Origin of the sequence: Aquimarina sp. 2-A2, from assembly GCF_045505135.1 — a bacterium.
Taxonomy (GTDB): Bacteria; Bacteroidota; Bacteroidia; order Flavobacteriales; family Flavobacteriaceae; genus Aquimarina; species Aquimarina intermedia.
Window position 1 is genome coordinate 141,018 of sequence record NZ_JBJKFI010000004.1, and the last position, 57,671, is coordinate 198,688.

Sequence of the window (57,671 nt, forward strand, 5' to 3'; positions counted from 1 at the left end):
CTCGCTGCATCTAAACTACCATCAGCATCACTGTCATTTACTAAAATCATAACATTCACTCTCGTACCCGCAACATTGGCCAGACTCTCATCGTTTACCGCTACTGGAGGATCATTAGGAATAATAGTAACCGCTACAGAACTTTGATCATCTTCAGTAGCAACACTATTTCCAGGAGTAGAGTCCGGATCGAACTGATTACTAGCTGTAATTTCTGCTGAATTATCGTAAGATCCTGCTGCATTCACTGTAGCATCAAATGTGAGATTTAATGTATTGCCGTTCGCTACACTTAAATTATTCCAGGTAATAGTAAAATTTCCTGCATTATAATTTCCTCCATTACTAACCGACCCTGCAACCAAAGTATAGCCTGCCGGTATAGCATCCACTACAGATACTCCCGCGGCATTTGAGTTGCCTCCTGAAGTATTATTATTAAAAACCGCCAAAGTAAATGTTACCACCTCTCCTACTTTGGCAGATGCAGGGAAAACAGACTTGGTGAGCTCTAAATCAGAATTACCAACCACTTCAATCTGAACGGTATCAGAAACTGAAGGACAACCTCCATTAGATACTGTCCATCTAAATACATAAGATCCAATTGTTGTTCCTGCAACTTGGGAATTAGGATCATTAGGATTAATAATTGTTGCTGTATTAGGTCCTGATACTTGGTCCCACAACCCCTGACCGACAGATGGCGGTGTAGCTCCGAGAGTAATTGAAGAAAATTCTGGGACTACCTGATTAGGACCAGCATTAGCTGTTATGGGTTGAGATAATATGGTGATTTGCACGAAATCTTCGAAAGAACACCCTCCGTTACTCGTGGTCCATCTAAATTCATATACCCCTTCGATCATTCCAAATACCAAACTATTAGGATTGTTGGGAGAAGCAATCGTGGCTATATTTGGTCCTGAAATTTGGTCCCAAACACCGGTTCCTGCAGAAACCGGAATGGCTTCGAATGTGGTTTGATCTGCATTACAAAGTTCTTGATCAGGTCCTGCATTAGCTTGGCTAGGAGGAACATCTGTAAACGTAATTGCAACTGTATCTGTTGACGGCTCACATAGGGAAGGATTTGTAAAAGGTCCGTTAGACACTGTCCAGGTTAACACATATGTCCCTAAAGTTGTAATGTTTGAAAGTGTCGAATTAGGATTATTGGGACTATCGATTATGGCAGCTCCCCCTGATGGATCATCAGCTGGATTTGCAAATGACCAGGTTCCTATTCCCACCGATGGTGTTGTAGCATTTAACTGAGCATCTAATTGACAAGCATTGGGTTGATCTGCTCCTGCATTTGCCGTGCTGGGTGCTTCATACATCTGAATTCTTACGATATCGGCTTTATCTGTACAAAAATCACTTTCAAAATTCCATTGTAAAATGTATAATCCAGGTACGGTAAGACCAGTTACGGTAGAGTTTTCGCTATTAGGTGAGCTAATTACAGCTACACTTCCGCTTGGTTCAGATACAAATGTCCAAGTCGCAGGATTAACATCTACCGGGGCTGTATTTCCGGCCAAAGTGGCTGTTCCTCCTGTATCTGCAATACAAATATCCTGATCGGGGCCAGCATCCGGATCAATACTAGGACCAGAACTCACCACTATAGTCACCTGATCAGAATTGTTACATGCCGCACCGGATCCAGTATAATCCGTAGTATACTCAAAAATATACGTATTACCAGGAGTTACACTAGCATTAGCAGTATTACTGTCAACAGGCGATTGCGTAATAGTTGACACCGGAGCTCCATTTGCTACCTGAGACCAAGTACCTGTCGTCCCCGAAGTTGCCTCTAAAAATACACTGGTTGCTTCGCATAAATCTTGATTCGGTCCTGCATCTGCAGGAGCATACACTTCTACTATAATTTCATCTGAAGTACTTGGACATAAAGGAGAGTTTCCACTTACTGTCCATCGAAAAGTATAACTTCCGGTTGTAAGTCCCGTTACAGTTGTATTATTATTACTAGGGTTTGTTATAGTTGGCGTATTTGGTGCTCCAGATAAAAGAGTCCAAACTCCAGATTCGGTATTAGGATCACTGATAGCATCTGCAGCTATAGTGGTTGAAGTTGCACTACAAATGACTTGGTTTCCTCCAGGAATATTTGCTGTCGATGGTGGAATACCTACTGTTATTGAAACCTCATCTGTAGCAAAAGAGCAATTTCCGTAATCAATCCTCCATTGAAAAACATACGTGCCATCTAAAAGATTCGAGAACGTAGCTGTTGGACTATTGATATCATCTACCGTAAAACCTCCATTTCCGCTCACTAAATTCCAGGTTCCTACACCGGGCGGATTCGCCGGATCTGCTGCCATCGTGAAAGAATTTGCACAGAGCTTTTGATCAGGTCCAGCGTTTGCCAAAGCTGTACTAGCTATAGTCACTTCAATATCATCTGATGTAGGAGCACAACCATTAGAGGTAGTATAATCAATAGTCCAAGTGAATATATAAGTACCATCAGATGGTACTGTGGCTGTTGTGTTTGCCTGAGTAGCATCTGCAAAAACTACTCCTGCTGAAGGGTTCACTGTCCACAATCCTTGTTCATCAATATCAGGATTATTGGCGGTCAAATTAATAGTGGTAGTCCCTCCCGCCAAACATTGGTCAGCCCCTGCATTTGATTCAGTTGGTGATTCTTGAGCAGAAGTTGTAATATTTACTGTACTCACTGAAGCAGCTCCACAATTAACGGTTGTATTCTCTACCGACCATTGTAACGTATAAACAGTCGACGGAGAAGAAAATCCGGTTGCAATAGTGTTAGGGTCATTAACATCTTCAAAAACGATACCAGGAGGCCCTGACCAGGTGCCTATCTGATCGTCTGTGGGTGAATTGGCAGCTAGTTGAGCCGGTGCATTGAAACATATATTTTGATTTGTACCTGCATTAGAAGGACCATTGACCGCCGAGGACACAAAAATTTGTGTATCTGCAGTTTCTACGGGACAAGCCCCTCCTCCACTAATTGAGTATCTAAAGGTATACAATCCGGGAATTAAATTAGAAACTCCGGTAGTTGATGCATAAATATCGGCAATAGTTGCATTATTTGGCCCACTAATTTGTGACCAAGTTGACGTTCCTACAGTTACTACATTACCAGCTAATGAACCCGTAGTAGCTCCACAAGTAAGATTTTGCGATGTTCCTGCATTAGCACCTGTAGGAGGCAATGATATAGTAACACGTACATCATCTGTAGCTTCATTACAGGTAGTTAATACCTGTCCAGTAGATCTTCTTCTAAAAGAAATTGTGTATGTACCGGGTGCATCAAAACTGTTTATAGTTACTGAATTACCTCCTGCATTTTGGAAAGAGGTAGGAAAACCTAATGCCGAATCTGTCGGTCCATTAATTATACTATATTGAGTTTGGTTTCCCCCGGTAAAGGTAAAGGGTATATTTAGATTAGTTTCTCCGCAGGCAGCAGTAATGTCATTCCCTGAGTTTACCGTGATGCTTACAGGATCAGTATTATACCTAACCCTTCCTGTATCAGAAGATGTACAGCCTGTTATATTATTAATAATCGTATATCTAAACTGATAAGAATTAGGAGCTGTTAATCCGGTTACCTGTGTCGTAGGGTTTGTGGGGTCCACAATAGTAACAGGAGGATTCCCGTCGATTTGTTCCCAAAGAACTGTTTCATTGGTAAAGTCAGGATCAGAACCAACAAGCGTTGTCTGTGTTACTGAAGTATCACAAAAACGTTGGTTACGATCCTGAATTGAAGCGTTCGACACATCCTGAGTTGCTGCAGGCACTATAATGTTAACTGTATCACTTCCATTAGCACAGGGCCCCGATACGTCCCATCTAAATGTATATGTTCCTTCAACCAATCCCGATACTGAAGTGCCCGCACTATTCACGTTAGCAATCGTCGGAGTATTAGGTCCGCTAACAAATGACCATGTACCTTGCTGACCATTTATATTATTACCGCCAAAAGTTCCACTTAAAGAGGTCGATTGTGTTGCCGTATAACAGTTGGATAATGTTTGATCTACGCCAGCATCAACAGGTTCTACTCCTCCGTAATTTGTTACAGTTATTTCATCAAACGATTCGCAGAATGTGCTTGGAGCATAATCCGGTCCCGTAATAGTCCATCTTAAAATAGAAGTACCAGCACTTGAGGCTGATAGATTAATGGGAGTAGTGGCAGAGGTCGGAAAGTTTATGCTGACTCCGGCTCCATTGCCTCCCACCACTGACCAAACACCAGTCTCGCCGGGATTAGCGGGATTATTTGCACTTATGATAATGGAACCAGAGCTATCAGGGCAAGAAGCAATGTCATTTCCTGCATTTGCAATTGTTATGGGTTCTACTGTTATACTTACGTCCTGAAACACATCACCTCCAATTGTACATGTTGCCGAATACCTAAATATATAAGTATTACCTCCACTAAAACCTGTTACTGTGGTGTTGGGATTGTTAGTATCTGTAATAACCACCGAGGGACCTCCAACCTGACTCCAAAAAGGTCCATTTTGAACGCTACCTGAACTGCTTCCATTTAATACCAATGCTTCGTTTTGACAAATAGTCCGATTCAAACCAGCATTCACTGTACAGTTTTGCGCATGGGTATAGCCAAACACCAAAAAGAATATGGTGAAAATTAAGTGATTCAGTTTACAGCCAAATTTTACTTGGGAGAAAAATTGTTTGTCAAAAAAGTAGAGGTGTTTCATAGTTATAACGGGACTAGTTTTACCTTATTCCAGGTAGGTCTTAAAAAACATTTAATAAAAGCACATTTATTCACAGGGTACCATAGTACCATTTCAAAAAAGAATAAACTTAAAAGCATACATCATATCTCATCAAATATCGATGAAATACAATAAAAATCGCTCAATGATATAATTTTTATTAAATGCAATGAATTATGTTAATTTATGTGGTCGAAATTAACATTTTTTTTATAATTTTAACAAAGGAAAAACCATAATATAATTACGGTATCCAATCGTAGTATAACAAAGCATTTTAATAGTGCTTATAAACGATATTTATAACCCTACCTTTTTATTGACTTGAAGTAGTTAAGAGTGTTCGAAATAAGTCTATTGCCTCATCAAAGAGAAATATGTGAATTGTAGCGAATAGGTGTTATTTTTTAAGAACAAAAGTTGTTGTCTGGGTTTAGCGAACCTTTTTATGATCTAAAATCAACTATCGCATCGGATTTATAGTGTTGACTAGAAACTCAAGGCTTCACATTAAGTATTTATATGGATTTAAAATGAAAAGCATCGTGTTTATTTGAATCTATTACCCATCAGTTATGATTCTTAATGAACACAATTATTGGAAAAATAAATATTAATAGCACTACTCTATTACAAACTCTCAACATCTACTATATTCTAAATCATGAAGTTTGAATTTTGAATATATAAGAGCACTGCCAACAGTGTTTTAAATTATGTCAAGATATAAACTATTCAATAAAAGGTACATAAATTCACAAAATTTATATAAAAAACTGATTATCAATTATATAAAGATAAATAGATAGTTCCTCATTCTCCGCAAATGCAAACCTACAATTTTTATTGTGGGTTGTGGTTTCTATGCTTGTCAAGGATTACCATCTGGGGATGACGAGCAAAGCGAGTACTCCCTTTTTTCTTGATATAAAACATATATCCCTAACCCTTACTTCAAAGGAAGGAAACTAACAAGAACAACACTTAATCTAATTGCATTTGCTTTTGCAAGTAACAAAGCAAACACACGCAGTGGATTGTGGTTTCAACGCTTGCCAAGGATTCCCTCAATGGAATTACGAGCATAGCGAGCACTTTACTTTATATTTTTACTGGACAGTATCGAAAGGTTATTTTTATAAATGATCATAATAAAAAGCGCTATTTCCTTTTTTTAGTATACAACCAATAACTGATTCCTACAGACCAGTAAAAAAGTGTTATCCAGATCCTCTTTAAAAGTTTGTTGTCCTGTAGTTATAATAGCTCTGCTTTGTGGAAACGGGAATTCTGGAGTAAATGAGAAAATAACTGACTTTTAAAAATAATGGAGGGGAATACTTAATTCGTAGCTCAAAATATTGAATTCATCAACCTCCTTGATATCAGCCACATAGGAGTTCAAATCTCCAGACCCCATACCTCCACTTCCTTGCCCTCCACAATTACCGTTACCCTGACGATTATTTATGTAATACTCTTCATAAAAATACTGAGACCCACCATACAAGCTTCTCTAAAGCATAATCGATAACTTATTATTCAGCATATAAAACATTTTTTTGAGATGCAAACCAACAAAAATATCAGCGCCGCTATTATTATTAAAATAACTACTTCCTGTTGTTAAGAGCTTTAAAATAGTAAAGTCGTAACCCAAACTTCCGGTAAAATCAGCTACAACCTGTGATCGTACATTGTAGCTGTCTTGATCACAAAAATAGGCAGTTCCAGAGATTTCGGAAGTAAATCTTCTATCAGTATATCCATATCCAGATATAATTAAGGAAAGGTCTACTCTACCCTCATCGGATGGTGTTAAGTAAGAGAGTGAAGCATTGGCATAAAAACCTGATTTGTCGTAATACCCCATAGAAGAATAAAGATATGAAGTGGCAATAGAATCAAGCCCTCCCATAAAAACAGCATCTCTCATATAGCTTACGTCTACCAATAAATATGATTTATTGTTATTTTCATCATTTTGAGAAATAGCGATAATTGGCGACACTAAAAATGCCACCGTATATAAAAGTATTAGATTTCTCATTTCTCAATTTTAGTGTTTTTGAAACGGATGTAAGAATTTTGTGTAGATCACCAGCACGCTTCCTTACCTCTTAATTAAAGAGTGGTTTTTTACTTTTTTTTTGGATACAGTAGGTTTTTTTATCCCCTTCTTCTTCATTTTGTGTTTTTTAAGTAGCATTTTTCGGTGCTGCTGCATATTCAGGAACTTCTTTCGATGCATATTTAAGTATTCTCCATCCCGAAGACATAATTGTTTCCTGTCACGGTTTTGGTAACTTCTATCAGGATTTACCATTACACCTTTGGCAAAACTAAGTTGTTTTTGCAGACGGTTTTGAGATTGATTTTAATGCTATGAAAAGTATGAAATCACCTAAATCATTTATAGTGATCATTATTATAGTAATGCCCATTTTATCGATTCAAAGCCAGCACGACCTTACTGCTTAGGTGTGGTGAAGAAAGCTGATGATAATATGCGTGGCAATACCTCTCAGGTAGATATTGCTGTAAAAATCATAAAACCTTCCTGAGGTAGAGAAATGAATTTGAATGCCTGGATTAAAGAAGATGACTACACCATGATCTATATTAATTCACCTACCAAAGAAAAGGGTGTTGTTTTTTGCAAGAGTACAGTAGAGTTTTTAATTTAATCTGACTCTCAGAAATTATAATTGGTTATAAAATTAATTTGATGATAATTACTTCTATTAAAAATTAGAGTTGGTTCATTATTGTTTACATTCTTTTTATAGACATATAAAATATCAAAATTGAGTCCGTCAAAAAATCCTTTAAGACCGTAATGAAAACGAGAATTCACCTGATAATACGCATCGAGATTGTACTTATTGTTTTCAAATTCATTCACTGTTGCCCCAAAAAGTCGCGTAAATTCTAATTCCATAGTACATCTATCAGATTTAAAATCATAACTTCCTCCAAAGGTTAAAACAGTTACATTTCCAAAACCATCTATACGTGATCTTGAAATTGAGGTAAATAATTGGTCTCTTCCCAGCTCTCGCGGAGAAAGAAACCTACCCGTATCAAACGCATGAGTAAACGCTGCACTAAGTTTCATCTTAGTAAATTTATATTGTAATTGTGTGCTCAAAACTTGACCGTTTTCTGTATCCTGAATATATCTTTCATTATATGCCAATTTATTTTGATAATCCAAAGGGAATTGAAGTGCATATTGAATACCCATATTCCAGTTTCTAAATAAATAATCAATTTGTAACCAAGATGTATTGATTATCCTATCTAAATGCACATTGTAAAAATGAAAAGTCCAATCTTTCACATTTCCGGAATAATTAAAAATTCCAATCCCTCTAGAATTTGTATTTTCATGATACTGTGCGACCTCCCCATTAGGTTGGAAGCCATTGTTGGTAAGCCCTATAGCCTCATTGAAATCATACCATTCTACCGTACTTCGCGGTGAAACACGATCCAGCCAACTGAGATTAAAATGATGTCCGTCCATCAATTCATAATTTAGCCACAAGCCTTTAAAAACAAAAGGTTTCATCCTGCCGTCACTTTCGTTTAGTAAAGGCGTATCTTCAATCTCCAGTTTTCCGTAGGTGAGATAACCGTGCCCAAAATTATACTTTAAATATAATTCTTCTAATCGATCCAGGTCATTAAAATTATCAAAGTCATTGATATTATACAGTTCGTGTTCCCATTTTGAAATTCTTCCGGTTGTAGCATCTGGCTTATTCAAGTCTGATGAAAAAGTCTGATAGGTAAATATACCTTTGACCCCTAACTCAAATCCTTTAAATTCTTTGGTCTTAAGTGCAATGGAACCACCTGTAGCGTTCGTATAATAGTCTTTTAAGTTATTTTGATTACTAGTACTCATAAAGAAATTGCGAATATGACCTTCTAAATGAGCTTCTGTAAAGATTTCTTTTAAAGATGTGATCTTGTCGTTATCATTAAAATTATGGCTTTGTGAATACATATTAGAACAACTTAGAAAACTTAAGAGTAGAAAAATGAAGTTTTTAATGTTTAGCATACCATGTTTTGTTTTCTCATTTCTTTACAAAAGAACAAGGAAATACGATTATTTTCAGTAACAATTGTTACTTTACAATGCGCAATTTAAATCGTTATTTATCCCAAATTCATTAAGATGTTCTTCAGAAAAGACCGATCGATAAAATAAGACTGAAGTTTATTGAAACCAACAAAATTTTAAGACATAATTAATTGATTTTCAGATAAAATAAATCTTCACTAACTTAATATTGCTATTAAAATTTGAATGATTTCTTAAGTTTTTAAAAGAAAGGACTGGCACTGATCATAAGTTAAGACATATACCAGGGGCATCTTATTAACCCCCTATCGCGATCATACTCCGGTTATTATGAAATGCAGGGTCTTTAAATTTTTGAAGTGTATCCATCCCGTTACGTGTGTTTTTCTTTGCGAGCACTGCTTTTTTAATGACAGCTGCTATTGGATTTCCATTACGAAGTGGTGTCAATACATCAGACTCTGTAGTTGAAAATAAACAATTTTTGAGGTGTCCATTGGCTGTTAGTCGTATTCTATTACAACTATCGCAAAAAGGATTTGTTACAGAACTGATGATTGCAAACGTACCTTTATAGCCTTTAATTTGATAGTTTTTGGCGGTGTCATTTGGTTTATCGTTTAGCCTAATAAAATCAGAAATGTCATAACGATTATATACTTGTTTCAATATATCTTCAAGAGAAACGAGCTTTTCCATATTCCATTTATTGCCATCAAATGGCATAAATTCAATAAATCTTATTTGCAATGGTTGTTCCTTAGTTAATTCTATAAAATCAACGATTTCGTTATCATTAAAGCCTTTCATCAAGACACAATTCAGCTTCACTTCAAATCCTTCTTTTAATAATAACTGAATGTTATTATACACTTTTGTAAAATAATCGCGTCGTGTAATTGACTTATTCTTACTAGCACTCAATGAGTCTAAGCTTATATTAACGGTTTTAATCCCACATTTTTTGAATGTTTCTATAAATCTATCTACAAGGACACCATTGGTAGTAATTGCTAATTCTATAGGAAGTGTTGCCAGCTTTTCCATAATCAATGCAGCATCTTTCCTCACTAATGGTTCGCCACCAGTAAGTCTTATTTTGGTAACACCATTAGCTACAAATTCTTTGGCGATGGTATAGATTTCCTCATAAGTCATAATATGAGACTTAGGGGAAAGCGTTATACCATCTGCTGGCATACAATATGTACATCGCAAATTGCAACGTTCGGTAAGTGAGATACGAAGGTAGTTATGTTCGCGGCCAAAAGTATCTGTAAGCACGCTTTTTTTTTCGTTTTTCATATTAATCGTGTCTTGCACCTTTGAGAATTCCGAAAACGTGTAAAAGGGAAGGAAAGATAGCATCCATCGACTCTCTTGCTCCATTGGTAGATCCTGGCAATGCGAGAACGAGTGAATTTTTTATTGTTCCTGCTACACTTCTGGACAACATAGCATAAGGCATACGATCTTGACCATATTTTCTTATTGTTTCTTCTATTCCAGGTATGGTTCTATCGAGTAATGGTTTCAGTGCTTCTGGTGTCACATCCCTTTGAGATAAACCAGTTCCGCCAGTATAAATAATCAAATCTGCCCCTTGAGATTGATAGTATTTTGCTTTTTCCTGAATGACTGCAACTTCATCTGGAATGCTAATATAATCTAGTATAGCTACATCGCTGTTTTCTAATTTTGCTATAATCGCTTTTCCTGCTTTATCTTGTTTTTCACCTGCAGAAATAGAATCTGAACAGACAATAACAGCAGCTTTTAAATCACGTCTAAATTTGTCTTTAAAACCAGACTTACCACCTGTTTTCTCGATGAGTTTTATATGATGAATTTCGATGCCTTTATCAATAGGCTTCAACATATCATACATATTAAGAGCAACCACACTTGCACCATGCATTGCTTCTACCTCCACACCGGTTTTATAAATGGTTTTTACGGTTACCAATACTTTAATTTCTAATCCATCAATTACAAAATCAATTCCTGTAAATTCAATAGGCAACGGATGGCAATCCGGAAGCAACTCTGGTGTTTTTTTTACACCGAGTAATCCAGCTGCCTTACTCATAGCAAATACATCACCCTTTGGCACCGTTTTGTTCTCAAGAGCCGTAATCGTATTTTGACTACTTACCTTTACAATAGCTTGCGCTGTTGCTGTACGCAACGTGGTATTCTTATGTGTGATGTCTACCATTTGAATTTTAAATTTGGTGATTTGTTTAACCGTTTATTTGTGAGTTTCGTAATGAGTTCAATACATCTGATATTTTTCATTCTTTTCTAAATATTAGATATTCAATTTCATTAAACAAACCCAGCTCACTAACAATGATAAGTTACTTTAAAACTTCCCTTTACGCACTAAAAGTTTTCTCGTAAAATGTGCTTTATCTTTATTTGTTCATCTGGATGTACCTTCTACTAAATTTAATAGTAAGAGATAATTGAAGCTCTTTTATGTTGGTTTGTCCAACCGAATTTTTCTTAACTTGAAAATTCTTTGGTAACTAATTAAATTAGTTTAACTAATACTTCAGAATCACCCAAAAAATTTAATTTTTCAAACAAAAAATTATGTGGCATAATTATAAATTTACAATTTTAACGATTCAACAAATAAACATTTGTTTAACTATTAATTTTCCATTGATGCGACTGATCTTCAAATATTTCTTTTCCGAAAATAGGAACGTCTGCTTTTATAGCTTCAACGATAAAATTTAACGCCTCAAAAACCACTTTTCGTCTGGGAGATGACACAAAAACAAACAAGCATATTTCACCGGTTGTCACCTCTCCAAGACTGTGATATATATGCATGCACGTGAGATCAAATTTCTCAAATGCAATCTCCCTTATTTCATAAAATTTCTTGTTTGCCATCTCTTCATGAGCAGTATATTCAATTGCAATTACAGTTTTATCCTCTATCACATCAGCTCGTACCTGACCCAAGAAAATATTATGTGCTCCAATAGCAGTTTTTGATTGATGTTTTTGAATTGCGTTCCCAATAAATCCTGAAGTAATCGCTCCGGTTTTGAATACATTTTTATAGGTTGTTTTCATTCAGTACGTTTTATTAACTTTAAGTTGGTTAATGCGGATACACCACCCTTTAAACTCCAACAATTTGTTATATTATTTTTTCTTAAGAGGGAAATTGCCTGATTACTGCGTTGACCAGTTTTACAAAAGACAATAACTTTTTTATCTTTTGAAATCATTTGTAAATTATCGGTTAACTCATGTAATGAAATTTTAACAAGGTTTTTATGAAAAAATCGAGGTAGCTCAGCTAACCCCCGTACATCGATATATTGAATATCATCATCATCCTGAATATCTTCAACACATATTTGGTTTAGAGTTATATTACAATTAGATACCTCATCAAAAATTTCAAAATCTTCACCGCGCTGCTTCACCAGTCGTATTGTCTCTTTAATTCTTGCTACTTTAATTGTTGTTGATTGATTAGTGAGCGCATTGTAACAAAATAATTTTCCTGATAAGGGCTCTCCTATTCCCAAAACAATCTTAAGTACCTCATTAGCTTGTAATGTACCGATTATTCCTGGTAATATTCCTAAAACACCTATTTCTTCACAATTAGATACTAGTCCTTTTTGAGCTGGATAAGGAAAAAGGCAGCGGTAGCTTGGACCATTTTTATAGTTAAAAACAGTCACCTGACCTTCGAACTTATAAATAGCTCCATAAATCACTGGTTTATTTAAAATTACGGCGGCATCATTTATTAAATAACGAGTTGAAAAGTTATCCGTTGCATCCACAATGATATCATAGGTAGTAAAAATATCCCTTACATTTTCTGAAATCAACTTTGTAGGATACGTATTAATTTTTATTGTAGGATTGAGATTCAAAAGCATTTCACGGGCGGCCATGGCTTTATTTTTGCCAAGATAACTCATTCCAAACAGTACTTGTCGTTGTAAATTTGATTCTTCAACAATATCATGATCGACAATTCCTATAGTTCCTATTCCTGCTGCAACCAAATATTGTAGAATGGGGCATCCAAGTCCTCCGGCACCAACAATTAATACTTTTGCTGCATGTATTTTCTTTTGGCCAGAAACTCCAATTTCTTCTAAAATAATATGTCTGCTGTATCTACTCAATATATAATTTTTAAAGATTTATCCTCCTGAAAAAGGTGGAAAAATTGCAACTTCTTCTCCGGTAATTTTATTATTCTCATTCACTATTTCTTGATCTTGAGCAATTGTAAAGTTCACATTATTGAGACCCGGATATCGATTAATTAAGTTTTTTTTTAATTCGGAAATCTTAGTATTTGAACACTCAAACTTTTCATTACTACATCCAGTTATTTCGGCGAGCATCCCAAAATATTTTATATCAATAATCATTTTCAAATTTCATTAAGGTTAACTAATCTAGTCATACAATTTTTTAATTATTTATCACTCTATAAAAATTAACTTGAGCGAGGCGGTAATCAATACTATTGAGAGCATATATCGCACCATTTTATTACTCATTCTTTTACTCCCATAATAACTTCCCAAAAAACCTCCTACAACTGCCACTCCAACCATTAAAAACGATTGGCTACTCAAAACGACTCCATTTGTTAGTTGTCCAGCAAGTCCCGCTATAGAATTTACCCAAATAAATAATGCAGATACTGCTGCGGCCTCCTTCATTTTACCCCAATGGAACAATAGAATTATAGGTGTCAAAATGATGCCTCCTCCTATCCCAATTAAACCGGAAAAGAAACCTATTACTGCACCAACCACCAAACCTTGCCAAAGTTTTATTTTATGTAGTATCTCACTTTCTTTCCCAAAAACATTCAGCATTTTAAGCACCGCGAAAATTAGTAAAACTCCCAGAATTCTTTTGTAAATCGTGGCATCGAGTTCTATTAAACCTCCCAAATAAGCCATGGGAATTGAAGTAATCGCAAAGTAAAAAAAGAGGTTTTTATTAAAAAAGCCACCCTTATAATAATAAAAAAAAGATGTTCCGGCTACAAATAAATTTAAGAGTAATGCCGTGGGTTTCATCATTTCTGGCGTCACAGAAAATATTGACATAAGTGCCAGATATCCGCTGGCTCCACCATGTCCCACACCTGCATATAGGAATGCGATTATCGGCAGAATACCAATAAAAACCCATAAATCATTGACTTCACTAATCATATGCATTTTTTATAATTAATACATTTAAAATATGTAGTTCAATCGTTAAAGTTCATTTTATTTGTTCTACTGTTTTAATAAATTATCCTTTTTCTATCCCGTTATCTAAAGTAATAGGAATCTCTATAATTCACATATCCTTTACTTAAAAAAATGATTGAGCCACATCTTACAATCCTTCAAGCTTAAAGTTTAAAGCTACCAAGGTAATAGAATCGTTTTTACCTTATCACCTTTGGTAATATTGAAAGTATTTTCGGGTAAAAAAACCAAAGCATTTGCCTCACCAAATGCCGAAAGCATAGCCGAACTTTGCCCGCCCAGAATTTGAACACCACCCTCCTGTATAACAGCTTTTAAAAATTGAGCGCGACTCTCTTTTGAATTATAGTTTGATAATGAACTAAGGTTAAGACTATTTAATTCTTTTTTTAAAGCTCCTTCCAACGTTTTGAGTAATGGGTAAACATATATATAAAAACAAGTCAAAGCTGCAGCCGGATTTCCCGGTAAGGCGAAAATTGACGTATTTCCTTTTTTTCCATAAAACAATGGTTTTCCGGGTTTTTGATTTACTTTATAGAAAATTTCTTGGACATTCAAATTTTTTAAAGCTCTACCAACAAAATCATACTTTCCTACCGAAATCCCTCCTGTGATTATGACAACATCATTATCACTTATAGTAGTTCCTAAGGTGTTTATTGTACTTTCATAATTGTCTTCAACTCTTATGACGTCGGGAACATTGTATTGTTCTGACGCTAACATACTCCTTAACATCGGTCCATTAGATTCGTATACTTTACCATATGGTAGCACCAAACCATTGGTGACAAGTTCATTTCCTGTGACAACTATGGCAATGGATGGTTTGCTGTATACTTTGACCTTATTCACACCGACGCTTGAGATAAATCCTATATGTGCCGAATTTATTCTAACACCTGCTTTTAGAGCCAACTCACCTTTTCTAATTTGTTCTCCCATGGGTCGTATATTCATACCACTATAGGGAGTTTCTTCGGTAAAAATCTGATCATCCTCAACCTCAATTTTTTCCTGAATAAGTACAGCATTTGAGGTATCAGGTACAGGTGCTCCCGTATAGATTCTAACAGCCTCCCCAGAAGTAAGATGAAAATCATGACTATCTCCAGCCTTTATTTCTCCGACTACCTTATAATTTGAACTGTCTCCTATATTTATAGCATAGCCATCCATTGATGATTGTCTAAACGGCGGCATATCAATAAGAGAAATAATATCTTCAGCCAAACTATAACCCAATGCATCCTCTAAACTTACCTCCATTACATGCCTAACCATATCATCACAAGTCAATATTAATTTCCTTGCTTCCTCCACTGTAATCATATTTTTAATATATATCAGGTTGTTCTTACTGTAATTTTAAATACTTGATCTTTAAATTTAAGGTTTAAAAAATTGATTAATGTTTATAAGTGAAAGCAAAAAACACAAGAAGTAATACATACACGAGGTAATCTTGTTCCTTCCACATAATTAAATCTATAATAAATGTTTGTTAGAAGTCGTATTGTTGAGAAGTATAAACCCATCCTATTCTTAGATAAAAAACTAAACATCCATAAATTAGTCAAATAATCTTACTTTATAATTTAATTCAAGTATACTTAAGATAAATTATTTATCTCTTTTTCGAAAACCATAGGTAATTTGTCTTATAAAATCCTTTGGAACTTTTTCATCTCCGGGAAAACCAAGCTCAATAGTACCGCTATCTTCAGGAACATAATTCGTTTTAAATATATAATCCCATAAACTAAGGCTAATTCCGAAATTCACACCATATTTTCCTTTAGGTAATACATAAGAGTGATGATACAGATGCATCACAGGATTGTTGACGATGTACTTCAACGGGCCCCAGGTAATTTTTATATTTGAGTGATTGATATGCCCAATGGTAATTGCAATAAAATGAACGATATATGCTTGTTCAGGTTCAAAACCACCCAAAACCATTACACCAATAGTTTTAAGAGGCTTGTAAAATATATTTTCCATCCAGTGATAACGCAAATGTGCTGCAAACCCCATTTCTTTTACAGAATGATGTATTTTATGATATCGCCATAAGAATGGATACTTGTGGAGTAATACATGTGTGAACCACTGTACAAAATCTAATATTATAAAAAATATGACCAGCTGTGCCCACATCGGCAAGCCAGAAATGTTAATCACTGTTAAACTCTCTGCAGAAACTCCAATATCTTTGAACAACACCTCCAACAATCTATAAAAGCCACTTATAATAATTGCAAAGACAAAGAAATTGAAAAACATATAGAAGCCATCCAACCAAAAATCTCTTCTGAAAATCGACTGTTCTTTTCGCCAGGGAAATGCAATTTCTAATCCCCATACCAATAATGAAATCGCCATAAGACCCCAAAAATAATTGGTGTACCAAGGGACTTCAAACACTATAGATTGCCATGTCCAGTTGACACTGTTCATAAATGAATCTATAAAAGCAGTAATATACTTTTCCATAACTTTTTAATTTAATTTTGTTATACTGTCTTGTTCAAAAGGTAAATTCTTGAAATAACTCCATTCGACCCAAGACCCATCATAATTTTTTACATTGTTATAACCCAACAATTCGGTTAGCACGAAGGTAGTATATGCAGAGCGTACACCACTATGACAATATGAAATAATAAGATCGTTCTTTGATGCTCCTAGCCTATTATAAATTTTTTCTAATTCATCGTACGTTTTAAATTTCTGGGTCCCTTCATAATCAATGGCTTCAGCCCAATCGATTAGAACGCTATTTGGGATTCTCCCTGCTCTGGCAGCACCATTCTTCTGCCTTTTTCCAGTAAACTCATCCTGACTTCTAGTATCTAAAATGATTTTTTTTCTGTTTGAATTGATTATTTCTATCATTTCATCTTTTTCAATTAATAAATCCAAAGAACTAATTACCGGAAGTATAAATTCCGAAGAAATAATCGGCACAAGTTTGTCATTCATAGCTCCTTCGATTGTTTCCCAAGCCTTCAATCCTCCATTTAAAATCCTTACAGATTCAAAATTATAATTCTTAAGTACCCACCACAAACGAGAGGCATCAGCAGAACCTTTATCATCGTATATAATCAACTGATCATCATTTTTAATTCCTAATTTTCTAAACAGGGCTTCTAACTTTTCTTTATTTGCCATCATACCTTTGTAGGGATACGAAGTATCTTCAATATCTGTACGCCAAATATTTAACGCGCCATCAATATGCTTTTCAGCATACGCTGTTGCCTTTCTAAAGTCTATAATTTTCAAATGCTTTTGTTGGTATACTTTTAGTAACTCCTCTGCTTCTATCAGATGGTCTGAACTAGCGTAAGAACTTACCTCTAATTCGGACTTTGGAAAAGTTTTGTCTCTTTGCTTGTTACAGGAGAACACAAACACACTCAAAATTATAACACTACTAATTCTGTAAGTCATACCACTCAACATTTCTTAAATTTTCACGCCTTCCTTTTTTTATTGGAGGATAATTTGTTACTAAATAATTTACTATGATTTCTTCGTTACCACCTAAATCCCATAAGTTTTGAGTTTCCTGCATCCAGCGAATGGTTGCTATCCATCGTTCTGCAGTCATCCTATTCTGAATAACTAACTTTGAAGAATGGCAATTGGTACAATTATTTACCACTTCCATCAAGCCTTCAGCTTCGACTAATCCACTGCGAACATGAATTCCGTTTTCTATTCTATCTTCCTCATCCTCCTGAACAACAATATATGCGGAATCAGGTGCTGATTTCTTAAAAACCGAGAAGCTTGGATCTGCAATGAGGTAAATTCCAGCAATTGCAACAATAATGATCATAGAAACGACCACTTTCAGCAGTTGATAGATTACCCTAACCTGTTTTCTAAATTGTTCCTGCCTATCCATTACTATTCAACTTTTACTGCAATACGATGGCAAGCATTATTTAAATAACCTTTAGGATTCCATCCCGGCACCAGCATTGGTTGACTATAGCCTTGTGAATCAGTAGCTCTTGACCAGACTTCATAATATCCTTTTTTCGGAAAATCTATGGTAGCATCAAAATGTTGCCATGCCAAACGATTGACCGGTTTTTCTACTGAGACAGCGATCCAGGTGGCACCAAAATCAATAGAATATTCCATCTTTGTAACTTCCAGCTCTCCTGCCCAGGCATGTCCTCTAATATTTAATTTCTTTCCTTTTTTAATTATTGCTCCTGATTTAGGATATGTAATAAGCGACTTTACAGGCATCGACTCTATGATGCACATATCCTCATCCTTTACTTTTTCTCCCGGTGCGACAGGTTCACAAGGAACACGATATGCTGTTCCGGTCATTTTGGTACCATCATGTACTTTATCGCGAACACTTATCCTGTTCACCCATTTACCCGAAACAGAAGCTGGCCATCCCCCTGCAACTAATCGTAAAGGATATCCATGAACTAATGGTATATCTTGTCCATTCATTTTGAAAGCTACTAATGTTTCATCTTGTAATGCTTTTGCCATAGGAGCGCCTCGAGAGATGGGCTCTTTTTTAGGATCTCGACTCAGGTGAGCATCAACAGCATGATATCCAATGTACACAGCGCTATCTTTTATACCGACATCTTCCAGAATATCCCGCAACCGAACGCCTGTCCATTTTGCACATGAGACCGCACCAACTGTCCATTGATTTCCTTTTGCTGGAGGATCAAATTCACTACGTCCATTACCGCCGCACTCTAAAGTAAGCTGATAGGTATATTGTGGAAATTTTGTTTGTAATTCGGCAAGCGTATAACTTTTTATTTGCTTTGCTGATTCTCCGTCAATCGTCAATGTCCATTCGTTACTATCAATAGCATCAGGGACTAAACCATTATTGCGAATGAACATATATTTATTAGATGTTATTTTCTCATCTAACAAATGTGCTTTAGCCTCAATATTCCAGGGCTTGTCATTAAGAACTTCCATTTGCTTATCCTTATTGAACATTTTAAAAGGATCTGGATCCTGAAGTGCCAGAGGTTGATAACCTTCCAACATTGTGGATCCAAAAACAATATCTGCTCCAATAACAGTAGCCATTGAGCCTAAAACTACTTTCTTAACAAAATTTCTTCGTTCCATATAACAGAAATACCTTATATTTTGTTAAAATTAAGATTATAAATTCTTAATTTCTGTAACAAATGTTACAATAACCATGTAAAGTTAAATTTTATAGTATCCGTTTTAAGCTAACTATAGAAAACTAAACTTCCTTTCCTTTGAGCATTTTATTCCAATATAAAAAAGGGAGCATGTATTTTTTGAGTATCCAGAGTCTCCAATGTTCCTTTGAAGAATCTTTAATAAACATTTGTTTTAATTTGGGATCCGGGGTAAACCGGTTTTCATAATCAAACTCTGCTAAGACCATTTTGCCGTAGTCGGTGACTAAAGGACAAGAAGAATACCCGTTATAAGATTTGTCTCCGATTCTATTATATTTCATAAGCCGTATAATATTATCGACTACTACGGGTGCTTGTTTTCTGATAGCAGCGCCTGTTTTTGCAGTCGGTAGTGCTGCTATATCCCCTAATCCAAAAATATTAGGATATTTATTATGTTGCATTGTATATTGATCCACATCTAACCATTTAGCTTCATTGACCAAAATGGATTCTTGTACAAATTTAGGAGCAACAGATGGTGGCGCCAGATGAAGCATGTCATAATGGATACCTACTAAGTCACCCTCTTTTGATACTTCAATATCTTTATGGTTATATTCAGATTCATTATCCCCTAAAGCGTACCAAGCAATTTGTTTTTCTACATCAATTTTTTTAAGTTGATGACCAAAACGGACATTAATATCCTTTTTATCTATAATTTTCGTCAAGGTTTCAGCAATTTTTTTAATGCCAAAAATTACACCTCCATTAGTAGCAAAAACCACATTGGTCTTATCTTTTACACCACTTTTACGGAAATAGCTTTCTGCCAGATACATTATTTTCTGTGGAGCCCCACCACATTTTATAGTTGTTGTAGGTTGCGTAAACAAAGCAGTTCCTCCTTTAAAATTTTTAAGAACCGTCCAGGTGTGTTTTGGATCTGTATAATTACTACATACTACCCCCTTATCGATGGATTCTTTTAATCCCGGAACCAACGAATAGTCATAGGTAAGTCCTGGTGCAACCACCAAATAATCATAGCCTATATTACCGCTTGATTTTGTAGAAATACTATTATTCTCCGGATCAAATCCCGAAGCAGCGTCCTTTATCCATGTAACACCTTTTGGCATAACAGAACTCATTGGTCTTGCCGTTTTATTATAATTATAAGTTCCGGCACCTACCAAAGTCCAAGCAGGTTGGTAATAATGAATATCAGCAGGCTCAATAAGTGCCACGTCTAAGCTTTTATCCTTTTTAAGTAATTGGGCAGCGGTCATGATGCCGGCGGTGCCTCCTCCTATAACTAAAATTTGATAATGTGTTTTCATTTTTATCTATTTATGGACTAATTAAAAGTAATTATTAAACTTAACCTTTACAGTAACTTAGGTTACACAAAGGGTGAAATTCAACTATTTTGACATAATTCAAAATCGAGTATATGATTTGACTATTTCAAATTTTATAATTCGTAATCAGTGATTTGGACCCAACAGAATAAACAATGGGTGAACTTGTCAAAAAAGAAACACGAGTTAGTGATAGCATATCAAAGATTATATCGTGCTTGGATTTTTTGATTCTATTCTGTTTCCAAATTATTCCAAAATAGAGAGATTATTCCATAAGATTTATGACAATTGTCACGAAGCAACTATAGTGCTATTTTAAGTGCTCAAAATGAATAGAAAATACATCTCCATAGTCAATGTAGCCACCCAGCTAAATAATTGTTAGCGAATGCTAGTTGCGCTATTTTCTTTACGTTTTATATAGAATAAAAAACAAATTCTAAATACCAGCATCGCTATCAATTAACATTGATACTAAGCAAATGCCGAAATAGATAACGGATCGTTACGCTTCCTTTTCCATAATAAAGTCTGATGCCATTTTAGCGTGTAGCTGAGTAGTAGCTATCAATGGTATATTTGAATGTGTTGCGTCAATCAACATAGGCAACTCGGTACAACCCAAAATAATCCCTTCGGCACCTTTATCTTTTAGTAGTTGAATCTGTTGTAGGAAAAATTCTCTTGCCTTATCAGTAAACTTTCCTTGTGTTAATTCCTGAGAGACATACGTATGGGATTTGGTTATGTGTTCCACATCTGGGATGATAGTCTTGATTCCAAAATTGGACTCCAAAAATGAAGGAATAAAACTCCCTGTCATTGTTGGCTGGTTTCCCAATAATCCTAGTTTACTAAGCTTCAACCTAGAAGCTTCTTTACCTATAGCATCAGCAATATGTAATATTGGTATATTAATTTGGGGCTGTACAAAGGAGTACACCATGTGTGGTGTATTTGCGCAAATTATAATAGCTTTGGCTCCCGCTTTTTCCAGCTTATCAGCTACCTCAAGGTATTTTGCATTTATCTTTTCCTTATTCTGTTCACGCATCAATTCTATATTAATACTATACAACAACAACTCCGGATTAGCCTGCGTACCTATTTTATTACCCACTAACTCATTGATTAGTTTATAATAAACAATTGTAGAGTGCCAGGAAGTACCACCAATCATACCTAATGTCTTCATGTTATGTTTATTTTTTGGTTAAGTCTAGAGGTCTTTAACCATTATTCTTCTTTATTTTTCTACCAGAACAATTGACTATTTATTTTTTTTTTACATAGAACAACTCCTTTATTCAATATTTGAAAAAGGAAACTATAACAGCTTTTACTTTACAAATTCCACTTAATTTTTTTATTTCAGCTTATTCTCAATAATCGTTAAACGATCTTCAATATTCATTAACTTTTGGATGATAATGATATGCGTTTTTTTAGCGTCGATCCCCACAGGACTCTCCTCACTGTGAATCTCCTGAGCTATTTTTTCGTATAGTTCCTTATCTAACATCTTTTTACACTATTAAAATTACTTATAAAACATATAGCCTCCTTTTAAGTCATAAACCGTATTGAAACCCATACCTAAAAGTTTTCTGGCTGCTTTTTGACTTCGGTTACCCGAGCGACAATATACATACACAGGCTTTTCTTTGTCGAGTGCATCGAATGATTGTTTAAACTTATCAAGCTTAAAATAATCTATGTTTATAGCATTATCGATATGTCCAGCCTCATATTCCCGTGGAGTGCGTACGTCAACAAGCTGAACGTTCTTTCCTAAAACAGCTTCTTTAAAAGAGGCCACGTCCAGTATTTTTATTGCATCGAATTGTTGTGCTTTCGCACCAAAAATTGAACTCAAAAAAGTCATAATTACAAATATTTTTTTCATATTATATTTTAAATTGAAAAGGAAGCAGTCGTAGCATACTGACTACTTCCTTTCAAAAACCAATCAATACTAGCCAACCATTTTTTATTTTGAATTTATATTTACTTCTAATATTTAATAATTTCTTGCAGGTTCGGTGTATTCACAAAGTTATATAACGCTCTTTTCAGAAACAGTAACATAGGTTACACACAAGATTATTATTGTTATAAACGGTGAAAGACTTCCTCGAAAGTACCTACCTATGAGCAAAATTCTAATTCATACTGATAAGAGCCAAATGTCGGATGTGTTCTTGCAGAAATCACTTAAATAAAAGCAATCCTCACCTTACCGCATATTGCCTTTACCGTCGATTCAAAAGCTTTCACGCAAAATACTGGCCAAAGAGATGTTGCTCATATCTCCCATCTGATCCTATACATATATCAGGTAATTTAAAGTAAGGTGGTAGGACAAATGTATTCTGATTTAGGGACGCTGGTTTCTTTAATTTCTTCAAATCCGCCAATTACATCAGCAACATCATCCCATCCTCTTTGCTTTAAAATTGAGGCAGCAATCATACTTCTATACCCGCCGGCACAGTGAAGTATCAACGGTTTATCCTTAGGAAACTGTGCTAAGTGATTGTTTATTTCGTTTAGTGGTACATTAATGGCTCCTAGTACATGTTCAGAATCGTACTCACTTTTTTTACGAACGTCAAAAAGTAATGGTTTTTGAGTTTTATAACTTTTCTCAAGATCTGAAGGAGTCACTCTAGCAACGGATTCAAAATCTTTTCTGATTTCTTTCCAGGAACTAAATCCACCTTTTAGATATCCAACTGTATTATCATAGCCTACTCTAGACAATCTTGTTATGGCTTCTTCTTCTTTTCCAGGATAGGTAATCAATAAAATTTCCTGCTTAACATCTGGAATCATTTCACCGACCCATTGGGCAAAACTACCCTCGAGTCCGATATTTATACTATTTGGTATAAACCCTTTTGCAAAATCTTCTGCATCCCGGGTATCCAGCATTAATGCGCCAGTTTCATTAGCTACCACTTCAAATTCTTCAGGAGATAATGATTTTGTCGCTCTATCCAGTATACTATCCAGACTTTCATAACCTCTGATGTTCATCAAAACATTTTGAGGAAAATATCCAGGAGGTGCGGTAAGTCCGGTTAATAATTCCTTAATAAATTCCTCCTTAGTCATATCTGCGCGTAATGCATAGTTTGTTTTTTTCTGGTTACCAAGTGTGTCTGTAGTCTCCTTACTCATCATTTTTCCGCAAGCAGATCCAGCTCCGTGATTTGGATAAACGATAAGATCATCGTTTAATGGCATTATTTTATTACGAAGTGAATCATATAAATGACCTGCTAATTTTTCCTCTGTCAAATCAGAAACTACATGTTGTGCCAGATCCGGACGTCCTACATCTCCGATAAATAAAGTGTCACCGGTGATAAGACCATGTTCTTTATTATTTTCATCAATTAAAAGATATGTAGTACTTTCCATCGTATGACCAGGAGTATGGATTACTTTAACCTTATAATTCCCTACCTCAAAAACCTGTCCGTCTTCAGCTATTGTCGCTTCATAGGCTGGTTTCGCACCAGGTCCAAATACAATTTCTGATCCTGCCTTTTTTCTTAGATCCAAATGTCCGCTTACGAAGTCAGCGTGAAAATGAGTCTCAAAAACATATTTGATTTCAGCGTTATCTTTATGTGCTCTATCGATATAAGGTTGTACTTCTCGTAATGGATCAAAAACTGCTGCTTCTCCATTACTCTCAATATAATAGGCTGCGTGAGCCAGACATCCTGTATAAATCTGTTCTACTTTCATCGTGCTTAATTTTAATTATTAGTATCGTATAAAAATAGTGTTGATATTTCTGCTTTACAGTTACTTATGTTACATTACAACTCTAAACCAAGGTTACACTTTCATACTTAGTTAAAAATCCTACTTTTTATCAAGTACGATTCTGATGATGTAAAAATAGCGTCCAGATAAGATAGAATTAATGATAATTATCAGGGATAGGTAAGAATTCACAGAAAAAATATATGGTCAAGTACATTGAGTCAAAAAGCTCGTGCAGTAAAAAACTTATTTCGCTCTAATTTTAATAAATGTAACAAATGTTACTGATCACTATTAGATTATTTTGCTAAGTTGGTTACCATGTTAAAGCCTGTTTCTTAAATTAAAATAACCGATAAATTTATGATTATAAGGAGATATAATTTAATTAGTGAGGAATGATGATACAACAGGCATAACAATGTTGTAAGGAGTTACTTCTACATAGTACATGCAACAAACTTCCGTTTCATAATTTTTGAGCATCCAAAAGAGGTTGTCACGAATGCTCATATTAGGATGGAGTGGCGTACTAAAAGAATAATGGAAACCAGGCATATTGAATGACATCATTTAAATTTAAAATTTCGACGCAATCATCATTTCTACACAAGATATGTTATAAATATTTTAGAAAAAAGAAAGTTGGTAAATGAAAAGAAGATACAATTTATTTTGAGTTTTTGTTGTTAATAGTTGTGCTGCTAAGGTTAGATTAGAGGTTTTTTTGGAATACCTTAGATCAAAATGCATAAAATATTGATTGTTGAGAGATTCGGTACGTAAATTCGAAAAACATATACAAAAAAAACTGATTATCAATCATATAAAGATAAATAGATAGTTCCTCATTCTCCGCAAAAGCAAACCCACAATTTTTATTGTGGGTTGTGGTTTCTATGCTTGTCAAGAATTACCATCTTGCAGCGAGTACTCCTTTATTATCTCTCAGACCTCTAAAAAAAGGTATTCAGATTATTAATCACGAAGTTTTTTCTAAGAATATAAACACTTAAGATCCCTTACTTTTTTATTAAATATTTTATTTCTTTATGATCTCCATATTTTATTATCATGATATACTGACCATTTTTTAAAGTGGAAAGGTCAATAGCTTCCTCTGGCACTATATTAGTTGATTTCCACACTTCGTATCCTAAAATATTTAAAATCCTGATTGCTTTTGGTCGATCTTCAAATTTTAATTGAATCGAATTTTTAAAAGGATTTGGATATACAAGAGTCGTTTCTATGTTATCAGAGGCTTTAGCATCCAAAGTTGAAACCGATGTTCTGTTAGCGTTTTGCTTAGTAATTTTGATCCAATTGATGTTCCATCCCCCGGCGACTGCATACAGCCCTAAGGAATAGGTTCCTGCATTTATGGTTATCGTGTGAGAAACAGTAGTCCAGTTCTGCCAACCTCCTGTGTTTGGAATCGTAACCTCTCCCAATACAGTGGTCCCCGCATTCACATCCGTGGATAACACACCCCCGTTAACTGCACTCGCTACTCGGTACTCAATGGTATAATTTCCGGAGCTTGAAAACTCAATAGCATCATATACCATCCAGTCTGCAGCATCGATATAACCAACATTTTGACCTCCCTCTGAACAATTCTCTTTTTGAACACCGGACATATTGGTATAATTTTCAGCTTCAATAAATAATGAAGCTTCGCCGGTCGGTATTTTGGAGACTACAATAGAGGTCATTTTATCATTCCAGTTAGTATCATTAGTCAAACAGGATGTATCTGAAGTTTTAATTAAACTGCTTCCGCTAAAATTATCATCCCAGTATAAGGTAGCCTGATATCCTGATTGTACTTTTAATGATGAAACATGATCATTGACCATCCCTAAAGCTTCTAGCTGTGCTCGTGTATAGCGTCCTTCTGATAACGCTACTGAAGTACCCGAAAATGGACAGTCTGCATACAAGGTCACAGGACCTGTTGAAGGCGTGGGATTTGAATTATTTTGTAACCCTCCGATGGTGATTTTTATAGCATTAGGTTGTATGGTGTGTATTGTCGCTGATTGATCATAAACATCATCATACGCGAATGTATACGTCTGACTCTCAAAACTGATATCCTCTTGATGAAAGAATTTGGAATACCAATTATATGGCCAAGTTTGATAGTATTTAGAACTATCACCAAAGTTTTGCAATACTCCTGATGCTACATTTAAATCTACAGCATGTCTTGTTATTGCTGCTACCATTTGGGATTGTACCACTAAATCCCACCGATCACCAGAGGCCATGACACCACTCCCCTCCATAGCTTCAATAGTTGTGGGTTTACCTGCAATGATTCCTATTTGACCGTCACTATCTCTACGAAACACAAATTGATTATCATTTTGAACACTTCCTCTCCAAATTCCGGCATCTGAAGTAAAAGCGAGCTCTTGACTCACATATTTGGACCATATATTTTGGATATACTCATCCAAAAAATTTTTAGGAAAGGTCTCTACTTTGGTTGGAAATTTAATAATTCCCTGATTTATATCTAGCAAAGACTTAAATTCATTAGGACTACTAGTCTGCCATTTAGTCAAAATCTCATTATGTTTTTTTAGTTCACCCACTTTCTTATAAAAGTTTTCTCCCCAAACCTCTAGGCCCATAGGATATTGATATGAATCAACTCTGGAGGTATTACACCATAAACCGTTATTATTATAAGTTAGTTCTACCAATTCAAATTTGATTCCTTGATTTGGATCTGTTGGGTTCTCCAGGTTTGGAGCAGCATACCCACTCGGATCTCCTGAATGACCAAAAAAGTACAGAAATAACTGACTTTTAAAGGAAATCATAATCCTACATCCTGCTATCTGAGGAATCTGAAGTGTTTTGTTTGGAATATCACTTAATTTACGAAAACAATTTGCATACAAACCATTTTCTCCAGGGCCTTGATTTCCATTAATCACTGGTCCTTGAACCGTGTTATAAGATGGATCCATACGATTGACCTGACCTGTTACCGGATCTACCCAAACATGACCATCTGTAATACCTACGATGGCAACATAGATTTCGTCATCAGTATACTCTGAGTCATTTGTTATTTGATACGGTAAGGTTTGTGACCGGGCGATTGAGATCAAAAAAAATACTATTCCAAAAAGAATGTGAGTACTTGTCCTTTTATTAATAATTATTTGTCTAGTTTTCATTGTGTTATATATTTAAGTTGGTTTTGGTTCAACAAAAAGGAACCCGATTGATTTTGGTAAGTTTAAGAATACGAAATCCTGAAAAATGGATGTTTAACATTGAAAGTTTACTAATATAAAACCTTCATCAATTTTTTATTATACGTCTGGTTTTTTTTGTTCCATCGTATTCGAGTACAATGATATATATTCCTTTTGCCCAATTGGACGTATCCAATGAGTCTCCTGATTCAATTACTTCCGGATCTAACAGGGTACACCCCTGAGGGTCAAAAACAACCATCTTTGCAGTTTTTGAATTAAAATTGATGTGGATCGTATCTTTAAAAGGGTTTGGATATACAAGAGTCGTTTCTATGTTATCAGAGGCTTTAGCATCCAAAGTTGAAACCGATGTTCTGTTAGCGTTTTGCTTAGTAATTTTGATCCAATTGATGTTCCATCCCCCGGCGACTGCATACAGCCCTAAGGAATAGGTTCCTGCATTTATGGTTATCGTGTGAGAAACAGTAGTCCAGTTCTGCCAACCTCCTGTGTTTGGAATCGTAACCTCTCCCAATACAGTGGTCCCCGCATTCACATCCGTGGATAACACACCCCCGTTAACTGCACTCGCTACTCGGTACTCAATGGTATAATTTCCGGAGCTTGAAAACTCAATAGCATCATATACCATCCAGTCTGCAGCATCGATATAACCAACATTTTGACCTCCCTCTGAACAATTCTCTTTTTGAACACCGGACATATTGGTATAATTTTCAGCTTCAATAAATAATGAAGCTTCGCCGGTCGGTATTTTGGAGACTACAATAGAGGTCATTTTATCATTCCAGTTAGTATCATTAGTCAAACAGGATGTATCTGAAGTTTTAATTAAACTGCTTCCGCTAAAATTATCATCCCAGTATAAGGTAGCCTGATATCCTGATTGTACTTTTAATGATGAAACATGATCATTGACCATCCCTAAAGCTTCTAGCTGTGCTCGTGTATAGCGTCCTTCGGATAACGCTACTGAAGTACCCGAAAATGGACAGTCTGCATACAAGGTCACAGGACCTGTTGAAGGCGTGGGATTCCCCTGCCCTTTTTCATAAACACGGACGTAGTCTACATACATTTTTGCGGGCAATCTACTTTCGTCGATAGAAAATCCGGGCCAATTACCTCCAATAGCAAGATTTAACAATAAGAAAAAGTCATTATGAAATTCACTGGTTCCATTAATACCTTCACTTATACTAACCATATGATATTGAACACCATCCACAAACCAACGAATATCGGTTGCACTCCACTCTACTGAATATGTGTGATAATCATTCACATTTACAGCAGTTTTTCCTCCGTAATATGCGTACGTATTATTATTATCTTGCCAATGTATAGTACCGTGAATGTCAGGATCGTTGTTCACATGTTCTACGATATCAATTTCTCCACATGCCGGCCAGCCAACCGTATTAATGTTACTGCCTAACATCCAAAAAGCTGGCCATACTCCTTGCCCTGTGGGTAATGCTATTCTTGCCTCTATCTTACCATACTTAAAATTCTTACGACCCTGAGTTTTCATTCTGGCAGATGTGTAATTATAGCCTCCAAAATTTTCTTTTTTTGCAGTAATTACCAAATTACCATTGACTACGGTTGCGTTTTCCCGGCGATAGTACTGAAGTTCATTGTTTCCCCAACCAGAGGATCCGTTGCCCGTCTCGAACACCCAGTCAGAACTGATTCCATTTGTAAATTCGTCTTCCCAAACCCGAATCCAGTTTTGGGCAATCATCGTATTTCCTAAACAAAATAAGAAAATGACAAGCCTCGTTGTCTTATGTATGTTTTTCATAATATTAAAAATTAAATTCTGTGTAAAAATTAATGGTGCGAGAATATGACTAAGCCAAATTTGAAAAGGCGTACATCATAGGGTTTTAGGCTCTATTCTAAGAGTAAGTATTTGTAGGATCCGTAAGTCGAACGAATAAATTAAATTCACCAATCTCAATTGATTTGCTTAATTTTTGATAGGACTCTGATAATAAACAACGTACATCCTTGAATACAACCTAAAACCTGGCTAATGAAATACTATTCTTTTACAAGCTTACCTATCGATACTCCATTTCTTCTGCTTATGGTTTTTACCATATATATCCCACCTGGTAGATTGTGAGTTGAAATACTATAGCTTTTACAATTTTCATCTAAGAATTTGTCCAGTACTATATTTCCACCAAGATTGTAAAGTACGATACGACTTACTTCCCTGAGATCTGTAAATGTCAAAATATCGTGTATAGGATTGGGATAAAAACTAATTGAAGTATTTTTTAGTTCGGAACTTGATCGTAATGTACCAGAACAAGAACCTACAGTAAAATTATGTTTATCGTTTTCTGTATTAGCTTCTCCTCCTGTTGGTAGACTATAGGTATAATAAAAATAAATTTGTTGTCCTGAATTAGCGGTTATCTGATAAGGAATATTTGGTTTCACCATATATCCCGGATATGGTCCGATTTCTGAAGTACCGTAATATAAAATGCAGGTAGTTGCTCCAACTCCGCCCACTTTAGGAACAAAAGTTATTGTAGGATTTACGGTCTCTGATGATATTTTATATTCGTATTGGTTATTGGTTGCAGAACCCGAGCAATTTGTTTCGTTTGTTGGTCCAGATGTTTGCTTGAATTCTATATAATTTATATTTAAACCACCGTTATCGAATACCATACGCAACTCATGTAAACCAGCACTGATTGGTACGTTATTTACCCGTATGGTTTCATAATTTTGCCAGCCACCCGTGTTAGAAACAGCGAGTACTTCAGTAATTGAAACTCCATCCAACTCCAAATGAAATTTACCGTTTCCATTTGCAGATGATACTCTAAAATAAATATCGTACACATTGGTCACACTTGCACCATCAATGTCATATGCCAACCATTCTCCTGAATCAATCCACCCTACATTATATTGACCTGAACTATCTTGAGTATTTTCTATGTCCACCTGATCTTGTCTGTAAGCACCTCCCAGGTTATCTAACGTAGTGTCATAATACCCAACATTTTCACCTCCTGACTTATAATTTTCTGCTTCGATCAAACCCGGTATTGGTATATATGAACTGTTATTTTGATTTACAGTAATTGTAGCGTTGGCAGAAACTGAATCACTAGCCGCTGTGATCGTATAAACTCCATCATTGGATCCGGTATACAAACCATTAGAATCGATAGTACCTCCCGTGGTACTCCATGTAAAAGTTGCAGCCATACTATCTCCATTTTGGTCATATCCCTGGGCAACAAATTGTTGGGTTTGATTTTGATCAATTGAAGCGTTTAATGGACTTACTATTATGCTTGATAAAATTGGGGTTGAATTGATCCTTTTTTTGGTAAGTGACCTTACATTATCGATATAAAAAGTATCTCCTCCTGTTGTGTTAGGTCCAAACAAAAAAACTACAGAATCTATCTGTGCATCAGTTACTACCAAATCCGGAGTTCCCACCAAAACAAATTCTAAAGTGTGCCAACTATTTTGTTCTTTTACCGCAGCTTGATAAATACTATGTCTTCCTGCAGGATAATTATTTGGAGTAGAGATTGTTCCTGCTTCTAATTGCAAGCTAATGATAGTCCCTGCAGGAGCACTTGTATACACATCCATAGCAAATCGCTTTTCTTCAGCTACATAAGCACTGGCATCTTTGATCAGGTTGGTGTCTAAAAATAAAACATCGTATAATTCTGTTTTATCTCTAACATAACTTGCCGCTAATGAGGAGTTATTCACACTGTTTCCCTGAGGATTTGAAACATTTGCCGTGTATACACCAGTAGTGGTCGCATTAAAAATCAGATTGTCAATTCCGTTGTAATCCTGTATAATGCTGGAGAATTCATAGGAAGGTGGTAACTTAGTTATACCATATCGAAAATTATCAAAATAATAGGTCTCTACTGTATTCGAACCCGGATCAAAAAGTACAGAAATTTCATTAACTGAGAAATTTGAAGTCGCGCCATCGGGTGATGAGGTATAAGCAAAAGCTACAGTATGCCACTCATTTTGTTTTTTAACGGATCCGCTGAATTGGCTATTTCTGCCAGCCGGAAAATTATTTTCAGAAGTTATTTGATTTTCTAAACTCAATGAGATTTCTGTTCCAACAGGCGCTGCAGTATATATATCCATAAAGAAAATAAAGTCCCCTTTAATGAAGGGCCCACTATTCTCTATAACTGCAGTACTAAAACTTACGGTATCATAGGTTTCTACAGAACCTCTTACATATTTTGATACATTGACACTGGTATTCATCCCATTACCATTTGGATTTACTACCTGTTCTGTATACACTCCATTTCCAAAAAAATAAGTCAATCGATTTACATCATCAAAATTGGCAATTATTACTTCCTCCAATACGACAGGATCCGTAGCATCCATTTTTCTTATGTTATCAATGTAGGTTGTATGTCCTGTATAACTATCAGGGTCAATAAGCAACACTAATTGGTCGACTTCCAAAGGTCTCACACTGGGATCCGGTCTATCTACCAATTCGAATTCAAGAGTTTCCCATTGATTTTGAGTGGTCGTTACAGCGCTATACCTACTATGCCTTCCGGAAGGCCAGTCTCCTGAAGAAAGTGTTCCATTTTCTATTTGCAACATAAACTCGGTTCCAACAGGAGCATCGCTGTAGATATCTATCCAAATGTTTTTTTCTCCGGAAGTGTATTCCAATGCATTGCCAATAGCAGAAGTTGACATATACAGGCCATCATATTGTGCTCCTGTAGCTCTCACATATTTTCCCACGGAAACAGAGGTATTTATCAGATCCGGTGCGGGGTTAGCAACTGATTGTATGAGGACTCCATCAGTTTTTGGAGAATACGTTAATTGTCGGTTTCCCTCATAATCTTCGAAAAGAAAATCTAATGTTTGTTTTGGGCTAATGGAGACATCCAAGGTATACTCTTTGGTTCCGCAGTTGGGAATAGTAACATTTACTTTTACTTTACCGCCCGTATTTCCCCAATTAACCTTGATAGCATCTGTACCCTGTCCTGAAACAATAGAAGCTCCACTTGGCACTGACCATACATATGAGGCTGAATTTGCAGGTGTAATTTTGTAAGCTTTATTGGTTTCACCTTCATATACTTTAACATCGCCGGAAAGTTGGGTATTGAATGTTCCTGAATATACCTTTACATAATCCACCTCCATTTGCGTCGGGTAATCATTTGGGCTCGGCGGAATATTTCCGGTGTAAGGCGTCCCTCTGCCTCCAACAGCCACATTTAAAATAAGATACCAGTCTCCATTAGAAAATGGCCAGGGATCAACAGTAGTTGAAGGAGTCACCCTATGATATAGCTGCTTGTCTACATACCATCGTATCTCATTAGGCTCCCACTCCACAGCATATTCATGAAATCCTTCAGAAAGGTTTATGTTTGCATCGTATTCTCTACCGTTAAATTGCCATCCGCCATTAGAATAGTGAACAGTCCCTCCCACAGTGTTTGGATTTTTGTGTTTTGCTTCCATGATATCAATCTCACCGGTAAACGGCCAATTGCTTTGTTCAGGAAGCATCCAAAATGCCGGCCATATACCACCTGCAGATGGTAGTTTGATACTAGCTTCGTACCTTCCGTATTTAGAGCTAAACTTTCCCGAAGTGATAAGCTTAGATGAAGTGTATTGCTTACCTCCAAAAACTTCTTTTTTGGTAGTAATAATTAACTTTCCATTCTGTACAGTTGTATTTTCGGGTCTATACCACTGTTCTTCTGAATTTCCCCACCCACAGAGAGAGGGACATCCATCACCGTTATCAAAGCTCCACTTATTTAGGTCAATAGAATTACCTGCAAAATCATCACTAAATATGAGTTCTGTACATTGGGTATATCCGAAATTGACAAAGAACAGCGAAGCTGTAAAAATTGAAAATAATTTCAAGAGAATAATCGTTTTCATAACTAAGTTGGTTTATATATGTGAAACGTGTAATCTTCTTTATTTAACAGTAAGAATTCTGTTTTACCGAAAAATATTTACCTACAAATGGTTTTAAAAGCAGGTCAGTAAGTTTATCTTTTATTCGTACTAATTCAAACTAAAATCAGATGCCATGGTCTCATCCGAACTTCCTCCCACAAATACATTAAACTCCCCAGGTTCTAACACCCAATGACCATCATTATTATAAAATCCCAAGGTAGTGCTGTCCAATACAAAGCGGACTTTCTTTTTTTCACCGGGTTGTAATGAACTCATTTCAAAACCCTTTAATTCTTTAACCGGTCTGGTTATACTGGCAAAAAGGTCTCTTATGTACAATTGAACGACTTCTTTGCCTTCACGATCACCCGAATTGGTAACATCCACAGCAACTTCAATTTTTGGCGCTTTATGTGAAGTGTTTACGGGAATAACTTCTAGATTTTCATATGTGAAGGTAGTATAGCTTAAGCCATGACCAAATGCATACAACGGACTATTTTTCTGATCTGAGTAATGCGACCAAAAAACAACATCGGGATCAGGTTCTACAGGTCTCCCTGTATTTTTATAATTATAATACATAGGCGTTTGACCTACATGCCGAGGAAAGGTCATTGGTAATTTTCCGCTTGGATTATAGTCACCATATAACACTTGAGCGATTGCGTGTCCACTTTGTGACCCTAAATGCCAAGCTTCAACAATTGCAGGAATGTGTTCGTCTGCCCAGTTAATAGCTAAAGGACGACCGTTATTAAGTACTAAAACAATATTCTTATTTACTTTATACACTTCTTCTAATAATTCCTGTTGGACTCCCGGTAAATCTAGCTCTGTTCTGCTTCTTCCCTCCCCACTCTGAAAACCAACTTCTCCCAAAACCATAACCACTACATCAGCTTGTTGCGCTGCTTTTACTGCTTCGTTAAATTCACTTGTATCTGTAGTATTGATCTTTACTTCCTTTATAAAAGCTGTTTTACCTACAGACACATCCGCACCCTTGGCATACATCAATGTATTACCTTTGTATTCCTGCATTCCTTCTAATACCGATACGGCTGTATCGTCATCTGCCCCTATTCTCCAACTACCCAACGGACTATTTTTATCGCTCGCCAACGCACCGATAAGTGCTATTTTTTGACCTTCCTTCTTAAGTGGTAATAGTTGCTTCTCATTTTTTAATAATACAATGGATTTTTTTGCGATATCCAGAACAGCCTCTTGATTGGCTTTACTACCTATAACTGTGCGTTCTCTTTCTTTATTACAGTAGCGATAAGGATCATCAAACAAACCTAATTCATACTTTACCTTCAAAATCCTTCTTACAGCATCATTAATCGTGCTTTCTTGAACACTACCTTCCTTTACCAGACTTGCCAAATGCTCCACGTACAAATAAGATTCCATATCCATGTCGGATCCAGCATTAACAGCTATTTCTGCTGCTTTTTTTCCATCTTTTGCATGTCCATGAGCAATCATTTCGGTAATAGAACCCCAATCGGAAACCATGAAACCATCAAAATTCCATGAATCCTTTAAAATATCACGCTGTAGAAATTTATTACCCGTCGCAGGAATACCATTAAGTTCGTTAAACGCGTTCATAAAAGTTTTCACTCCGGCCTGAGTGGCTGCTTTAAAAGGAGGAAAAATAATATTATGTAAGGTAGAGGTTCCAATATCCACTGTATTATAGTCTCTGCCTGCTTCGGCAAATCCATAGCCGGCAAAATGTTTGGCACATGCCGCAATCGTGTTATTTTTAGAAAGATCCTCTCCCTGAAAGCCTTTTACACGTGCTATCGCGATCTTAGCCCCTAGAAAGGGATCCTCGCCTGCTCCTTCCATAACACGTCCCCATCTGGCATCTCTCGATATATCTACCATAGGAGCAAATGTCCAGTTAATTCCAGCTGCCGAAGCTTCAGCTGCCGCGACCTCAGCAGATTTTTGTATAGCTTGTAAATCCCAGCTAGCAGCCTCTGCCAAGGGAATTGGACTCATCGTTTTATACCCATGAATCACATCAAATCCGATAATTAGTGGAATGCCCAGTCGTGACTCTTCTACAGCAATTTTTTGTACCGAAAGTACTTCTTCTACGCCGCGAACATTCAACATCGATCCTACCCAGCCTTTACGTAGATGCTCATATTTTTTTGCAGCCATACCGTCTTTTGGTTTAGGACCTGTTACATCCCAAAAACCGTTGTACTGATTCATCTGCCCTATTTTTTCTTCTAATGTCATTAGAGAAAGTAACGAATCAACTTTTCGATTCACATCACTATCAATATTAATGACATCGGTACTCGAACTTGAAGATGGTCTTTTACTTACAGGATGTATTTGTACAAAACTGGCCGTCAAAGTAAGCAAAGTAATTGCTATGATAATAAAAATTTTATTTCTCATGTAAAGTATAGGATTTAAGCGGTTTAAAAAGTAAGTAAAGGATTATCATTACAATGAATAACCCCCAACCTACCAACTTGTACGTTATAAATGGCAGATAAAAAAGTTCTATTGATATACTCTTACATAGTCAACTTCCAGGGAAGATGATACAAAGGCAGGGTCAATAGCACCTCCCAAATTACCTCCCATAGCCAGATTAAGTATTAAAAAAAAGTCTTTTTCGTAAAACGGCGTTGCTGTTGTATTCTGAAATCTATGATATACCTGATTATCTACTAAAAAAACTATTTCTTCTGGTGTCCAATCCACACTATACGTATGAAAATCAGTAGAAACTCCAGGAACAGTTATTTCCTTGACAATTGCATTTCCACCATTATTCTCAGGAAAATGCAAAGCGCTTGATATGTTATTCTGATTATTCCCTACGTGTTCCATAATATCCATCTCACCACAAGCCGGCCATCCTACCGTTTCAAAATTAGCGCCCAACATCCAGAGTGCAGGCCAAGTTCCTCCTCCAACAGGCAATTTTGCACGTATCTCCACTCTACCATAAGTAAATGAAAATAAATTCTGCGTTTTTATTCTGGCTGAGGTATATCCACCGTTTTCTGCTTTTGCTGTTATCTTAAGCAGTCCTCCCTGCACAGAAACATTACCCGGATCATTTGTATAGGTCTGAGCTTCTCCATTACCCCAACCATTGGTTCCGGTTCCTAAATCATACGACCAGTTCGCAGAATTTGGAGCTCCCTCTACATCAAACTCATCAGACCACAGTAAGGAATTAAATGTAGTTTGAAAGCTTTCTTCTTTATTGGTTATTATAAACCACCAGTCAAATTCGTTATTTCCGTCTGTGGTTCTCAGAATTAATTCGTTTGCCGGTTGTTCTGCGTACTTATAAAGCTCATACTTATGGTTGCCTCCGGTATAATATCCGATAAATGAGGTACCAGTTAAGCTAATGGTCTCCACGCCTCCTGGTGCACTAATAGCCCAAGAACCTGTGTAATCACTATAAGGGTAATTTAATACATCGGCACCATCAACGGTTCCCGTACCCGGTCCCGCTAATTCATCAATTAGGTCTATCCTGCCAAAGACAGTACCTTCAGGATTCAACGTTGGATCATCATTTTCATTATTTGTAATATGGGTAAATGTTCCATCTTCCCCAAAAATATAGCGATCGTCATACATACCTACATTTTCTTTACTATTTGGTGGTGCAGAGAAAAATTGTCCCGGTTCTTCACCTCCAACGGGTCCTAAACCAAAATGTCCTTGAACCTCACTTTTTATTCTCCACGAACCCGTAGTTAGCATCGTTATTAATTCGATAGGAGGTTCATATAGCACCAAAACATCTACCTCAACCGTAGTACTTGACGACACGCCACCAGCCCCTACCGCTATAACAGTTACCTGATAGGTACTCAGCCCGGTGTTTCCGAAATTATACTCCTGTACTCCAGAAGTTGATGATTGCGCATTGCCATTATATACGAATTGGTAAGCTATGGCATTTTCTGCATTTGCTTTGAAAATTACCGTACCGCTACCGTCCCCGTTTGGATTGGTTTCATCTGAACCTACTACATCAATTGTAACCTGGATATTAGATGGTGTACTAATTTGTCCTACAGACAAATCATCCTCTTGACAGCCTATTAAAAGTAAAATAATGGATCCCAGGAAGTATTTTATATTTTTTATTGAGCTCATACTTTTATTTATTACCATTAGTTATGAAAATATACATTGTCAACATACACCGTTGTAGCTCCTGTAGGAGATCCAACATAAATTAATTGTGCTATATTGGCTCGTGTGGTTAATCCAGTAAAATCTGATAGTGGAATGTCCAAACTAACCCATTCTCCTACTGCAGGATTTGAGATAGTGATTTCATGCTCTACATCATCACCCCCCTGAAAAAGTCCGTCAGCACCAAAATCTACTAACTTTATTTTAAACTCTGTAAAGTCATCTGACCACACATCGGTATGGAAATGTGTCATAGTGGTTGCATCGATAGGTGCCGAAGTGGTTTCAATTCCCACAAAATTTAAAGCACTGTATTTTTTTGTTGGATTACCTTCTACTGTTATATCTTCTAAAACGGCATCTGACCATGAAGTACGCCATGTATCTACGGTTACATCTGTGTATGCATCACTAAACATAGAAATGACATTTGCTGCAGCTACGGTAGGTGTTGGTGCTGCTGTAACCGTCTGTGCGCTTCCTTTATAAAAATAAATATTATCTATAAAAACTGTTCCTTCTGCCCAGGGAGTTCCAACAAATTTTAACTGATGAATATCTGCCACCGTAAGTCCTTGATCTGTAAACGCTGAAATAGGAATATCAATAGCTGTCCATTGCCCAGCGACCAAATCATTAGAAAAAGGCTTTTCACCATTTGTTTGACTAATAAGTGATGTTTCGATTGCAGTTACGTCTCCAGACGTCCATACGTCCATATGAAAGAATTCCATAGCACTAACATCTACAGCTGCTCCAAATTGAATGCCTTGATAACTCAAATTAATGTATTGAAGCATTGCATCGCCATTAAGATCAAATAACGACCAACTACTACCCTGGCTTCCCTGACCCCAATCCGGGAAATAGTCGGTTCCCGGTTCATCAGTGTAAGCAGCACTAAATATTGAAATTACATCTTGAGCGGCTCTTACGGGCGGTGTTGGTGCTGATGCCACCGGTTGTAGAATTTCTGTAACTTCAAATACTTCAGAATACTCAGTAGTAGCGATAGCTCCTCCTTTTGCTACCACTTTAATTGTATACGTTCCCGGTTGTTGATAGGTATACGATGCTACTTCACCGATAGTAGCAGATACAGGAGCATCATTTCCTTCTTCTCCGAAATACACGTCAAAAGACATCGCATAATCCGCGGTTGCAGTAACATTTACCTGTTTGGAGGTAGCTTCATCATTTGCGATTACAACCTCTAAGTTTTCGGGAGCATTAAAGGATACTACAACTTGTTGAATTGCTTCTGTTTTTAATCCTGTAATTCCTATACCGATTATCCTTAGATCATAGGTCCCTTCTGTATACGCATGTGTTATTACCTCTCCCAGTTGTATGTTAACTGGTGCCTCAGTTTCATCTCCAAAGTATATATCAAAGGATACAACGCCATCTCCCTTTGGAGTAATGGTTACTAACCCGGTATTATCCTGAGTCAGCTGGATAGCAGCAGCTATATTTGCAGGTGCATCCACATTATTAAGGTAATCGAAATTATCGTCGTCGTTACATCCTTGAATGATCAATAGCAAAAGAAATAATCTGAATGTGTGTTTAAAAAATTTCATTTTATTCTATTTTATATTTTAATATCCTGGGTTTTGCTCCCAACTATTTCCAGCTAACTGGATTTCTATTAGCGGTATAGGAAATACTTCGTGTTTCCCTGTCATAAAACCTTCTATTTCCTGAGCCGCTCTTCCGGTTCTAACCAAGTCAAAAAAGCGATGTCCTTCACCAACCAATTCTACTCTTCTTTCCTGATAAATAGCATTCGTTAGTGCATCCCCTGTAGCGGTAACATCCGGTAATTGTGCTCTATTGCGTACTCTATTTAGATAAATAAGTGCCTGCCCATCATTACTTGGGGACTTTCTATTATGTGCTTCTGCAGCCATTAATAATACATCTGCAAATCGAATTGCACGGTAATTATTAGGGTTTGTGAGGTTTGGGTCTCCGGTATTAAGGTCCCCTTGACGTGCTATGTATTTGCGATTGTAGTATCCTGTATGTCCAATTTCGAAACCTGTTTGATAGCCAATAGAATATGTTGCTCCTGTCTCTTCCGCCCATGCTTCAATATCCAGAATCGCCACATCTTTTCTGATATCTCCGGTTTCAAATGCATCCACTACTTCTTGTCTTGGCAGGTTAAAACTAAAGCCAGATTCAAATAGCGGACCCGTGTAATTGCGTATTCCATTAAAACCAACTGCTACATTCCCTTCACTACACTGCAGGCAATCAAAACCGGCTCCCGGAAAATTATCGTCGTACTGCACTTCGAAAACAGATTCTATGTTATTCTCTCCTTCTTGTTCAAAAATAGAATTATAGTCTGCTACCAAATCGTAAGGTCCCGCTATTACTTGGTCCAGAACCGCTGCTGCTTCAGAAAATTTATCCTGGTATAAATAAACTTTTCCTAATAAAGCTCGGGCTGCACCTGACGTCACTCTACCTGCTTCTGCCTGTGTGGCAGGTAAATTAGCTCCGGCGAATAGTAAATCTTCTTCAATCTGAGTATAAACAACCTCTTTGGGAGTTCGCTCAATCCCACTTTCTTCCCCAAAAAGAATTCTTTTATCAATCGCTAATGGCACATCACCAAACCATTTTACTAATTCAAAATAGTAATAGGCTCTGAGGAAACGAGTTTGAGCAATAATTTGCTCTTTCCCAGAAAAATCAATTTTGTCCTGAAATTCCATGATATAATTTGCTCTGTTTATTCCGGCGAACATCCAGTTCCAAATATCTCTGAGCTGGGCATTCACCGAAGTGTGCTCCATCTTATCCACTTCTTGTATTCCCGGTACATCAGATGCGCTTTCTCCTCCCGCTATGGTATTATCTGAAGCTATCTCACCTAGCATAACATTAAGATAGGTGGATTGCAATAAATCATAAGCTCCGATTAGAGCATCCTGATACTCCTGTTCTGTATTAAAAAAATCCTCTGAGTTTGGATCAGGTGAAGCCACGTCTACAAAGTCATCACTACAAGAGACTAAGAGAGCCATTGTCATAAAAAAGATTGCGGATTTCACTATATATTTCATCTTTTTCATTTTTTAAAATTTAAGGTTAACACCTACTAAGTAAGTCCTGGGTACTGGATAAAAGCCTTGATCAATACCTCCACCAATAGGATCTCCCGATGAAGCTGATGGATCGTAGCCTTGATACTCTGTAAACGTGTACAAATTATTTACCGAAGCATAAATTCTGAACTTATCTATGCCCATAACATCCATAAACTTGTCATTGATCGTATATCCCAATTGTACATTTTGTATTCTAACATACGAAGCATCTTCTACATAGAAATCAGAAAACAGACCATTAGAATTTGCGCTGGTGGTGACTCTTGGAAAGTCATTGGTTGTTCCTTCTCCCGTCCATCGACCTAAAGAAGCATTTCTACGATTCACAAGATTCTGATTACGCTCATAATTACGAATCATATCATTGCCAATGGAGGCAAAAGTATACGAACTGAAATCCAGATTTTTGAATCTAAATCCGATATTGAGTCCCATGGTAACATCTGGTATAGGATCGCCAATGTCTACTCGATCTTCAGAATCAATTAGACCATCGTTATTTATATCCACGTAACGTAAATCACCGGGCGCGGCATTCACCTGCGTAGCATGCGCATCTACTTCTGCCTGGTTTTGAAATATACCGTCGGTTTGTAATCCATAAAAATACCCAATAGGTTTACCTGCTTCCATACGGGAAGGTGGTAAACTTGTGCCTACACCAAAATTGCCAGCTTCTACAAAACTATTCTCTCCTGATACCTCAATAACCTCATTTTTTAATACAGTCATATTAAAGCTTGCATTGAATTCAAAATCTTCAGAGAAGTTATCATTAAATGCTATTGCGAATTCATATCCCTTGTTTTCAATAGTTCCTGCATTCACAAAAGGAACTGCGGATCCGGGAGCCTGTACGCCGAGAATACCAGCTACAGGGGTTTGAAGTAATAAGTCTTCTGTACGTCTTACAAAATAATCAAAAGTTATGTCAAATTTGTTTTCCCAGAATTTTGCATCGAATCCTATATCTAGTGTCTTTTGTAATTCCCATTTAATCTCAGGATTTGAAAGCGCCCCGATAGCTTTACCATCAACAACCTCTCCGTTAATTACATAACGTCCCTGACCATTTAATAACGAAACAAATCGATAATCCTCAATTCTATCATTACCAATAATTCCATAACTACCTCTTAATTTCAAGAAGTTTAACCAGCTGTTTTCAGTAAGGAAAGCTTCGTCAGAGACTACCCAACCCACAGACGCCGAAGGAAAGTATCCAAACTTATTTTTGGGACCAAACTTCGTAGACCCATCTCTTCTTATAACTGCTGATAGTAAATATTTACCCTTGTAACTGTATTGTAATCTTGAGAAATAGGATAATAACCGCGCATCAAATTCATCTCCCCCATTAACATACCTATCGGCAATATCAACAGCATTCGCTATAGATGCATTATCAAAAGAATTTCCAGGAATTTCAAATCCGGTTAATTCATTAAATAAACCTGTGGTTTGAAAAACGGACATTCCTAAAAGTACCTTTATATCATGATCCTCTTTAATCACTGTTTCATATTTTAAAAAATTATCCCACGTATAATCTCTAAAATAATTATCTGTTTCTGTGACTCTGTTTCTATCAATGTTAAAAACCTTACCGGATCCATAGAAGACTTCTGGAGCAAAGGTTATTTCATCTACATCTGCGTAATTTGCCTGAAATCTGGTTTCTGCCGTAAAATCATTGAGAAACTTATATTGTAATCCAATAGTGGCAGCAATTTTATTCACTTGACTGTCATTGAATGTGTTTTCTATTTGAGCTAAAGGATTAATTACTTCATTCCCCAATCCTTCGGCAATTGTAAAATCTCCATTTTGGTCGTAAACTGATAAGGTGGGCGCCATGTTAAGTGCATTAAATAGTACCGATCCTAAAGCATTTTCTGGAAGTGTTTTTCTATTTGTTCTGGTAAAAATTCCAGTAGTTGTCAACTTCAAATTTTCAGTGATCTGAAACCCATAGTTTAATCTTGCGGTTAAACGATCAAATCCGGCTTTTCCTCTTCCCACAATACCATCCTGAGTAAGGTAGGATAAACCGCCTGAGTAGGTAGACTTTTTAGTACCACCTGAAGCGTTTAAATTTACACTTGAAATTGCAGCTGTTTTAAACACTTCATCCTGCCAGTCTGTACCTTCTCCTAATAGAGAGATATTAGAAAATTGAGGGGAACCTCCTCCAGCTGTAAATGATTCATTTATAATAAGTCCATATTCGGTAGCGTTGAGTACCGGTATCTTTCGGGTAGTTTCCTGAAAACCGGCATAGGAATCAAACTCAAACTTGAGCTCCTGATTTCTACGCCCCGTTTTGGTAGTTATCAAAATAACCCCATTAGCTGCTCGCACACCATAAATACCAGCTGTAGCATCTTTTAATACATTAATACTTTCTATATCATTTGGGTTCAAAACGCTCAGATCTTCTATCACGTTACCATCAACCAAAATCAACGGACGGTTATCACCATTCGTAGAAACTCCTCGAATGGAAATTGTTGCGTTGCTTCCCGGTGCTCCGGATTGTGACGTAATATTTACCCCTGCTACTTGGCCTTGTAGTGCCTGTTCGACCTGAACTACATTTAATTTTTCAATAGTCTCTGAGGAAACAATTGAGACTGCCCCGGTAATTTCTTTTTTAGTTTGTGTACCATAACCAATGACGACAACTTGTTCAAGAGATTCGCTATCCTCCTCTAAAATAACATTAATAGTTGTGTTGTTACCAACGGTAATTTCTTTACTAGCAAAGCCTAAGTAAGAAAAAACCAGAATGTCTCCTCTGGAAATATTACCAATACTATAATTTCCATCAAAGTCGGTAACCTCCCCTTTATTTGTGTTCTTTACTATAATATTTACTCCTGGTAAATTTAATCCATCGTTATCCTTTACATTTCCCTGTACTTGAATTTCCTGTGCGTAGGAGAACGTTGTTAGAAACACAGCTAATAAGAAGTATATAACTTTCATAAATAGTATTATTTGATTACTCAAATGTATATACAATGATTAAGAAACTGTTAAAAACCACCACAACAAAAAATCAACACTTATGAATAAATATCAAATAATTATGATAAAATTTATCAAAATCGCTGTATTTGCTTAAAAAAACATGAATTTTATATCATGGAATCTAGCGAGAATCATCCGGTTTAAGCGCAACTATAACGTTAGAGTATAGGTAATGTTGTGGTAGAATGTAGCTTTGATGTAGTGTTAAATATCTAAAATATAATTAACTAGACTTTCTTCGTGTTTTAGATCAAGTTTTTTTCTAAGTCTGTAACGTTTGATTTCTACACTTCTAACAGAGATATTCAATAAAGGTGCGATTTCTTTTGAAGACAGGTTCAATCTTAGGTAGGTACAAAATCTTAAGTCATTTGGTGTTAACTTGTCGTGTTTAGCTTTTAGCTTTTTTAAGAAATCCTTATCTACATTATTAAAGGCTTCTTCAAAATGTCTCCAGTCATCTTTATTATTGAGGTTTCTATCAATTATTCGTTCTACATTAGTCAAACCGCTCCGTTCGGCTTCAGATTTTTGAAGTTCTTTTTTAATAGTATTCAGTATTTCGTTTTTCTTAATAATGTTCATGGTGGATGTAGCAAGTTCACGATTCTTACTTTCAACATCCTGCATAAGCTTTTCATTATTCAACTTCATGATTTCTCTTTCGCTCTCTAAGGCTTTTAGCGCTAGTTGCCTTTTATTATACTCTACTAATTTTTGTTTTTGTTTTGCATAATAATTTTTGTAAGCTTTATGAGTAAGAAATAAAACCCCTATTAAAACCAAACTATACATGAAAATTGCGGTCATTGAAAAATACCATGGTCTGGCTATATTAAAGCTATATGACGCAGTATTATCGGACAAAATATTTCCTGTCTTAGCTCTTACCTTAAAGGTATAACTACCAAATGGAAGGTTCTCAAAAGTAGTAGTTGAATTTGTGCTCCAACCACTCCAATGCTCATAAAACCCTTCTAGCTTATACTGAAATTTAGTAATTAAAAACTTGTCATATTCCGGAACAGTATACGAAATCTTGAAAGTGTTACGCTGAGATTCAAAAGTTGGTTCTTCTTGTAACAATGAGATGGTCTCAAAGGCTGATCCTTTATTTTTACCTTCAATTTTATTTAAAAAAATGCTATACTTTTTAAAATTTATTCTCGACAACTCTATAATCATATAGCCATTTGTTGTACCTAGTAGATAGGAGTCCTGCTTTATATAGGTGATATTTTCAAAACCAAACATTTCTTTTCTAAGTGATCTCGGAATAGCTACTTCTACCAATTGCAATTTTTCTGAAAACTGATCATAAGAAATATAACCTAAATAATCGTCAGAAAAACTCCAAAGCCCACCAATATTATCAGTTATCAACTTACCTATATACTCTTTTTTGGTAGCTGAATTTTTACTTATCAGATATTCCTGCTCGAAGATTTTTTTTTGCTTATTGTAAGAATAAATACCTGTTTCATGCGTATACAGAATATTCTCCTCAAACTTTAAAATGTTCGAATTCCTACCTTTTTCTATTGAAAAGTCTTCAACTATATCAATTATTTTTGAAAATTGATCATCCATAGTGAGTTTGAAGAGGCCTTTATACTCATGATTTACCCAAATCGTTTTATCCTCTACTTCAACATACCTTGCCGAATAATTAAATCCTTCAATTACATGTTTAAAACTCCAGCTATTGCCTATTTTTTCTAAAACACTCAATCCGCTATAGGTTCCCTGTAACAAATTGTTTGGCTGCCCGGGTATTGTTTTAAAATTCCATGCTCCCGTAATCTCACATACTAACTCAGATTCGTTTTTATCAATGATAAAAGTGCCTGAATCATGACCGCAAAATAAGGTGTCATCATATACAAAAAGACTCCAAACTTGTCCGTTCGTACCTTTAACAAATTGAAAAGTATCCTCAGTATCAACTTTTTTATAAAATAAGCCTTGATTGGTACCCAAATATAAATGGTCGTTAAAAATAACTGAAGCATATACAGTCCCTAAATTTCCTTTTTCATCATTAAAGAGAGTAATTGGTGATGTAATATTTATACAATTGATCCCATTATCAAGACCTATCCAGACATTCCTTTCGATATCTTCATAAACAGATAATACCGTGTTATTGCTCAACCCTTTGTTCTGGTCAATTTGATATAATACATCTCCCGTAGATGAAAGATAAATTATGCCTTTGGAGATTGTTCCTAAAACTAAATTTTCATTTTTAAGCTGTATTCCGCTATATATCTTTGACCCCTGTAACACTTCATCTGCTGCAATAACCCACTTGCTAAAACTATCCGGGGTATATCTATAGAAACCATTATTACTCGTCAGTATCAAAAGATTATTTTGAGTACCTGAAATACTTACAACTTTATCATTTGCCAATACCTGAGAATTAGTAACCAGAATGGGTTTACCCTTTTCTATTCTGAAAATACCTTTTACTAAATCCTGATAATAAATTATACCGTCAACATTAAATATGCTACGTATCCCAGACTGAGAGTCTATGATTGTAATTTTTTGAGTAGTCGTATTATACATATAAATCCTTTGGAGTGACTGAAAAAGCACCCAGTTGTCCTGATATACGATGCCCCAAAACTGCTCATCTTCGATTAATTGATCCTTGATGGTATCACTGATGGATATATACTTTAATTTTCCTAAATCGTTTTTTTTCCAAAAGCCAAAATTCATATAACAACCCGTGTATATGCGGTCATCCACTACATTAACAGATCTCATCACAGTCCTGTTAGGTGTCGGATACAACGTCCAATCAGCCCCGTTAAACTCTAACAAGCCTTCGTTATTGGCGATATAAATATTCTTATTTGCAGCTTGAGATATGGACCAGTTTTGAGTTTCGCCTCCATAACTTTCGGGTAAATATTTTTCAACTGGCGGAAGTTCCTGCGCCATCGTTATTAGCGATAGTAGGAACAAAAAGGAAAAATTTATTTTTTTTTGAACAGTCAATTATCTAAAATATACGTAGATAGCTATCACAATGACACATATTACAGCTCCTACTGTTTTGGTATACCTCCAAGGAGTAATATCCACTTCTTTGGTATACTGTTGTACATACGCTTCTTCTCTCGGATACAATTTACCAATTATTAACATGATAAGTATATTAACAACGAAAAGAATAGCCATTACATGGAGAAAGTGAGGAAATGCACCTTTCAAAATAGTAGCATCCAGAATGACATATACCAAATATAAAGTTGCTCCTAGGACGATGGCTATCTTGGCTGCAATTGCAGGAACCCGTTTCGTCAAATAACCCACAATGATAATAGTAAGAATTGGTATGCTATAACATCCGTTAACTTGCTGTAAATACCCAAATAATCCATCGGGTGCATTTGCGATTAATGGAGCGATTCCGATTGCCAGAATAGCTAATCCAACACCGAATAATTTTCCTGCTTTGACAGTTTGCTTCTCTGTAGCCTGTTTATTTATGTACTGTTTATAAAGATCTACTCCAAAGAGTGTCACAGAACTGTTTAATGCACTGTTAAAAGAACTTAAAATAGCACCGAATAAAACGGCAGCAAAAAAGCCGACTAACGATAACGGCAGTACTTTACTCACTAAGGTAGGATATGCTTCATCAGCATTGGTTAAGGTTGCTCCAAACATGTGAAAAGCAATAATCCCCGGTAATACTACGATAATAGGTCCCAATATTTTTATAAACGAAGCGAGTAATAACCCTTTCTGTCCTTCTTTTAAATTTTTAGCACCTAAAGCTCTTTGTATAATAGCCTGATTAGTGCCCCAGTAAAACAATTGAACCAGCATCATTCCCGTGAATATCGTAGCAAAGGGAACTGAAGAATTATCACTGCCTAATACTTTAAATTTTTCAGGGTTGGTACTCATGATAATTTCAACTCCTTCAGTTATGTCTCCGTTTCCTATTTCTAACAAGCCAAACACCGGTATCATAATACCTCCAACTAGAAGCCCAACGGCATTAAGTGTATCAGAAACAGCGACCGCTTTTAAACCTCCGAATATGGCGTATATAGATCCTATGACCCCAATTCCTATAACGCATACCCAAATAGAAGCCTCTTTAGATATATCTAACATGCCTGGTAAATCAAACATGGTACTAATCGCTAAGGATCCTGAGTATAACACAATAGGTAATAACACCACAACATATCCCGTTAAAAACAATCCTGATGTGATCGCTTTTGTTGTAGTATCATATCTTCTCTCCAGAAATTGAGGAACTGTAGTAATACCACCCTTTAGGTATCTTGGTAATAAAAAAATTGCAGTAATAACCATAGCTACCGCTGCCAACGTTTCCCAAGCCATCACCAATATTCCTTCTGCAAAGGATTGGCCATTGAGACCCACTATTTGCTCTGTTGATAAATTAGTCAATAATAAAGACCCTGCAATTACTACAGCCGTCAAACTACGACCTCCTAGAAAAAAACCATCTGATGAAGTTTCATCTGTTTTTAAGGTAGCAACATAGGAGATAATAGCAACCAAAAGAGTAAATGCCACGAAGGAAATAATAACCATGTTAAAATTTTAATAATTATATAATCCTTAAAACTATTGTTATTATGTATTAAACCCTTAAAAATAAACTAAAAAACTACGGTTGTATAGTTTTTGTATAGGTATTTATAGCATTTTCTGCTTAGAAGATATTTATAACTTGATAATTGTTCTTCCTTATATAAGTCTTTTAATATACAATTATTAAAAAGTAAAACGCATTGACAACTAAAAAAGGAACAGTTCGAATTTTCTAAAAAAAACCATAATAAGCATTATGGTTTTTCTAGAGTTTGTTTATGACAAATGTTATTGCTCCTCCAATGGTTTAATCATATCTTTCATCTCTTGAATTTCTTTTTTCTGTGCTTTGATGATATCCTCTGCTAATTTTTTAACTTCCGGATCTTGAATATCGGCACGTTCACTGGTCAAAATAGCTATTGAGTGATGCGGGATCATCGCTCTCATCCACAATATATCGCCGATGATAGGTTTTTGTGCCTGGCATCGTTACTTTTGTAGTTGATAAATTTTGACCTATATTAGAAGTCTGGAGTGGTAATACAGAATATTTTTCTACTTAAAATTATGTAATAAAAAAAATGACGAACAATTTAGTCTTTCATCCAAATACTGTTTATTTATTCTTTCTAATAGTAGCATTAAGTAATTGTAAAAAGTCAAAGGACTTTGAAACTACCATTGAATATGCTCAAAGTAATTCTTCTCAGGAACAAAATAATAAGAGTCTGCCCTCTTTAATTGGGAAATGGCAACTTGATTCTGTTATTTTTATTGATCACGCTATAAGGAGCGAAGCACAGATTCCTTTTACAAATACATCCTGGATATTCAATGAGAAAGGAGTATATACTGTTTCTTCAAAGCAAAGACAATTAGAGATGTCATCTCTGCAAGATAATGTTAAACAAAAAACCTATCTTACTGCTGAAATTCCAAAACGGGAATTAAATGGTAGATTTCGACAGAATGAAAATGAATTACTTACCTCTATTTTGGGCGTTAAAACAAAATATCTTATTGTAAAACAATCTGACACAACATTGCAATTAAAATCCCAAAGGTGGCAAACCCCGCCTATTTCAGAAAAGGAAAAAGAGCAATTAGCTGAACATTATTTTACTTTCTTACAATAAGAATGAATTGCACTGTAACATATTGGTTCTGATTAGTATTAATTTAAAAGTCAATAAGATTCTGATCCAGTAGTTAGTTTTTTCATTTCATTCATAAAAACCTCTTAAAGACCACATTGATCAAAATATGAAATGAAAGCGGTAGCGGTGAATAAAAGTTTGAAAAACTTCGTTTAAAAATTCTAAAATTGCAAGTATGCTCTGAGATGCTTAATAATTATATCAATTGTGGCTATTTCACAGCAATATTTTGAAATGAATTGAAAGAGAATTTAAATTCAGGTTGTAAGTGCATCACGTTTATTTATCATACTGTTTCTCATAAAGTTAAACAAAAAATTAGGTTAGGTTTTAAAACCCCACCTAATTTTCTTTAAAAGTTTTATGAATACTATCGTTTTAAACTTTATTCAGCTTTCTTTTTAATCCAGAAATAATTATTCCATCCTTCTATCAATCTTGATGGATCTGAAATTTTTGTTCGATCCTGTTCGGGAGCTAAAACTATCTTTTTGTCCTTCACATCAAACGAATAGGATCTAGGTGAATTTTCATGGTTCAATGATACTTCCAAAGTATATGACCCATCTTCCCAATCTTGATGTTTCAGATAGTAATCAGAATTTTGATTTTTAAACTTCACAAGATCCAACGTTGTCTCAATATTTCTCCAAGTTCCTTTCTTTACATATGTATCAATTACGTCACGATTTTGTGCATACAATTTTCCATTTTTAAACAATTTATAGTCTAATTTGACTTTTAAATCTGTTTTCTTTGGATTTTCAGCATCTGGTGTAAATTCCAAATGTCTGGCATAGATTCCTAAAATTGCTTTTCCATGTTTACTATTATGCAGATAAGCTAAATCACTCCACACCCCCTCAGCATACCATAGATCCCCAGACTTATAAGGGTCCGTATTTGTTTTTTTCTTCATTTCAAATTCGAAGCTATAAAAATTACTTTCCCCTGCGTGAAAATCCAAACGATATGTGCCTTCTCCATATTCATTTGCATATAAAATATTTGTATTACGAGACATATATCGAAGCTGTTTATCTTGTTCTTTTCTTTGTGAACCCGGATATTTAAATGTTTGAATCAAATCATCGTTTTTATAAACCGAAACGTTTATAAAATCTTTGTTGAAAGGGTCCAGTTCTGTACCATCTATCTTCTTAGTAGGAATAAAAGTTGCATCATAATAATCTACTGTGATCACTCCTTCAGGGGTAACCTCAGTATTGTTTAACAAACTACTCATTGTGACCGCAGGTGTCATGGAAAACTGAGACCAGTCTAATTTTAAGGTATTATCCGCACTAATGGAAGCTCCAGAATTAGAATTTGATTCTGAAGAGGAAGATTCTGAAGCTTCTTGCCTTTTTGTCTTGCTCTCTATTTTACTCTTAGCTTTCTTAGCTAGACCTCTAAATTGTGCTTGACTACATTGTAATCCAATCAAAAGAAATAAGATTAAAAAAGTTGTTGGATTAAAGGTTTTTGAATGTTTATTCATGTTAACTTAATTTTACTATTAGTAATTTTTTTTTTTGAATCAATAAACTATCAGTGATTATTTGGTAGCCCATCAGGTTATCAATCTTGATCAAAAATATTTGTATTACTTTTTATAAAGTTGTCAAAAACTTATGTTTTTTTCATTTCTTATATTGCATCGTATTTATACTATAATTCTAGTCTATGACTGTTTCATATATTGATAAGTATTACAACCATTTTAGCAAAAGTAGACGTTCAGGTATCAAGCCTTTGACCACTGGCAAGAACTATTTGATGAGATTTAATACTAAACTTCCTTATTCTTTTTCAAAAAACCAAAATGCTTTAACTATTGTATATTCTAATAGTCAAAACCCGTTATTACTAAATAGTTCTTCACATTCGACAAAACTGCACACCAATAATTTTGCTATTATACGTCCCGAGACAGATTGGGAGTTTATTTCGGATGAAAGTAAGAGAGTGGATATTTTAAGTTTCATGTTATCACATGACTTTTTGAAAAAATTTAGTAATATGAATTCGTTTTTAAATTTAGATAATAGCGAATCGATTGAATGTAATTCTATAAATTTTATTGAGAATATTTACAACGCTAATTACCATGAAACTGGAAAATTTCTCCAAAACTTTTTTAAAATCAGCAATACAACTTCTCTTGCACACATAGATCCAGAAGAAATTTCTTTTGAATTATTGAATTGTTTATTCAATGAGCATACCAATTATCTCACAAAGATTAAAGAGATAAAGGGTAAGAAATCATCAACACAAAAAGAAATATTCAAACGTGTGCTGATAGCAAGAAATTATATCCATGATTGTATTGAAAATGAGGTAATAACTATTCTTGATCTCTCCCTAGCATCAGGACTTTCAGAATATCACATATATGATTCTTTTAAAGCTATATTTAAAACAACTCCGCATCAATACATCAACAGCATTAGAATTGAAAGAGCTAAAAATTATTTGAAAACTACAAATTTATCCATAATTGAAATAGCTCAAATATTACACTTTCCTGATCTCCCTTCGTTTAGCAAATTATTTAAACTGAAAGAGGGTGTGCCTCCTTCTAAATATATTAAAGATTTTAGAGAAATATAGTTCAAAAAAACTTAGGGAATACTAGCCAAGTTTGTTCTTTATACTCCTTGAATCCAGATAATTCAGACAAATGAATATCCTTTTGTTTCATATTTTTCATAAAAATAAAACATATAAAAATAGTCAGTACAACAAATGGTAACCAGTGAGTTGATAGCATAGCTAAGGAGAAATAAACTAGAATTTCGCCAAAGTAATTAGGGTTTCGGGTTCTGCTAAACAGACCTTCTGTTATCAATCCGCTTTTATATTTTAGCGTGTAAAATTTTTGCATATCACTAACGTATAAGAAAAACATCCCAATACTATAGACTGATAAGACTATTGCTAAGTAATAACCCGTGACATGGATGTTTTTACTAATTAATAGGAATGGCGCTATATAATATCCCAGCGAGGTTAAAAAAATTAAAGAAAATCCCTTCGCAAAAGAAATTCTACTTTTAAAAGCAACATCTGGAAACCATAGATATTTTAAAAACCATATAAAAGAGTAAGTTCCATGAAGGGATAAATAAACAAATGCTTCATCAGAAAAGTTCTGATAATAAAACATAAAGCATAAAATGACAGGTACAACTGATGCCTTATACAAATTTAAATACAGTGCTATAGAGCTTATTAATTTCATCCTACTTAATTATTCGATTTTTTTTAACCAGAATATAAAAATATAGAAAAAAATAAGTTTTGTTTAACATTTCATTTAATAACACAAGTTAAACGCCCCATCATCAAAAAATCACCTATCCTCCAAACGTTTAATCATATCTTTCATCTCCTGAATTTCTTTTCTTTGAGCTTTGATGATATCCTCTGCTAATTTTTTAACTTCCGGATCTTGAATATCGGCACGTTCACTAGTCAAAATAGCAATTGAGTGATGCGGTATCATCGCTCTCATCCACAATATATCGCCGATGATAGGCTTCTGTGCTCGTACTAATCCTAAAGCTCCTACAAAGAGAAGGATACTACCTGCAATAATGGCCATGTTTTTTTTCTTATTTTGATACATACTGCGCATCGCCACAAACATAATGATTGCCATAGCTGCAATACCTAAACAACTCATATAAAATCTAGTAAGGCTAAAATAGACATGGTCTATTGCATAGGTGTTTAGATACATCGTTATATACATCGCGATAAAGGATGCGGCGAGCATCAATATAAATTTTGTGTAAGGGTTACTCTTGTTCTTGCTGTTTGTTTCTTTGTGTGAATTCATTGTTTTACGGTTTTAAAATTATATTCAAAATTTTCCTTTGTAAGCGAGCTACGATTAAGGATATAGAAGCCTAAGTAGCCGTAGTCGCTATCTTTTTACTTCTTTTTAGCTGAAACTCTTTTTTCCAGCTATACAGTACAGGGACAATAAAATAGGAGGTGATATCGATCACCATCCCACCAAAAATCGGAATGGCCATCGGGATCATAATATCACTTCCTTTACCGGTAGACGTTAGTACGGGCAGTAATGCCAAGGTAGTGGTTACTGTAGTCATAAGACATGGACGTATTCTTTTTTCGGCAGCTTCTAGTGCAGCACGTCTAATATGCTTTACATCCCGTGGTTGCTTTCGGTCAAATGTTTGTGTAAGATAGGTTGCCATCACGACCCCATCATCTGTAGCAATACCAAACAGTGCAATGAATCCAACCCATACAGCGACGCTCAAATTAATAGTTTTCATATTAAAGAGTTCTCGCATATTTTCACCGAAAAGACTGAAATTGAAAAACCAATCTTGTCCATAGAGCCAGATCATAATAAAACCACCTGCAAAAGCCACCGTGATTCCGGTAAAAACCATGAGAGAGGTTGATACCGATTTAAATTGGAAATAAAGAATTAAGAAAATGATAGCCAACGCTAAGGGTACCACCACCGAAAGTGTTTTTTCGGCACGTAGTTGATTTTCATAGGTACCTGTAAACTGATAACTAATTCCTTTGGGAATTTTGAGTACACCAGAATTTATTTTATCCTGAATCAAAGCTTGGGAATTCTCAACTACATCCACCTCTGCAAAACCATCCAGTTTATCAAAGAGTACATAACCCACCAAAAAAGTATCTTCACTCTTAATAACTTGTGGGCCTTGCTCATAACGAATTTCGACAAGCTCACCCAAAGGTATCGGACTTCCATTTTCTACCGGAACATAAATATTTTTGAGATCTTCGGGGGTACTGCGAAGTTCTCTTGGATAGCGTACACGTACCCCGTAGCGTTCACGTCCCTCTACAGTTTGCGTGAGGCTCATGCCACCAACGGCCACTTGCAAAATTTCTTGTACATCGGTAATTGATGCTCCATAGCGTGCCAGTTGATCACGTTTTATATCTATAAGTAAATAGGGTTTTCCTACGATACGGTCTGCGAAGACTGCTTGTTCCTTTACCCCTTCTACTTTTTTCAGAATTTCTTCCAGTTGTAATCCAAAAGCTTCTATTTTGGCCAGATCCTGCCCTTTTACCTTGATGCCCATCGGAGCTCTCATACCGGTTTGTAACATTACCAATCTGGTTTCGATGGGTTGCAATTTGGGAGCAGAAGTGACACCGGGTAATTTTGTGACTTTTACGATTTCATTCCAAATATCATTTGGAGTTTTAATCTCCGGTCGCCAGTTTCGGTAAAATTCACCCTCATCATCTACTATTAATTGTTCTTTATGAATAGTAAAAGGACTTACGACTTTTGAGTTATCATACGCTCCGGCATTCTCTTCTGTTTCAGCATTCGGATTATTCGTATACCTCCCATCTTTCAGTAGAAACCATCCATCTTCATTCACCTTATATCGCTGCTCCTCACCCTGTGCATTCAGCATGTATTCTGACTTGTATTGAATGACATTTTCATACATAGAAAGCGGTGCAGGATCAAGTGCTGATTCGGTTCGACCTGCCTTTCCGACTACCGTTTCTATCTCCGGAATCGTAGCAACTGCCATATCCAGTTGTTGTAATACACGTTTATTTTCTTCAACTCCGGCATGCGGAAGTGAGGTTGGCATCAACAGAAAAGAGCCTTCGTTGAGTGAGGGCATAAATTCTTTTCCCGTGTTTTGCATGATGATTGCTCCCAATATCAGAATGGTTGCCGGTATGATTAGAAATACGAATTTATGTTGCAAAGCCCACTTTAATATTCGGCCGTAGTAGATTCTTAAGAGCGAAAAAATTCCTAATAGCCCAAAACAGATTACTGCCACAAAAATGAGATTTATCAGAATACTGCGGTCAAAACCAAGAGGTCGCCAGTATACTCCCAGTAACAATACAATTGTGAGAGCTGAAATAACAATGTTTATCAAATTAGTTTGCTTTCGCGAAAGCGATCCTTTTGAACTCAAGATACCAGTGACTCCAAACGCGATTAAGATACCTCCTAGCCAGTAGCCGTAGATTAGACTTAAAACTCCTGCAAGAATCAATGCGCCGTTCACAATATATTGAAAGGAAGTCTTGATCTTTCTCTTCTTAAATAAGTAAGCTGCAATCGGCGGAATTAGAAAAAGGGCAATGACCAGAGATGCCGACAGCGCCATTGTTTTAGTAAAGGCTAAAGGTCTGAATAACTTTCCTTCAGCACCTATCATGGTAAATACAGGTACAAAACTGATGATAGTTGTTAATACGGCTGTTAAGATAGCTCCGGAAACTTCGGCAGTTGCATTGTACACAATTTCATTGGTTGACAAATCAGGATTACGATCAGGATCTTCCAGATGTCGTATCATGTTTTCTGCCAGAATAACACCGACATCTACCATCGTACCAATAGCAATGGCAATTCCAGATAAGGCAACGATGTTAGCATCTACATTAAAAAGCTTCATTGTTATAAAAACCACCAACACAGCCACCGGTAAAAGTCCCGAAATAAGAATAGAAGCTCTTATATTAAATACCATGATGATAATCACTAGAATAGTAATCAGAATCTCCAAGGTAAGTGCTTCACTAAGCGTTCCTAAAGTTTCGTTTATAAGTTCTGTACGGTCATAAAATGGAACAATGGTAAGTTGTGAGGTACGTCCGTCAGACAAAGTTTTAGAAGGTAACCCTCCTTTTAACTCATCGATTTTTTCCTTTACGTTATTAATTACTTCCATTGGATTGGCTCCGTAACGAGCTACCACGACACCACCTACAACTTCTGCACCCTCTTTATCAAGTATTCCACGTCGGGTGGCAGGTCCCAACACTACATTAGCTACATCTTTAATTCTAAGCGAGGTAAAATTTTCTGAAGATACTACAGCGTTCTCTATATCCGATATAGACTTTACATACCCTAAACCCCGCACCAAATACTCGGCTTGATTAATCTCTAAGGTTTGCGCGCCAATATCCTGATTACTTTGTTTGACTGCTTTAACAATATCGGTAAGTCCAATATTGTATTGGCGCATTAATTCAGGATTGACATCCACCTGATATTCTTGTACATACCCCCCTATGGATGCCACTTCTGATACACCACTCGCACCGGATAATGCATACTTCACATAGTAATCCTGAATGCTACGTAATTCGTGTAAGTCCCATCCTCCGGTTACATTTCCCTCTGCATCTCGACCTTCTAAGGTATACCAATAGATCTGCCCTAAACCAGTAGCATCGGGACCAAGAGATGGATTCACTCCTTGTGGCAGTAGATTAGAAGGTAATGAATTCAACTTTTCAAGAATACGGCTACGGGACCAGTAAAATTCTATATCCTCCTCAAAAATGATATAAATACTGGAAAAACCGAACATAGAAGAACTTCGAATCGTTTTTACTCCGGGAATTCCCAGCAATGAGGTGGTCAAGGGATACGTGATTTGATTTTCTATATCCTGCGGAGATTGACCTTCCCATTTTGTAAATACAATTTGTTGATTTTCACCAATATCCGGAATAGCGTCTACAGCGACGGGATTTGATGGTAAAAAGCCGGTATTCCAACCAAACGGAGCATGTACAAGTCCCCAACCAATAAATAAGATCAGTGTAAGAAACGCAACAAGCTTGTTTTCGATTAAAAATTTAATAGCTTTATTAAGCATAGCATTAGATAGTTAAATGTTATAAACATAGTACAGTTTAAGAAATAAAAACTGCACCCGCATGGATCCAAAAGAATTTATGTTTTTGAACCTACTGGATAACTATTTAAAAATCAAATAAGAAAGATCTGATGAAGTATATGCAGATCTTGTGTTCCC

37 protein-coding genes and 1 pseudogene (1 of these 38 only partly in view) are annotated in these 57,671 nt (G+C 35.9%); 2 read left to right on the forward strand and 36 right to left on the reverse strand.

The genetic code is table 11. The features are described 5' to 3' along the window. From ACJRPK_RS11375 to ACJRPK_RS11525, 31 genes and pseudogenes are all read right to left on the reverse strand, one after another. A partial coding sequence (locus ACJRPK_RS11375) for a PKD domain-containing protein (RefSeq protein ID WP_407140020.1) occupies positions 1 to 4,763 on the reverse strand: 4,763 nt, incomplete at its 3' end. Positions 4,764 to 6,102: 1,339 nt separating this feature from the next. Then, on the reverse strand, positions 6,103 to 6,294 hold the full coding sequence (locus ACJRPK_RS11380) for a hypothetical protein (protein WP_407140021.1): 192 nt from the start codon (positions 6,292 to 6,294) through the stop codon (positions 6,103 to 6,105). 6 nt (positions 6,295 to 6,300) lie between these two features. Continuing rightward, complete coding sequence (locus tag ACJRPK_RS11385) at positions 6,301 to 6,834, reverse strand: hypothetical protein (protein ID WP_407140022.1); 534 nt, start codon at positions 6,832 to 6,834, stop codon at positions 6,301 to 6,303. A 645-nt stretch (positions 6,835 to 7,479) separates the two neighbouring features. Next, complete coding sequence (locus tag ACJRPK_RS11390; RefSeq protein WP_407140023.1) at positions 7,480 to 8,799, reverse strand: OprD family outer membrane porin; 1,320 nt, start codon at positions 8,797 to 8,799, stop codon at positions 7,480 to 7,482. A 378-nt stretch (positions 8,800 to 9,177) separates the two neighbouring features. After that, positions 9,178 to 10,185 carry a GTP 3',8-cyclase MoaA gene (gene moaA, locus ACJRPK_RS11395; RefSeq protein ID WP_407140024.1) on the reverse strand — a complete coding sequence of 336 codons (1,008 nt, stop codon included), beginning with the start codon at positions 10,183 to 10,185 and terminating at the stop codon, positions 9,178 to 9,180. A 1-nt stretch (position 10,186) separates the two neighbouring features. Further along, a complete protein-coding gene (gene moaCB, locus ACJRPK_RS11400; RefSeq protein ID WP_407140025.1) occupies positions 10,187 to 11,098 on the reverse strand; it encodes a bifunctional molybdenum cofactor biosynthesis protein MoaC/MoaB in 912 nt (303 codons plus the stop codon). Between the two features lie 434 nt (positions 11,099 to 11,532). Continuing rightward, entirely contained in the window at positions 11,533 to 11,973 is a 441-nt protein-coding gene (locus tag ACJRPK_RS11405) for a molybdenum cofactor biosynthesis protein MoaE (protein WP_407140026.1), read from the reverse strand. Further along, positions 11,970 to 13,052 (reverse strand): molybdopterin-synthase adenylyltransferase MoeB, encoded by a 1,083-nt coding sequence (gene moeB / locus ACJRPK_RS11410; protein WP_407140027.1) that lies wholly within the window; start codon positions 13,050 to 13,052, stop codon positions 11,970 to 11,972. Before moeB ends, ACJRPK_RS11405 begins: the two co-directional genes overlap by 4 nt. 18 nt (positions 13,053 to 13,070) lie before the next feature. Then, entirely contained in the window at positions 13,071 to 13,304 is a 234-nt protein-coding gene (locus ACJRPK_RS11415; protein WP_407140028.1) for a MoaD/ThiS family protein, read from the reverse strand. A 54-nt stretch (positions 13,305 to 13,358) separates the two neighbouring features. Then, positions 13,359 to 14,105 (reverse strand): sulfite exporter TauE/SafE family protein, encoded by a 747-nt coding sequence (locus ACJRPK_RS11420; RefSeq protein ID WP_407140029.1) that lies wholly within the window; start codon positions 14,103 to 14,105, stop codon positions 13,359 to 13,361. 198 nt (positions 14,106 to 14,303) lie between these two features. Then, positions 14,304 to 15,482, reverse strand: coding sequence for a gephyrin-like molybdotransferase Glp (glp, locus tag ACJRPK_RS11425; RefSeq protein WP_407140030.1), 1,179 nt, complete (start codon positions 15,480 to 15,482; stop codon positions 14,304 to 14,306). Between the two features lie 291 nt (positions 15,483 to 15,773). After that, on the reverse strand, positions 15,774 to 16,649 hold the full coding sequence (locus ACJRPK_RS11430; protein WP_407140031.1) for a sterol desaturase family protein: 876 nt from the start codon (positions 16,647 to 16,649) through the stop codon (positions 15,774 to 15,776). Between the two features lie 6 nt (positions 16,650 to 16,655). Beyond that, positions 16,656 to 17,612 carry a sulfurtransferase gene (locus ACJRPK_RS11435; RefSeq protein ID WP_407140032.1) on the reverse strand — a complete coding sequence of 319 codons (957 nt, stop codon included), beginning with the start codon at positions 17,610 to 17,612 and terminating at the stop codon, positions 16,656 to 16,658. Next, positions 17,596 to 18,072: a monoheme cytochrome C gene (locus ACJRPK_RS11440; RefSeq protein WP_407140033.1), complete on the reverse strand. Its 477-nt coding sequence runs from the start codon at positions 18,070 to 18,072 to the stop codon at positions 17,596 to 17,598. The genes ACJRPK_RS11435 and ACJRPK_RS11440 overlap by 17 nt, the downstream gene beginning before the upstream one ends. Before the next feature lie 2 nt (positions 18,073 to 18,074). Further along, positions 18,075 to 19,295 carry a sulfite oxidase gene (locus ACJRPK_RS11445; protein WP_407140034.1) on the reverse strand — a complete coding sequence of 407 codons (1,221 nt, stop codon included), beginning with the start codon at positions 19,293 to 19,295 and terminating at the stop codon, positions 18,075 to 18,077. 124 nt (positions 19,296 to 19,419) lie between these two features. Then, positions 19,420 to 20,667, reverse strand: coding sequence for an FAD-dependent oxidoreductase (locus tag ACJRPK_RS11450; RefSeq protein WP_407140035.1), 1,248 nt, complete (start codon positions 20,665 to 20,667; stop codon positions 19,420 to 19,422). A 529-nt stretch (positions 20,668 to 21,196) separates the two neighbouring features. Beyond that, the gene (locus ACJRPK_RS11455) at positions 21,197 to 21,886 is read right to left on the reverse strand and encodes an aspartate/glutamate racemase family protein (protein ID WP_407140036.1); all 690 of its coding nucleotides are present in this window, start codon (positions 21,884 to 21,886) and stop codon (positions 21,197 to 21,199) included. 171 nt (positions 21,887 to 22,057) lie between these two features. Further along, positions 22,058 to 22,213 (reverse strand): hypothetical protein, encoded by a 156-nt coding sequence (locus ACJRPK_RS11460; protein WP_407140037.1) that lies wholly within the window; start codon positions 22,211 to 22,213, stop codon positions 22,058 to 22,060. A gap of 18 nt (positions 22,214 to 22,231) precedes the next feature. Next, positions 22,232 to 22,597 (reverse strand): rhodanese-like domain-containing protein, encoded by a 366-nt coding sequence (locus ACJRPK_RS11465; RefSeq protein ID WP_407140038.1) that lies wholly within the window; start codon positions 22,595 to 22,597, stop codon positions 22,232 to 22,234. A 437-nt stretch (positions 22,598 to 23,034) separates the two neighbouring features. After that, positions 23,035 to 24,450 carry a rhodanese-like domain-containing protein gene (locus ACJRPK_RS11470; protein WP_407140039.1) on the reverse strand — a complete coding sequence of 472 codons (1,416 nt, stop codon included), beginning with the start codon at positions 24,448 to 24,450 and terminating at the stop codon, positions 23,035 to 23,037. 1,043 nt (positions 24,451 to 25,493) lie between these two features. After that, a complete protein-coding gene (locus tag ACJRPK_RS11475) occupies positions 25,494 to 27,671 on the reverse strand; it encodes a beta-1,3-glucanase family protein (protein WP_407140040.1) in 2,178 nt (725 codons plus the stop codon). A gap of 127 nt (positions 27,672 to 27,798) precedes the next feature. Beyond that, on the reverse strand, positions 27,799 to 29,523 hold the full coding sequence (locus ACJRPK_RS11480; RefSeq protein ID WP_407140041.1) for a carbohydrate-binding protein: 1,725 nt from the start codon (positions 29,521 to 29,523) through the stop codon (positions 27,799 to 27,801). 242 nt (positions 29,524 to 29,765) lie between these two features. Beyond that, positions 29,766 to 33,689 carry a family 16 glycosylhydrolase gene (locus ACJRPK_RS11485; RefSeq protein ID WP_407140042.1) on the reverse strand — a complete coding sequence of 1,308 codons (3,924 nt, stop codon included), beginning with the start codon at positions 33,687 to 33,689 and terminating at the stop codon, positions 29,766 to 29,768. 129 nt (positions 33,690 to 33,818) lie between these two features. After that, positions 33,819 to 36,143: a beta-glucosidase BglX gene (gene bglX / locus ACJRPK_RS11490; RefSeq protein WP_407140043.1), complete on the reverse strand. Its 2,325-nt coding sequence runs from the start codon at positions 36,141 to 36,143 to the stop codon at positions 33,819 to 33,821. Positions 36,144 to 36,251: 108 nt separating this feature from the next. Further along, a complete protein-coding gene (locus tag ACJRPK_RS11495; protein ID WP_407140044.1) occupies positions 36,252 to 37,877 on the reverse strand; it encodes a glycoside hydrolase family 16 protein in 1,626 nt (541 codons plus the stop codon). 17 nt (positions 37,878 to 37,894) lie between these two features. Next, positions 37,895 to 39,502 (reverse strand): hypothetical protein, encoded by a 1,608-nt coding sequence (locus tag ACJRPK_RS11500; RefSeq protein WP_407140045.1) that lies wholly within the window; start codon positions 39,500 to 39,502, stop codon positions 37,895 to 37,897. A gap of 18 nt (positions 39,503 to 39,520) precedes the next feature. Beyond that, the gene (locus ACJRPK_RS11505; protein WP_407140046.1) at positions 39,521 to 40,999 is read right to left on the reverse strand and encodes a RagB/SusD family nutrient uptake outer membrane protein; all 1,479 of its coding nucleotides are present in this window, start codon (positions 40,997 to 40,999) and stop codon (positions 39,521 to 39,523) included. A 12-nt stretch (positions 41,000 to 41,011) separates the two neighbouring features. Further along, positions 41,012 to 44,032, reverse strand: a complete 3,021-nt coding sequence (locus ACJRPK_RS11510) for a SusC/RagA family TonB-linked outer membrane protein (RefSeq protein WP_407140047.1) — start codon at positions 44,030 to 44,032, stop codon at positions 41,012 to 41,014. 249 nt (positions 44,033 to 44,281) lie between these two features. Beyond that, positions 44,282 to 47,032, reverse strand: coding sequence for a triple tyrosine motif-containing protein (locus tag ACJRPK_RS11515; protein ID WP_407140048.1), 2,751 nt, complete (start codon positions 47,030 to 47,032; stop codon positions 44,282 to 44,284). Positions 47,033 to 47,089: 57 nt separating this feature from the next. Further along, entirely contained in the window at positions 47,090 to 48,670 is a 1,581-nt protein-coding gene (locus ACJRPK_RS11520; RefSeq protein WP_407140049.1) for a solute:sodium symporter family transporter, read from the reverse strand. 288 nt (positions 48,671 to 48,958) lie between these two features. Next, a pseudogene (locus ACJRPK_RS11525) lies at positions 48,959 to 49,156 on the reverse strand (DUF305 domain-containing protein); the annotation flags it as partial. Positions 49,157 to 49,254: 98 nt separating this feature from the next. On the opposite strand from ACJRPK_RS11525, the gene ACJRPK_RS11530 reads away from it, so the two are divergent. After that, the gene (locus tag ACJRPK_RS11530) at positions 49,255 to 49,809 is read left to right on the forward strand and encodes a hypothetical protein (RefSeq protein WP_407140050.1); all 555 of its coding nucleotides are present in this window, start codon (positions 49,255 to 49,257) and stop codon (positions 49,807 to 49,809) included. A 406-nt stretch (positions 49,810 to 50,215) separates the two neighbouring features. Here the strand turns inward: ACJRPK_RS11530 and ACJRPK_RS11535 are convergent, their stop codons facing one another. After that, positions 50,216 to 51,331, reverse strand: a complete 1,116-nt coding sequence (locus ACJRPK_RS11535; RefSeq protein ID WP_407140051.1) for a hypothetical protein — start codon at positions 51,329 to 51,331, stop codon at positions 50,216 to 50,218. Between the two features lie 185 nt (positions 51,332 to 51,516). On the opposite strand from ACJRPK_RS11535, the gene ACJRPK_RS11540 reads away from it, so the two are divergent. Continuing rightward, positions 51,517 to 52,446, forward strand: a complete 930-nt coding sequence (locus ACJRPK_RS11540; protein WP_407140052.1) for a helix-turn-helix domain-containing protein — start codon at positions 51,517 to 51,519, stop codon at positions 52,444 to 52,446. A gap of 1 nt (position 52,447) precedes the next feature. Here the strand turns inward: ACJRPK_RS11540 and ACJRPK_RS11545 are convergent, their stop codons facing one another. From ACJRPK_RS11545 to ACJRPK_RS11560, 4 genes are all read right to left on the reverse strand, one after another. Further along, positions 52,448 to 53,077 carry a DUF1295 domain-containing protein gene (locus ACJRPK_RS11545; protein WP_407140053.1) on the reverse strand — a complete coding sequence of 210 codons (630 nt, stop codon included), beginning with the start codon at positions 53,075 to 53,077 and terminating at the stop codon, positions 52,448 to 52,450. Positions 53,078 to 53,188: 111 nt separating this feature from the next. Beyond that, on the reverse strand, positions 53,189 to 53,677 hold the full coding sequence (locus ACJRPK_RS11550) for a DUF305 domain-containing protein (protein ID WP_407140055.1): 489 nt from the start codon (positions 53,675 to 53,677) through the stop codon (positions 53,189 to 53,191). A 70-nt stretch (positions 53,678 to 53,747) separates the two neighbouring features. After that, complete coding sequence (locus tag ACJRPK_RS11555) at positions 53,748 to 57,512, reverse strand: efflux RND transporter permease subunit (RefSeq protein WP_407140057.1); 3,765 nt, start codon at positions 57,510 to 57,512, stop codon at positions 53,748 to 53,750. A 113-nt stretch (positions 57,513 to 57,625) separates the two neighbouring features. Beyond that, positions 57,626 to 57,671, reverse strand: the end of a protein-coding gene (locus tag ACJRPK_RS11560) for an HYC_CC_PP family protein (RefSeq protein WP_407140059.1). 350 nt of this gene lie beyond the right edge of the window; only the last 46 of its 396 coding nucleotides appear in the window; its start codon lies off the right edge, out of view; its stop codon occupies positions 57,626 to 57,628.

Excerpts from the sequence above, each read along its gene's own strand:
- ACJRPK_RS11460 (WP_407140037.1), bottom strand. The coding sequence starts at position 22,213 with ATGTTAGATAAGGAACTATACGAAAAAATAGCTCAGGAGATTCACAGT.
- ACJRPK_RS11455 (WP_407140036.1), bottom strand. The coding sequence starts at position 21,886 with ATGAAGACATTAGGTATGATTGGTGGTACTTCCTGGCACTCTACAATT.
- ACJRPK_RS11440 (WP_407140033.1), bottom strand. The coding sequence starts at position 18,072 with ATGGATAGGCAGGAACAATTTAGAAAACAGGTTAGGGTAATCTATCAA.
- ACJRPK_RS11405 (WP_407140026.1), bottom strand. The coding sequence starts at position 11,973 with ATGAAAACAACCTATAAAAATGTATTCAAAACCGGAGCGATTACTTCA.
- ACJRPK_RS11415 (WP_407140028.1), bottom strand. The coding sequence starts at position 13,304 with ATGATTATTGATATAAAATATTTTGGGATGCTCGCCGAAATAACTGGA.
- ACJRPK_RS11555 (WP_407140057.1), bottom strand. The coding sequence starts at position 57,512 with ATGCTTAATAAAGCTATTAAATTTTTAATCGAAAACAAGCTTGTTGCG.
- ACJRPK_RS11530 (WP_407140050.1), top strand. The coding sequence starts at position 49,255 with ATGACGAACAATTTAGTCTTTCATCCAAATACTGTTTATTTATTCTTT.
- ACJRPK_RS11520 (WP_407140049.1), bottom strand. The coding sequence starts at position 48,670 with ATGGTTATTATTTCCTTCGTGGCATTTACTCTTTTGGTTGCTATTATC.
- ACJRPK_RS11385 (WP_407140022.1), bottom strand. The coding sequence starts at position 6,834 with ATGAGAAATCTAATACTTTTATATACGGTGGCATTTTTAGTGTCGCCA.
- glp (WP_407140030.1), bottom strand. The coding sequence starts at position 15,482 with ATGATTACAGTGGAGGAAGCAAGGAAATTAATATTGACTTGTGATGAT.
- ACJRPK_RS11535 (WP_407140051.1), bottom strand. The coding sequence starts at position 51,331 with ATGAATAAACATTCAAAAACCTTTAATCCAACAACTTTTTTAATCTTA.
- ACJRPK_RS11495 (WP_407140044.1), bottom strand. The coding sequence starts at position 37,877 with ATGAGCTCAATAAAAAATATAAAATACTTCCTGGGATCCATTATTTTA.
- ACJRPK_RS11485 (WP_407140042.1), bottom strand. The coding sequence starts at position 33,689 with ATGAAAACGATTATTCTCTTGAAATTATTTTCAATTTTTACAGCTTCG.
- ACJRPK_RS11420 (WP_407140029.1), bottom strand. The coding sequence starts at position 14,105 with ATGATTAGTGAAGTCAATGATTTATGGGTTTTTATTGGTATTCTGCCG.
- moaCB (WP_407140025.1), bottom strand. The coding sequence starts at position 11,098 with ATGGTAGACATCACACATAAGAATACCACGTTGCGTACAGCAACAGCG.
- moaA (WP_407140024.1), bottom strand. The coding sequence starts at position 10,185 with ATGAAAAACGAAAAAAAAAGCGTGCTTACAGATACTTTTGGCCGCGAA.
- ACJRPK_RS11500 (WP_407140045.1), bottom strand. The coding sequence starts at position 39,502 with ATGAAATTTTTTAAACACACATTCAGATTATTTCTTTTGCTATTGATC.
- ACJRPK_RS11430 (WP_407140031.1), bottom strand. The coding sequence starts at position 16,649 with ATGGAAAAGTATATTACTGCTTTTATAGATTCATTTATGAACAGTGTC.
- ACJRPK_RS11470 (WP_407140039.1), bottom strand. The coding sequence starts at position 24,450 with ATGAAAGTAGAACAGATTTATACAGGATGTCTGGCTCACGCAGCCTAT.
- ACJRPK_RS11505 (WP_407140046.1), bottom strand. The coding sequence starts at position 40,999 with ATGAAATATATAGTGAAATCCGCAATCTTTTTTATGACAATGGCTCTC.
- ACJRPK_RS11445 (WP_407140034.1), bottom strand. The coding sequence starts at position 19,295 with ATGGAACGAAGAAATTTTGTTAAGAAAGTAGTTTTAGGCTCAATGGCT.
- ACJRPK_RS11480 (WP_407140041.1), bottom strand. The coding sequence starts at position 29,523 with ATGAAAAACATACATAAGACAACGAGGCTTGTCATTTTCTTATTTTGT.
- ACJRPK_RS11515 (WP_407140048.1), bottom strand. The coding sequence starts at position 47,032 with ATGGCGCAGGAACTTCCGCCAGTTGAAAAATATTTACCCGAAAGTTAT.
- ACJRPK_RS11545 (WP_407140053.1), bottom strand. The coding sequence starts at position 53,077 with ATGAAATTAATAAGCTCTATAGCACTGTATTTAAATTTGTATAAGGCA.
- ACJRPK_RS11540 (WP_407140052.1), top strand. The coding sequence starts at position 51,517 with ATGACTGTTTCATATATTGATAAGTATTACAACCATTTTAGCAAAAGT.
- ACJRPK_RS11390 (WP_407140023.1), bottom strand. The coding sequence starts at position 8,799 with ATGTATTCACAAAGCCATAATTTTAATGATAACGACAAGATCACATCT.
- ACJRPK_RS11465 (WP_407140038.1), bottom strand. The coding sequence starts at position 22,597 with ATGAAAAAAATATTTGTAATTATGACTTTTTTGAGTTCAATTTTTGGT.
- ACJRPK_RS11510 (WP_407140047.1), bottom strand. The coding sequence starts at position 44,032 with ATGAAAGTTATATACTTCTTATTAGCTGTGTTTCTAACAACGTTCTCC.
- bglX (WP_407140043.1), bottom strand. The coding sequence starts at position 36,143 with ATGAGAAATAAAATTTTTATTATCATAGCAATTACTTTGCTTACTTTG.
- ACJRPK_RS11550 (WP_407140055.1), bottom strand. The coding sequence starts at position 53,677 with ATGAATTCACACAAAGAAACAAACAGCAAGAACAAGAGTAACCCTTAC.
- ACJRPK_RS11450 (WP_407140035.1), bottom strand. The coding sequence starts at position 20,667 with ATGAAAACACATTATCAAATTTTAGTTATAGGAGGAGGCACCGCCGGC.
- ACJRPK_RS11475 (WP_407140040.1), bottom strand. The coding sequence starts at position 27,671 with ATGAAAACTAGACAAATAATTATTAATAAAAGGACAAGTACTCACATT.
- ACJRPK_RS11435 (WP_407140032.1), bottom strand. The coding sequence starts at position 17,612 with ATGACTTACAGAATTAGTAGTGTTATAATTTTGAGTGTGTTTGTGTTC.